This is a genomic window from Aeromonas sp. 160P (assembly GCF_055193095.1).
This window is the reverse complement of record NZ_JBUXKV010000001.1, coordinates 3,829,262-3,886,932: the sequence shown is the minus strand read 5'-3', so window position 1 is coordinate 3,886,932 and position 57,671 is coordinate 3,829,262. Positions and strand designations below refer to the sequence as shown.

The following is a 57,671-nucleotide window of genomic DNA, read 5'->3' as shown; positions in this document are numbered from 1 at the left end:
CATTGCTAACGGTAAGATATCTTATTGGTTCGCTGGGGGTTGAGAGGTATGGGGTTTATGCCCTAATTACCGGTGTGATAATTATATTGACCTTTTTAAATTCGGCTATGACGGTGTCCACTCAGAGGTATTTGTCATTCTATCAGGGGACTGGTAATAAAGAACAGTTGGGGGTTGTTTTTAAAACAAGCTGCATTCTGCATTTGATTGTAGGGACGCTTCTTGCGGTGATATTGCTGTTGCTGATGAACACAATATTAGAAGATTTTATAAATATAGATAATGCACTCGTTGATGAGACTCGTTATCTATATTTAGGTGTGGTTGCATCAATAATAGTTTCTATAATAACTGTTCCATTGAATGCCTTAGTTATTTCTCGTGAGAATTTCAGAGTAGATGCACTAATATTAATATTTAAATCGCTAATGATGTTATTAACATCATTATATATGAATGCTATTGGTGAACATGCTCGATTAGCATTTTTAGGAATTGCAATTGCAGCTATAAGTACCCTCACTTTTCTTGCTTATTTTTTGTACTGCAAGGTTTATTATATTGAATGTACTTTTAAAACACCACTTGTAAGAGGTGTTTTTATTGAGATGTCAGTTTTTGCTTTATGGAGCTTATATTCAAATATTTGCTATGTCCTAAACACACAAGGTATTAATGTAATAATTAATAAGTTTTTCGATGCCAAAATGAATGCGGCGTATGGGATTGCATTTCAAATTAATGGTCAAGTTAAGAACTTATCCCAAACATTGTTATCAGCGATGAACCCACAAATTATGAAAAGTGAGGGGAAGGATAATAGAGATAGAACCGTCAATGTATCTATAGCGGCCAGTAAAGTGGGTTTTTTTTTGGTTGCATTGATAACAACGCCACTGTTATATATATTACCTGATGTTATAGAATTGTGGTTAGGTGTCATACCTGATTATGTTGTTATGTTTTCTTTTTTTTTCTTGTTCTCAAATCTAGTCAATCAACTTACAGTTGGGGTTACTCCTGCTATTCAGGCAATAGGTAACATTAAAAAATTTCAATTATGGATTGGTTCAACTGCGTTATTGGTTTTACCAATTTCATATTTAATGCTTTATTTTAACGCTCCAATATATTATGTAATGTGTTTGTTGTTGTTGATTGAATTTGTAACTGGTTATTTAAAGGTTTACATATTTAGTGAGTTTTTTGACATAGGTATTAAATGGTATTTAAATAAAGTAATCTTACAAATGGCGCTTCCATTTATCATAACTAATGCTGTTGCTTTAATTTTTTCTTCATATGTGGTTTTTTATGGCAGCGAGCTGTTGATTGCAGTAATAAGCGTGATGCTGTATTTATCTTTTTCTTATATATATAGTCTCGAAATGAATGAAAAAATTGTATTAAATAAAATCATGCGTAATTTAATAATGAAATTCAAAGGTTAGTAGTGAGAATTAATATGGCAAAATTAGTATCAGTTATAGTTCCTATGTATAACGTAGAGAAGTATATAGAGAGTTGTGTTAACTCGATAATCAATCAGACATATCAAAACTTAGAAGTTTTACTTATTGATGATGGTTCCCCTGATGGCTCTGGTTGTATAGCAGATAGACTATCTTGTGTAGATCATAGAATTAAAGTAATACATACAGAGAATAAAGGCGTAAGTCAGGCGCGAAATTTAGGTATTAGTACATCTTCTGGTGATTATTTGGTTTTTGTTGATGGTGATGATTGTCTAGAGCCGGACTTTGTTGAATACATGATGGGGTTGGCCATGCAAAGTGGAGCTGAGTTTGTAATGTCAAAGAATTGCAACTTGTTCCCTGGTTACATTAATAATAATGTTAAGCTTGACTCAGTTGAATACTGGTCACCAGCCAAAGCATCAGCAGAATTACTTTATCCTGGGAAAATTGAAATTGGTTGTTGGAATAAGCTTTTTTCAAGAGAGTTTATTGAAAAAAACAAAATTATATTTCCAAATAAATACTATATGGGGGAGGGGCTTCATTTTATCGTAAGTGCTGCACAAAAAGCACGATTTGTATGTGTTGGAGAACGGTCTGTTTATAATTATAGGAAGGATAACCAACAAAGTGCCACTACAGTTGTAAATATTCCAAAATATATAAATGCATTGGCTGCTATTGATGATATAAGTAACGGGATTATCTTAAAGTCTGACATTCTTGATCTGGCTGTTATGTATCATAAGTATATGACGATGTATATTGCGCTTCATACAATATACATTACCGATAATGCTGATGATTATAGTGATGAGGTGGAATGTTATAAAAGATACTTGAGAAAGTATCTATATGAATTCTTGAACGGTGAGTTTGCGACATCTGTGAAAATGAAAGCAGTTATGTTTGCTGTAAATCCTAAATTAGCTTGCGAGACATTAAAAACAGTCAAAGCTATTATTCGATAAAATTGGTACGAAATTTTATCATGTGTTTGATTATGCATCACGCTATGCAAGTGAGTTTGTCTAGAGGTGTGTTCATATGTATTCACCTGATTGTTATCCATAAGCAGGGAGTGGTCATACGGCTTCAAATCGTATACCCAAATGGTACCCCAGCGCGTTATCTGTGTAGTCACCGTATGATCACCAACGAGAAAAGCTCGTTGCAAACTCAGCTCTGCTAGAGCTTGCCAAAGAGCTCAATAACGTCAGAAAGTTTGCGAGCTCATCACCTACCGCCGTCAGCAGTTCTACGAAATTCGCCGGAATTACTAGGTCGATAGTGCTGAGGGCTTGCTCTACAAATTGCACAATTGTTAAGGGGGCTAATCCCAACCGAATGCCCCCAACCCTAGATTGAGCAGGCCATCCTCGAAACCTACCCATGGCCAGTGCGCGGGCGCAGGAACTCGCTTTGTAGGGTATCAACGTCAGAGCTGCGGAGTGCGTGGCGTGTACAACGTCACGACCTGCTCTTCAAACACGACCGCTTGCTGCGCCTCGAGAAAACCCACCAGGAACAGGTCATTGAGCTCAAAGACGAGCAAATTCGCCAGTTAGAGGACTTTAGTCCCGAGTGCCGCGAACGCCATTGAGATTCACTAGGCTGTCGACACCTTCTTCGTTGGTGTGTTCAAGGGAGTCGGCAAGGTGTATTTGCAAACCGTGCTTGACTGTTACAGTCTCCACGCCTAGAGACTGCTCTACACCAGCAAGCTGCCGGTGATCTCACTCCAACGAAACAGTGCTGCCATTTTTCGAAGCCCATTAGGCGCTGGTCTATCATGCTGCCGTACAACGGGCGCGAGTTCTGTGGGCGGCTGACAACCAAGGTGCGTGGGCCACAGAGCTGCGGCTTGATCGAGTGACTATAAGCCCCCTGGTTGATGAACACTGCCGTGTCAAGGGGTGGATAACCTGGTATGAGCCTGTAGAGCAGATGTAGACAGATCTGGAAAGCTACCTGTAACACGACAATAACCAGCGGCCACATCAGGGCTGGATAATAGAGGGGCAGACCCCCTACAACATGTTCAAGACGGGTCTGAAATTGATAACGAAGGAAGTGCGTATAAAGTAGCGTAAACAAGACCCCGGTTTGAGGCCGGTGTCAGGTGATAACTAGGTCTGTACATAGCATTGTTGACTTCATGTTGATGAGAATTTAACTCCTAGAAATATCACTTAGTGAATCACTTTTGTTTTTGATGAAAAGATAAATATCATGAGATTTTATATGCGTGAAATAAGTCTGGCTATATTGTTTTGTTTTCTTTCGTTAATGAGTTCAGGCCTATACATGTTAGGCATGGCTATTGTGTGGTTAATATTCTGTCTGCTCATTAATTACAATAAGATTGGTAATATTCGATTGTTAAACGGAGATTACTGGCTTGTGTTTATATTTGTATTTTATTGTATCTTTTCGATTGCTGTAAATAAATATAACTCAAGCGTAAATATGTATATTGTTGCTCTTCTCTATATGTTTTTCTCCTATTTTTCTGTTTCACTATTACTTAGTTATAATATTTGTTTAGGTGTAAAGATCTTCAGGTTTTTAATCGTAATCTTATGTTGTTCTTTATTGGTCCAAATAATGGTTTATTGGGTGGGAGGATATTATGTTGACTTTAATAGCCTATTTTCATTTGGTTATTCAGAATCTAGATATCTAAGTAAAACGCTTCAAGAGTTTGAAATCATTCGACCTACTTCATTTTTTACTGAGCCATCCAATGCTAGCGCTGTCATATCAATAGTAACATTTTGCTACTTAATACTTTTGAAAAAAGTTGATGGTTATGTATTCCTAGGGTTCATATCATCTATGATGACTTTGTCGACAGCGGGGATTCTAATTTGCTCAATATCAATATCTGTTATCTTTATATTTAATAGATCAGGCATTAAAAATATACTATTGAAGTATGGTTTAATTCCTGTCATTAGTTTTACGTTAATAGCATTATTTTTAATGTTTAGCTATGAGCGTCTAAATAATGTATCAGAATATGATATGCTTGCGACGAGAAGCGTTTTAGTTGATATGGTCTTAAATCAAGATTCATTGTTTCACATTTTTGGTAATGGGATTAATGTGATATCCACGCCAGTATATAACAAAGGGTATTATATATATGATTACACAATTCGAGATAGTGGTTTCCTTCTTAACTTATACTACTCATTTGGCATTTTTGGCACGATAGCATTTGTCGTTTGGTCGAGAATTAAACTGAAAGATAATATGCATTTTATATTATTTTTTATTATTTTGAATGGAAAGTTTGACTATCTACAGCCTGTTTTTTGGATGCTTATATTTATAGTGTCGATGATTCCAAGAAATAGAAATGCTGTATTGGGGAATGAGGGGGGGTAGTAAATTTTTAACCGACTTGTCGTAAACTCTAATCAATTATTGATATGTGTGGTGCGAGGTGTAAATGCTGGCGGGAAGAATGTTTGACATTGGTTTAAAAAATACGTTAAAGAGGTTGGAGTTTGATAAGAGTGTCGGTTCGATACAAGATGATATATATAAAAAAAGAGCCAGTTCACCCACATTGTCTGCAGTCTTCAGAGTAAAAAATGCAGAAACATACTTAGAGGTATCTATAAGCTCGCTAGCTCTTATTTGTAGAGAAATCATTATTGTTGATAATAATTCATCTGATGCGACTCTTGAAATTGCTTACAGATTGAAAGATCAACTATCTCATCTGTGTATAATTAAAATCTATTGTTATAATCATAAGCTGGCTATTGCTGGAGAGAGTTATTCTCGCAATCTAACAAAGGAGAACTCATTAGCAGCATATTATAACTTTGCTTTCTCAAAAGCCACTTCTGATTACGTCATGAAAGCAGATGCTCATTTGTTGTATACTCCATCAGCGCTTATTAAAATTCAAAATCTAATGAGAAAAAATAAGAGGGTAATAATATTTAGAGGCGTTGAAGTATATGGAATGAAGTTATCCTTTGAAAGATATGTTTTTAAAAATGATGGTTCATTTAATTTTGTTGATGGCGAATATTACGAAGAATTGAAGTTTGATTATAAGCTTTCTAAGCTTGAACAATATCGTTCTACAATATTTACACCATGCTTTATTCATTTTAAGAGAATTCGTTATATAAATATGATAGGGCAAGAAAATTTAGTTGAAAAGTTATATAGATAACTTTGGCATGTAGATTGTTTATTTTGGAGAGTGCGTAAGTGATTAATGTTGTTGTGTTTAATTGGAATTATTCTGATTTTTTGACAAAACTACTGACAAAGATGGAGCCAATTTATAATGACGCATACTTCAGGATACTGATTTGCGATGATGGTTCCACAGATGATAGCCTTAAGATCATACATGAATATGTTTCCAAGGGGATTAATAACATTGTTGTTTTTGAAAGGAGTGAGCTTAACTACGGAAGAAAAATGCCATACATGGGGCAAATTGAAAGTTTAGGGAAAGTCATGGCAAGTGATTATTTTTCATCATCAGACTATTATTGGCTTATGGATGCAGATGATTACTTCGACTTCTCAATCATAAGCGCTGAATTCAAACGAAAAATCGAGTCATCTGTAGTAAACTTTACTCAAGTGAAAAATGTTTCTGAAAATGATATATATTATGAAAATATAAAAAGAAAAGTTTGCTTTAACAGTTCAATATTCCCCACGATATCTGTTACATCATCGATTATTGTTTCAGGATTTTTTTTAGAAAAATATAAGGCGTTCATCTTCAAAGAGGGCTTTGATGATGTATGGTTAGATTCTCGTATTAACATGCTTGCATGTTTACTAAACTCTGATGAAGTGGCATATATAGACGAGCACGTTTGCCGTTTAATCCATGGTGGGAATGACTCCATTAATATGCCAGTGTTACGGGCTCTAAAAAAACAGATCGTTGCTCACAATTATTATAAGTTTATCAATGGAAATAAATTTTTACGGCATCATAGGATGATAATTCTTTGGTGTGCTTCAAAGTTAATTCGCCCATTTAAACGTTAGCATTTTTAATTCGGTTTTATTTGATAGTAAAGTCATAATTCAGAGCGCTTATATACTGGGCGATATGTTATGACTATGATTTTATGAATGCGTGGTGTTTAATATAGGAAAGGCTTTTAGCCATGATTGAAACAGTATCAATTATTATGCCTGCTTACAATGCGGAAGCATTCATAGTATCCAGTATTAATTCTGTGTTAGCTCAGACTTATGAAGACTGGAAATTGTATGTTATTGATGATGCATCGATAGACAATACTGAAAGCTTGGTTTTATCTTTTAATGATCCAAGGATTTGTTATATTCGGCAAGTCAGTAACCAAGGAGTATCAATAGCGAGAAATGTTGGGATCTCTGCTGCTCAGGGACGTTATATTGCATTTCTCGATAGTGATGACCAATGGACTAAAAACAAACTAAAGAGCCAATTATTTATGTTGGAAAATGGCTATGACGTCGTCTGTAGCAACTATTCAACATTTAGTAATTCGATAGACTCCACGATATCCACAAGAACTTTCCCTAGTGAGTTTACTTATTCTGATATGCTAACCGGAAATAAAATTGGGAACCTTACTGGTGTGTACAATCAGGAACGTATAGGTAAGGTTTTTCAGCGTCAAGTTGGACATGAAGACTATATTATGTGGCTTGATGTGATGAGCCGCACATCGAAATGTTTCTGTGTGCAAGACAATTTGGCGTATTATAGAGTGTCAGAGAAATCACTCTCTGGAAACAAGTTTAAAGCCAGTTTGTGGCAATGGGATATATATAGAAAACATTTAGGTCTTGGTGTTTTTAAAAGTGCTTACTATTGGCATTGTTATGTATTGAATGCATTGGTGCGTTAGTTTTCTATAGCATGTGAGAATTTGGCGTTATTATTGCGGCTCAATTTGTCACAGTTATGTTTATAATTTGGCTGGTTGTCAATTTGGGCCTGAGTGATTAGAGTAATCCAATCATCAACGGTATAACTTGGTTGCATGATAATCATATTTTTATAGATGTTATCTTCCAGAGCCATGCTTACTTTTATTTGGTGATTTTTTATAAATTCCTCTCATATTTATCCGAAATTTCCGCTATCATACGGCGATTTTTCCGTTCAGTTCTTGATGGCAAGCTTAATAAGGTGTGGTAGTGAAAAGGATTCAGCTCATTCCTCTGTTGTCGGCCGTGGCCCTGCTCAGTGCGTGCACTGTGGTGCCCGGTACCAATCTTTCCACCAGTGGCAAAACCGAGGTGGCTACAGGTTCCGTTGATGTTGATCAGCTAGCAGATGTCTATCCGGTTACCCCTGCGTTGATCAGCCAGCTGCGCAAGGCGCCGGTGGTGGGTAAGGCCAACCCCGAGCTCAATAGCGAGATCAGCCGTTACGAGTACCGGATTGGTGTGGGCGACATCCTCAATGTCACCGTGTGGGATCACCCCGAGTTGACCATCCCGGCCGGTTCTTACCGCAGTGCCAGCGAAGCGGGCAACTGGGTCCACGCCGATGGCACCATCTTCTACCCCTATATCGGCAAGGTGGCCGTGGTGGGTAAAACTGTCGCACAGATCCGTACCGATATCGCCAAGCGCTTGGCCCAGTTTATCGAGAGCCCGCAGGTGGATGTGAGCATTGCAGCGTTCCGCTCCCAGAAGGTTTATATCTCCGGTGAGGTGACCAAGCCGGGCGCCCAGCCCATCACCAATGTGCCGATGACCCTGCTCGATGCCTTCAATCTGGCTGGCGGGCTGACCCCGACTGCGGATTGGCACCATGTGGTGTTGACCCGCCAGGGCAAGGAGTTCCCGCTCTCCATGCAGGACCTGCTGCAGTATGGGGATCTCTCTCACAATCAGCTGATGCGTGACGGCGACATGCTCTATGTGCCACGCAACGATGCCCAGAAAGTTTTTGTGATGGGTGAGGTCAACAAGGCATCGACCCTGACCATTGGTCGTGAGGGGATGAGCCTGACCGAAGCGCTGAGTAGTGCCGAGGGCCTTAACCAGAATGCCGCCAATGCGACCGGCATCTTCGTATTGCGCCCCGCCGCGAAAGCCCAAGAGAAAGCCGCCATTTATCAGCTCGACCTGAGTGATGCCACCGCGCTGGTGATGGGTACCGAGTTTGCGTTGCAACCTTACGACGTGGTCTATGTCACCACGGCGCCGGTGACGCGCTGGAATCGCGTGTTGAGTCAACTGGTGCCCTCCATCAACGGCTTTAACGAGCTGACCGAAGGCATGCTGCGGGTTCGCAACTGGTAAAACCGTGATGTTGCTTAACCTCTCCCGCTTGATTGACGTGTAGCCGCACTCCCTCAGGGAGATGGCATTGAGAGGGGGGCTGATGCCTCCCTTATCTCCGGTTGTTTGTTGCCTTGATGCGGTGACAAACGGGGAGGATAGGGCAGGGGCGATGCCCTCTACCCGTCTACCTATCGAGACGATGCACGTAGTGAGGAGCGGTGGCTGCAGATTTTATTTTTAAAGAGCGACAGCGATATGTTTGAAAAAATTCTTGTGGTGTGTGTGGGCAATATTTGCCGCTCCCCAACCGGTGAACGACTGCTTCGCGAGCGTTTGCCCGGCCGTCAGGTCAGTTCTGCCGGGGTCAGTGCCCTGGTTGACAAGCCGGCCGACAAGGTCGCGAGCGAGGTGGCACAGCAGCATGGTCTTTCCCTTGAGGGACACTCGGCGCGCCAACTGACCCGCGAGCTCTGTCAGGATGCCGATCTGATCCTGGTGATGGAGAAAGGGCATATCTCTGCCGTCACGGCCATTGACCCGGGGGCACGTGGCAAAACCATGCTGTTTGGCCACTGGCAGGGGGAGAGCGAAGTGCCTGATCCCTATCGTCTGAGCCGGGAAGCTTACGAACATGTTTACCAGCTGTTGGTGCGTAGCGCCGATGGGTGGACGAAAAAACTGTAACGACATCCGCAGCGTCTGGTGGTGTTTGGGTTGTATCTGACAATAAAAATGGACTGTGTTTAATGACGACTTCTTCTGTTTCGTCCCGGCAGAGCAGTGCCGCGGTGGAGAATGACGAGATCGATCTGGGGCGCCTGCTGGGCTACCTGATCGATGGCCGTTGGTGGATTGTGACGATCACCGCTCTGTTTATGGTACTTGGCGTTGCGTATGCCCTGTTGGCGACCCCGGTCTTCAAGGCAAACGCCTTGCTGCAGGTGGAGAAAAAAGCCAGTGGTGCTGCGCTGCTTGGGGATATGGCTGATGTATTGGGCGGTGAACAGCCTGATGCCGCTGCCGAGATTGAGCTGCTGACTTCTCGTATGGTGCTTGGCCGTACGGTACAAGAGCTTCATCTCGATACCGTAGTGACACCCAATTTCTTCCCGCTGGTTGGCCGTGGTCTGTCACGGCTGATGGGGCATCCCTATCCCAAGATGGCGGTAAGCCGTTTTGAGGTGGTGCCGGAATTGTTGGATGTACCGATGACATTGACCTTGGGTGAAGACAAACAGTTTACCCTCGAGGTTGAGGGGCGGTTGCTGGAAGGCCAGGTTGGCAAACTGCTTGAGAAAGATGATGTTACCCTGCTGTTGTCTGATGTATCGGCTGATGAGGGGCAGGTCTTCACGCTGGTCAAACAACCGGTACTGGATGTGATCGCTGAGTTGCAGCGTGACCTTCAGGTCAGTGAAAAGGGTAAAAATACCGGGATCATCTCGCTGGCGCTGGAAGGGGAAGACAAGAGCCGCATTCGTGCGGTGCTCGACAACATCAGCCAGAACTATCTGCAGCAGAATGTGGTGCGCAAGACTGAAGAGGCCCAGAAGAGCCTGGATTTCCTGCAAGTCCATTTGCCTCAAGTCAAAGACGAGCTGAATCGTTCTGAAGAGCTGTTGAATGTTTATCGTCAGCAGAATGAGTCGGTCGATCTGTCGCTGGAAGCCAAGGCGGCACTGGATACCATGGTGGGCCTCGAGAAGCAGCTCAATGAGTTGACCTTCCGGGAAGCTGAGTTGCAGCAACTCTATACCCGCCAACACCCCGCTTACATCGCCCTGATGGAAAAGCGCCAGACCTTGATGAATACCAAAAATGTGATCAACAAGTCGATCAAGCGTTTGCCAAAAACCCAGCAGGAGATCTTGCGTCTGACTCGTGATGTGCAGGTTGGTCAGCAGATCTTCATCCAGCTGCTCAACAAGCAGCAAGAGCTCAATATCATGAAGGCGGGTACCGTCGGCAATGTGCGGATCATCGATGATGCCGCCGTTGAAACCCGTGCCGTCAAGCCGAAGAAGCCGTTGATCGTGGTACTGGCGACACTGCTGGGTGGCATGCTGTCGGTGGGCTTGATCCTGGTGCGCGCGGCCTTCCACCGTGGTGTGGAAAGCCCGGAACAGTTGGAAGAGATGGGGCTTTCTGTCTATGCCACCATCCCCTATTCCGATGAGCAGGCCAAGATCGAGCAGCAGCAGAAGAAGAAGCAGCGGCAGGCAATGCCCCTCAACGAGGCGTTGCTGGCTGCGCGTAATCCGGCCGATCTGGCGATGGAGTCACTGCGTAGCCTGCGAACCAGTCTGCACTTCGCCATGATGGAAGCCAAAAACAACATAGTGATGATCTCCGGCCCGGGCCCGGGCCTTGGCAAAACGTTCGTGTCGACCAACTTTGCTGCCACTCTGGCACTGGGCGGCAAGAAGGTTCTGGTTATCGATGCCGACTTGCGCAAAGGCTATATGCAGAAGGTCATGGGGCAGGAGATGGGCGCCGGTCTGAGTTCTTATCTGGCTGGTCAGACCGAGTTGGCACACGTTGTGAGCCAGACCGGGTTTGACGGACTTGATTTTGTTTGCCGTGGCGCCGTGCCACCCAACCCTTCCGAGCTGTTGATGCATCCTCGTTTCAAAGCGCTGCTGGATTGGGCGAGCGAGCACTACGATTTTGTCATCGTTGACTCCCCTCCCATCCTGGCGGTCACCGATGCTGCCATCGTTGGCCAGCACGTGGGCGCATCCTTGCTGGTTGCCCGCTTCGCCAAGACTGCGGTCAAAGAGGTGGAGGTGGCCATTCGTCGCTTCGAGCAAAACGGGGTCGTCATCAAGGGGATCTTGCTCAACGCGGTCGAGAAGAAGGCGAGCAGTTATTACGGTAACTACGGATATTATCAATACAGTTATGGCAGCAAGGAAAAAGCCTGACATTCTGTTTTGATAACCGCATTGGGTGAATGCAGGGTGCGTCTTCATGGCGCACCTTTTTTATCACCACCATAAAATAGTTTTCGAATGCAACCTGTATTTCAGTGCAATAATAGCAACCCGATGGTATGCTATATTTGCAATTATCTATATTTACAATGAGTTACTTAACTTTTTGTGAAAATAGCAATGCGCTGGTAAAGGAGGATATGGTAATAGCATTGTTGTCATGCCATATTTTCTCTGAGCCACAAGTAGACAATAAACAAGGAAAGATGAAATGAAAAAAACCGCCCTGATTCTGGCTGCTGCCATGGCATTCTCTCATGGTGTGATGGCTGCTGAAGAAGCTGCTGCTACCGCATCCACCGGTTCTGCCGGGGCCGCAGGTGCTGGTGCTGCCAGTGCTGCTGCCATCGGGACTGGCACCATCGTTGCCGTTGGTGTGGGTGCTGCGGTTGTTGCTGGTTTTGCCATTGCAAATGCCAACTCCAACGATGATTCCGGCCGTGGTACCGGAACCACAACCAGTACTCGTTAATATGATATAGGGCTGCTTTGGCAGCCTTATTTTTTTATTTGTCACTGTGGCCACTCTATGTCTTTATCGCGCAATCTTGTTTTTCTTGGTTTGTTATCTCTCACTGGTTGTTCAAATACTGCTTCTGTGACGAGCGAAACTCTCAAATATGCCGTGTTAGGGGCTGATGATGTGACAGTCAGTGCCGAGCATGTCAATAAACTACCTTATGCAAGTGCTTATCTGAAAATCGGTGATAACCCGCGGATCTTCGTGGTATTGGCTTATGTCAATGGGGATGAACTCTCCTGGCTGACGGCTGATCGGGTCATGATTATTACCCGCCATGGCCGTGTCATCAAAACTGTCGGTATGGAAAATGACCTGGTCATTAGCGAGAGTGGTTCTGCAGATCCACTCTCGCGGGCTGCGGTCTCATCTGCCAACTGGAGTGCCCTGGCAGAGTGGGAACAGCGCTATCTCAGCGGCTACCGTCTTGAAGGGAAGATGGTTCGTGCCGGGCAGGATGAGCTGGATCTGGTAACGCGACGAGTTTCAGCTACGCGCTTTGAAGAGACTGTTTCAATGTTCCCGGGGGGGAAATCCTGGACCAACGTTTTCTGGCGAGATCCGGTTAGTGGACAGGTAGTGAAAACCCAGCAACATCTCGGCCTTGATCTGCCGGTCATTGAACTCACCATTTTGAAGCCATTCTCGTCATGAAAACACTGACCCTATCTCTTTTATTGCTTTCCGGTGCTTGCCTCGCTGATACCAGCGTCAGCATTTACTATCAGGGACGTCTTCAAGATCCCATCACCTTGAGTGAGGGGGCGCGCCTTGACGCCTTGCTGAGAAACAAGCTGCTGCCATCACCCATATATTGGCGCTCAGCCCAAATTACGACACCGACTCGTCAACATGAGTGTGAGCTCAAACAAGCGGCGGTGATCCGTGAGTTGGGACGCCTCGAGAGTGCATGGCGTAGCGAAGGCGAGGCTGAACTTGCCTCTTCTACGGCTCGTCTTGCGCGTCAACTTGAAGGCATGACTGTTACCGGCCGCTTGCCTGTGATGGTTGATCCTGACAACGCCCAGCGTTCCCAGCAGGAGAACCCACGCCTGGAAGGCAACTACCGACTATTTGTTGCTGCTCGTCAGTCTCAGGTTGCCATGTTCGGCTTGATGGAAGCGCTCCCCACCTTACCTCTGATTCCCGGCGCGGGTGTCGATGAGTATTGGAAGCGTGATGCGCTGCTGGAGGGGGCTGATTCGGCTCATCTTGTGTTGATCCAGCCAACCGGCGATATCGAGATGGTCCCCGTCGCCATCTGGAACAAGCTGCATCGTGAACCCATGGCGGGTGCTGCATTGCTGGTCGGGTTTGATCCTGATCTGTTGCCCTCTTCATTTTCCGGGCTGAATCAGCGGATCGCCGAGATAATTGCAAACAGGGTGCCTCATTAATGATTCCAAAACTTTCATATATTGCCCTGGCAGTCTCGACCGTTTGTGTTGCTGCACCCGGGGCGAATGATCCCTATGGCCCATCGCAAAGTGATTTTGGTGGCGCAGGTCTGCTGCAGATGCCCAGTGCCAGAATGGCCGCAGAAGGCGAGTTCAGTTTCAACTACATGGATAACGAAGAGTATCGGCGCTGGTCGATCTCCATGCAGCCATTTGACTGGTTTGAGGCCACGCTGCGTTATACCGATGTCAGAACTCGCATGTATAGCCCTTATGAGCAGTTCAGTGGGGATCAGACTTATAAAGATAAGTCGATGGATTTTAAATTCCGACTTTGGCAAGAGTCTGATTACTTACCACAAGTTTCATTAGGTTTCAGAGACTTGATGGGTACTGGTCTGTTCGATAGCGAATACATTGTTGCCAGCAAACGCTATGGCCCGTTTGATTTCACCCTGGGGATGGGCTGGGGGAACATGGCTGAGAGTGGCAATATCAAGAATCCCTTCTGTGAATACAAAGAGAGCTGGTGCCAGCGTAATGATGGATATGCTGGTAATGGCGGCAAATTTGAAGTCGATAGTCTATTCCACGGCCCCGCAGCCTTGTTTGGTGGCATTGAATATCAGACGCCATGGCGTCCTTTGCGTCTGAAACTGGAATATGACGGTAATGATTACAGCCGCGAATATGCGGCCCGTAACAGCAAAGGCGGGTATGGGGCCTTGCCGCATAGCTCACCTGTCAACATTGGTGCCGTGTATCGTATTTTCGATAATATGGATACACATCTCAGTTATCAGCGTGGCAATACCCTGATGTGGGGCATTACTATGCGCACCAACTTTAATGAGTTGCAGCAGGCCCATCTGGATGAGCCCCGGACCGAGTATCAACCGGAAAAGAATCCGGCCCAACTGAGTGAGGTCGATTGGGCTGCACTCAGTGAGCAGACGAAAAGCAATGCTGGATATCGTGATCTGGTCTGGTATGGCACGGAAGATCGTGTTTTTGTCAGCGGTGAGCAGCTGAAGTATCGTCAGCCAGATGAAGCCGAAGATCGAATGTCATTATTGGCAGCGAATGCGTTGCCAGCTTCCGTTCACTCTCTGCATATCGTTGAGCAGAAGAAAGGGCTCGATATCCGCGAGACAGTAGTGGACATGGACTCTGTTCGGTTGGCAAACAGTGACCTCCCATTGGGACAAGAGAGCACTTATAAGTCGGATGTCATCGCAGCCAATGCACCGTCGGCACCTGTGCGCCATGAAAGTCGCAGCTCGGCGCTGAGTTACAGCGTGGATCCGGTGTTGAACCAGTCTGTTGGGGGGCCGGAGTCTTTCTACATGTATCAGCTTGGTCTCAACTTCAATGGTGATTGGCGGGTGACCGAGAAGAACTGGCTGGGTGGCACGGTATTTGTGAACCTGGCCAATAACTACGACAAGTTCAATTACAAGAATCCACCGCTGGACGGGGATGCCCTGCCCAGGGTGAGAACCTGGATCCGGGAATATGTCAGTTCCTCTGATGTATTGCTTAACAACCTGCAAGCCACCCATCTCGAGCAGTTCTCGCCTGAGTGGTATGGTCAGGCTTATGCCGGCTATTTGGAGATGATGTACGCCGGTGGTGGTGCAGAACTGCTTTATCGTCCTTTTGGCCGTTCATGGGCGATTGGGGCTGATGTGAACTGGGTCAAGCAACGGGATTGGAACAATACCTTGCGGATGGCCGATTACGATGTGGCGACTGGCCATGTCACCGGTTATTGGCAACTGCCCTATGTCGATGATGTGACTGCCCAGCTGTCTATTGGTCGTTATCTGGCTGGGGATGTCGGGGCTACACTGGATCTTTCCAAACGATTCTCATCTGGCGTCGTGGCCGGGGTGTTTGCAACGCTTACCGATGTCTCTGCGGATGAGTATGGAGAGGGTAGTTTCACCAAAGGTATCTATGTGACTATTCCCTTCGACTTGATGTTGCTGCGCCCGACAACCAGCAAAGGCTCTATTGGCTGGATGCCATTGACCAGAGATGGGGGTCAGATGTTGGCCAGAAAATATAGTCTTTACAGTTTGAGTAGCAACGCATCCTTCCCTGACTAATTAATGCTATAGCTTGAGTAAAGCGCTCTGAATATGGTTGTATGAAACACCATTTTTTCAGAGCGCTTTTTTTATGCCTACATTTCCATCCACTGGGTCATCAGTGCCATCAGCCAATCGGGAAAAGCGTGTTTTTTCTCTCTTTTGGGGGATAAGCATACTTTGGCTGGGGCTTGGGATGCATTTTTTCATGCATAACCCGGGTGGGGCAGGTCTCTATCTTCCTTTCAACGCATGGGGGTGGATATTTGCTTCTTTGATGATCTGTCTGGGGTTGTGGCATATCACATCGAAAGGCGAATTGGTATCCAGCACACTCTTGCAAGTTTGGGGGGGCGCTATTGCATTGATGTTGCTACCCATGGCGTGGTCTGATGTCACCTTGCGTGATTACGCCCTTCCTCGCCTCGGTGGTCTTGTCGGCGGTGGGTTGTTCCTCTTCTCGTTGTATCAGTTCCGTCTTGCACAGAAGGCTCGTCAACAGCTGTTGACGCTTATGCTGGTCGCGGTAGCCATCGAAATGACTTTGGGCTTGGCGCAATATTACCTATTAACACCGGGCAATTGGCTTGGCTATGACACCAAAGCAAATCGTCCTTATGGCATTTTTCAGCAACCCAATGTCATGGCCAGTTTTATGGCAACCGGTTTGGCACTGGCTGCGTGGCTAAATACCCTCAATCAACATCGGTGGTTGAAAGTACTACAGGGTTACGTGATCGTTGGCTCTGTGGTGCTGCTGATTGTTCTTCAATCCAGAGTCGGACAACTGGGTGGAATATTGGTTTTGCTGATGATGCTTCCCTGGTTGCAGAGAAACCACGCTCTGAAGGTTACTCTCTCATGCACCTTATTGGGCGTATTGATCGGACTTGCATCTCTGTATGGTGTGGAAGGGGTCAAGCGGGGTCTTTCTGTTTATCAGTCGGGTGGATATCGTACGATTTATTGGTCGTATGCATGGCAGCTGCTGGCACAAAATCCTTTTACCGGATGGGGATATGGTTCTTTCGAATCAGTGTTCCTGCATAACTATATGGCAGACAAGTTGCTGAGTCCGGCAATGCCACAGATTGAGTACAACCTTGATCATCCTCACAATGAGCTGCTTTACTGGGCTGTTGAAGGCGGTATCTTGCCTGTCATTGGGCTCCTGATGATGGGCGCTGCTGTTATATGGCGTGTAACGGGTCAATCTTGGTCGCGTGGATTGGCCTTATTGGCATTGGTCGCACCGATTACACTTCATACCCTGGTCGAGTACCCCCTCTATCACTCCATTGCTCACTGGATATTTTTACTGATGTTGGTCTGGTATATCGATGAAACTTGTGGTGGATTCGCTACCAAAGGGATAGTCGTATACCGTTACCCCCATAAGTTGTTGTTGCGCTTTCTAGCCGTTTCGATCCCCTTGTTTATCGTGCCATTTATGTTGACTGCGCTTCATACTGCCTGGGTCGTCACCAAGTACGAACGAGGGGGGTATAAGGAGCCATCATTGTTGCTGGATATTATCAATCCAATGGCTTGGTTGACGCGGGTAGAGTTTGATGTAAACGCGGTGCGACTGATGGTGGGTTTACAGACTCAGAATAAGACCGAGCTGGGGGCTTATCTGGCATGGGGGCAAGATTTTGTACGCCATACGCCCAGAGCAAATATTTACGCGAACATGGTTGTTGCATTGGATGCGTTGGGGCGTCCTGACGATGCCCGTCATTTAAGAGCCGAAGCACTCCGTTGGTATCCAAAAGAACCATTGCTGATTGAGGTAACGTCTAAACCTGTGGTTAGCGGGGTGGATACTTTACCTACTGGAGCCGCCAACTAAGGCTTGGGAAAATGGGGTATGAGGCAATGATAGCGAGTTGTCTCTATCCCGTTATAGCGGTTGGAATGAGCCCTGTTGCGCATGAAAGAGGGACAACCTCCCTTTAATGGAGTACCTTTTATGTTTCTTGGTTTGATGTTAAACCATTGTTTTTAAGGTTTTTTATTGGCTTTTGGATTCTGGGGCCAGTGGATGAATATAGAGTATTCGCTTAAAGCGCTCATGACACGAGAAGGCATAGCTCTGTTTTTGATGTCGGTCATTGCTCAAGCATCGCTTGAAACATCAATAGTATTTTCGGAAAAATTTTTATAACAATTACTCTGAACCTCCAATTAATAGTTTCAGATGCGTATGTTAAGTCTGGCTGTGATATCAAAAAAGATGTCTTGGCGGAGTGCATTTAACGGATGAAGGAGTTAGCTTGCTGGCAAGTTTATTTTCATATGCTTTCAAAATTTGTTCAGATGGTAAAAATTGCATGTAGTTATGAATTGTCCATGCTATTCTGAAACAGTAATCCCTGTAACCGACTTTTTTGTGAGGAAATAATGAACGAGTTTCTGAAAGTTCTGCTGAACATCCGCAGTCTGCGCGCCGCTATTCGTGAGCTGCCGTTTGAGCAACTGCTGGAAGCTAAAGAGAAGTTTGACCTGGTTTATCAAGAGCGCGCTGCTTCTGTTGAACAGGACCGAGCTGAACAGGAAGAGCGTCAGCGCAAACTGAATGAATTCACCGAAATGCTGCAGCAGGCGGGTATTGATCCTCGCGAGCTGCTGGCTAGCGCTGCTGCCCCCGCTGCTTCTGCCGGTGCTGCCAAGAGCAAGCGTGCTCCGCGTCCGGCCAAATATCAGTATGAAGAAGACGGTCAAATGAAAACTTGGACCGGTCAAGGCCGTATGCCGAAAGCCATTGCTGCTCAAGTAGCGCTGGGTAAAGACCTGAACGATTTCCTGATCTAATTCGTCAGGTTTAGAAATCGAATAATGCCGCCCAAGGGCGGCATTATTTTTTGCCGTTTTGCTCGCGTTATCCAATCCCCTCTGCTGTTATCTACATCCTCGCTTGTATCCTTTTTGCTGTTGTTTAGCCTCACTGTTTCTTTACTCAATATCACTCACTGTTTGCGATTAATTCAGCCGTGCGGAGCACCAGCGCGATAACGCTATTTGTAAACGCAGTACAGATATGATCTCCGGATATGTTTCTCACGCTTCATGGGGCATCGCCCAGCAAGAGAAAGCCTGCTGCTGATGGAATATCCGGTAACCGTTATCTCTGCTGGGCGCTTTCTGCACAGAGGTAGCCGCAAGATATGGCTGGGATATTCAGGGCGGCCGATGCACGAAATTGGCTGCGCTGCCATTTCTGCCCCTTGATGATGGGCAATGGATATCAGCAGCAGTGTGGGAGAGGGAATTCTGTATGGTCTATGACGATGGAAGCCCCACTCTGCTGGCAGAGTGGGGCATTGCTGGGTGAGGAATAGTCGGGTGAAGCGTTATCGGGGTGTCACGTTATCGCTGCCACCCAGGGCGCGATAGATTTTGGCGGTGGTGCTGAGCTGCTCTTTTTGCTGGGCCAGCAGGCTCTGCTGGGCATCCCACCGCCGGTTCTGCTCATCAAGCCAGGCCTGCACGCCGGTTGCACCTGCCTGGAAGCGGGCCTTTGCCAGCCGCTCGGCTTCCTGGGCATAACTTAGCTGCTCTTTCAGATAATCGAGTCGCTGCTGGCCATAGTGGCGGGCGGCCAGATTGTCCTCCACTTCCACCAGTGCGGTGTAGAGCTGTTTGCGAAACTCGGTTTCGGCGATCTGGTAATCCAGCTCGGAACTTTCGATGGCGAGCTGGGTACGGTTGTATTCAAGGAAGGGGAGGGCAAGGCTGGCCCCCAGCGTGCCGACCGGATTTTGCAGCACCTGCGCCAGTCTATCGGATGCCGTGTTGGCGCTGCCGGTCAGGGTCAGGCTGGGGTAGAAGCTGGTGCGGATCTCGTCCCCTTTTGTCAGCGTTTTGCGCAGCCGCAACTCGGCCGCTTTCACGTCGGGGCGGCGGGCCAGCACATCGGCCGGGATACCCACGGCGAGTTCAGGAATGGTCTGGTTTGCAAGGTAAGCAGGTGCATACTCCAGCGACCCGCTGCTGCGGCCCAGCAGCAGACGCAGGGCATTGCGGGCCTGCTCCTGCTGCGCCTTGAGGGAGGCCAGATCGGCCTGTTTGCCTGCCAATTGCTGGCGTGCTTGCGCCAGATCGAGCCGGGTGATGGCGCCAGCCTGGTATTTGGTCTGGGTCAGCTGCTCGGTTCGCGCCAGGTTGGCCAGCTGTTGCTCGCCCAAGGTGATGGCGGAGCCGAGATAGCCGAGCTGCCAATACTGCTCCAGGGTATTGCCGATCAGCAGCAGTCGGGTACTGGCGAGATCCTGCTCGCTTGCCGCTGCCTCCCAGCTCGCCTGATCCCGCACCGAGGCGAGCTTGCCCCACAAATCCACTTCGTAACTGAGGTTCAGAGAGGGACCCAGGCTGTTGGTGCCTTTGCCGGTCTTCAGATCTTTGTTGCCACTGACGCCGATAGTGCCATTGACCGAAGGGGTGAGGTTGGTATCGGCCTGCTCGGCGCCCAGTCGGGCGCTTTTGAGCTTGAGGGCCGCCACACGCATGTCCGGGTTGGCGGCCAGTACCGCCTTGACCAGTTTGTCGAGCTGGGGATCATGAAATTCCCGCCACCAGGGGCCTGCCTGCGCAGCCAGTTGGGCGCCTTCTGTCTGTTGCCACGCAGGGGCGAGCGCCAGCTCGGGTCTTTGATAGGTGCTGTGCTGACTGCAGCCGCTGAGGGCCATGCAGAGAGCCAGCCAGGAGAGTTTGTGCATTGTTATTCCCTCGCCAGTGCGACAACAGGGTCGAGCCGCGCCGCATTGCGTGCCGGCAGGTAACCAAACAGGATCCCGATGAGTGACGAGCAGCCAAAGGCCATCAGGATGGAGAAGAGCGAGAACTGCATCTTGATGGAGTCCACCAGCAGTGAAAAGAGCGCGCCGATGCCTAGCGAGAGGCCGACGCCGAAGATCCCCCCCAGCAGGCTGACCATCACGGCTTCAATCAGGAATTGCTGCAGAATATCCGACTGGCGGGCGCCCACGGCCATGCGAATGCCGATCTCGCGGGTGCGCTCCACCACCGATACCAGCATGATGTTCATCACCCCCACACCGCCGACGATCAGCGAGATCACCGCGATGGCCGAGACCATCAGGGTCATGGTGGCGGTGGTTTTTTCCACCGATTTGATGATGCTGTCACTGCTGAAGGTGAAGAAATCCTTCACCCCGTGGCGCTTGGTGATCAGCTCGATCACCGCCTGCTCGGCCAGTGCCGGTTGTACCCCATCCTTGACCCGAATGGTGATCTGGCTGAAGTGGTGTTGCGAGATGAGGCGACTCATCACTGCGCTGTAGGGCAGCCAGATATTGACCGACTGGCTGCTGGGGCCAAAACCGGTCTCCTGCGAAACCACTCCGACAATACGCACCGGCAGGGTGCCGACCAGCACCACCTTGCCGACCGGATCATCCTTGCCAAGCAGGCTGGTGATGCTCTTCTTGTCCACCACGGCGACGGCGGCCCGCTGCTGGATATCTTGCCACTCCAGTAAGCGACCACTGACCAACGTCATCCCCTTCACCTTGAAATAGTCGTTGCCAACACCGCTTACGCTACCGCTGTTGGTCTTGTTGCGATAACGCAGCTGGCCGGAGCTGCCGATCTCGGGGCTGGCGCCCGCAAGATAGGGTTGCCCCAGCAGGGCATCGAGATCCCCCTTGTTGAGGGTCTGGATGCTGGCCATCTTCTCGTCACCCCACCCCTTGCCCGGGAAGATCTCGATGGTGTTGGTGCCCATCGCATTGATCTGGTCGATCACCTTGGCACGCGCCCCTTGACCAAGGGCGACCACGCTCACCACGGCGGCAATGCCGATGATGATGCCGAGCATGGTGAGGAAGGTACGCATCCGGTGGGCGAGCATGGCATGGATCGCCATGCGTCCCGCTTCCCGATAGCGATCCCAGTCGTGGCCCATGGCACCTTTATTGGGAGGGTCTTCAGCGGTGGGTGGGGGCAATGCGGCCGTTTGGCGCGGGCCGCTATCTTGCTCTACCCGACCATCCTTGAGGGTGATGATCCGGTCGGCATGGCTGGCCACATCCATATCGTGGGTGACCAGAATAATGGTGTGGCCCTGAGCGTGCAGCTCCTTGAGGATCGCCATCACCTCCTTGCCGCTCTGGCTATCCAGCGCGCCGGTCGGTTCATCGGCGAGGATCACCTCGCCGCCGTTGGCCAGCGCCCGGGCGATACTGACTCGCTGCTGCTGACCGCCGGAGAGCTGGCCCGGGGTATGGTGGCTGCGATCGGCCAGTCCCAGTCTGTCCAGCAGCTGGCGTGCGCGCGCCTGGCGATCCGGGCGGCTGGTGCCGGCATAGACGGCGGGGATCTCCACGTTGGCGGCGGCATCGAGATGGGGCAGCAGGTGGTAGCGCTGAAAGATAAAGCCGAAGTGATGGCAGCGCAGCCGGGCCAGCGCCAACGCATCCATGGTGGCGGTGTCTTGACCGCGAAACAGATACTGGCCGCTGCTCGGGCTATCCAGACAACCCAGCAGGTTCATCAGAGTGGATTTACCAGAGCCGGACGCGCCGACAATGGCGATCATCTCTCCTGCCGCGATAGTGAGGTCGAGAGGGTGGAGCACGGTGACCTCGCTGTCGCCGCTCTGATAGCGTCGCTCGACCCCTTTCAGCTGGATCAACGGCAGCTGGTTCAGGGGCTCACTCATAGCATCACCGCCATCTCATCATTGGCGGCGGGGGCGCCGTGATTGAGCTGCACCTCCTCCTTCTCGGTTAGCCCGCTCACGACTTCGATCCGGATTTCATCTTTCATGCCGGTCTTGATATGGCGGGTTTCGGTCGTTTCATCTTCCTTGATCAGGGTGACTTCATACTCGTTGTCGGCCAGCTGCTTGCCGAGGGCGGTTTGCGGCACAGTGAGTACCTGCTTGCGCTCGCCGAGCACTATGGTCACCTGGGTGGTCATCGCCACCCGCAGGGTATGGCCGGGATTGGGCACATCGAACAGGGCGTAGTAGTAGACGGCCGCATTGTTGGTGGTGGTGCCGGTAGCGGCCTGATCGTTGATGTTGGTAGGTGCTAACTCCACGGCGCGAAGTGTGCCCTGATAGCGGGTATCCGGATCGCCAATCAGGGTGAAGTAGACCGGCATACCGGCTTTGACCTTGGTGACATCGGCTTCGGAGATCTGCGCCTTGACCGTCATGGTCTCGAGGTTGGCCAGCTTGAGCACGGTCGGCACCGTCTGGCTGGCAGCCAGGGTCTGGCCCTGACGGGTCACAATGCTGATGACGGTGCCATCCATCGGCGCCAGGATCTTGGTGTAGCCCAGCTCGGTCTTGGCCCGATCAACCTTGATCAGGGCGTTGTCGATATTGGCCTGACTGTTTTGCAGTTCGGCGCGGGTGACCGCCAGCAGTGCCTCGGCACTCTCAAGATCGGCCCGGGAGCTCGCCTCCTGCTTGAACATCTGCTGCTGGCGTCGCCAGGCGAGCTCGTTTTGTTTCAGTTGCGCCTGCTTGATCTTGAGCTGGGCGCGGTTGCTGGCAAGCTCTGCTTCGGCCGTCTTGAGGTTGTTCTGGGCAATCAGGGGATCGATCTCGGCCAGCAGGTCTCCCTGTTTGACCTGATCACCGGCCTCAACCGCCAGTTTGGTAACCTGACCGGAGACCTGGGCCCCCACATCCACCTGCTCAATAGCCTGCAGCACGCCACTGGCCAGCACGGTCTGGGCAATATCCTCGCGGGTCACCTGAGCGGTCAGCATCGCCTTGGGTGGTTGACTGGGCCAGAGCAGCCAGCCGAGGAGCACCACGGCGATCAGAATGGTGATGGCCAGGGTTCTCTGCTTGGGGGTTATGTTCATCGATCACCTGAATGGAAACGGAAAAGGGTTGTGCGCGGCGATTATCCTGCAGCAAAGCCCTGATAAATAACAGTCGCAAATATGTAAGCAAAGTTATGGGGTTAACTGTCAATAAGCCGTGAAAGGAATACGCGAGAGGCAGGAGGAATGAGCGAGATGGTCAGCAAGACGGGGCGGGGAGTGCAGCTGGCGGTGGCGATGAAAAAAGCCCTGCGCAGAGGCAGGGCTTTAGAATGGGTTATGGGGCGAGCCATGTGTTGCTCGCGCAGATCAGGCCTTGGCCAGCAGATCCATCACCCAGGGCAGACCCTGTTTCTTGCGGCTGACAAAGCCCGGGTGGTAGCTGGACTCTGCCGGTACTTTCGGGTGCGCGGTAAAGTAGATGCGGCTGGCGGCAGCCGTCAGGTCAGTCACCATCAGTACGAAGAAGTCGAGTCCTTCGCTTGCCACACGCTGGACCATCTCCTGCTGCAGGGCCGGCAGTTGCTCGGCCAGTTGCTGCTCGCTGCCCACTTCGATCTGGCTCATGATGAAGTTGTAACCTTCCGCCTGAAACGCTTTCTCATCCTGCTGCAGCAGTTGAGCCGGGGTCAGGCCGCTCAGGTCGGTTTTTGCCATCAGCAGCTGTTGGCCTAACTCGGCCAGTGATACCTCGGCCAGCGGCGCCAGACGCTCACAGGCGATCTTGTCCTGTTCGGTGGTGGTGGGCGAGGTGAGACAGAGGGTGTCGCTCATGATGGCACCCAGCATCAGGCGAGCCTGGCTGCGGGTCACGGTACCTTGCTGGCTCAGCAGGTCGAAGGCGATGGTGCAGGTGCAGCCGACGGCACGGATCCAGGCATCCAGCGGAGACTGGGTGACCAGGGTGCCGAGACGGTGGTGATCCACCAGACCCAGTACATTGGCTTGTGCCAGTGTGGCGGGGCCCTGTTCCAGATCACTGAAATCCACCAGCCAGACATCTTCACCGGTCAGATCTTTGGTCAGCAACTCGGGTTCGCTGACGCCCGCCTGCTCCAGAATAAAACGGGTTTCGGTGCGCAGGTCACCCAGACGCCATGGGGTGGCCTGACGGCCCTGGCCATTGAGCCAGTCGGTGATAACCAGCGCACTGCAGATACTGTCGCTATCAGGATTCTTGTGACCAAAAACGTGGATCATAGACAAAGCCTCACAATTGGATACCCATAAAGGGGGGCAACACTATGCGAAATCCACTGCATGAAGGCAACCGGATCCGCGCCCATGTTGCTGCCAGCTTCGCCTAACTCGCCATTTTATTGATCTGGGTCGGTAATCCTGACGCGTCTGCGGTTCTCACAATTGGCTATTGGCTATTGGCTATTGGCTATTGGCTATTGGCTATTGGCTATTGGCTATTGGCTATTGGCTATTGGCTATTGCTGGCTGCGAGGGCAATGGCGCTCGCCTGTGCCAGCGCAGTCAGCATGTTTGGTCAGCCCCATCAGTCGTCATTGCTGCAAATCGGCTCTATTGCCTGATTCAGCGACGTAGCAGCTCGCGGGCATTGGCCAGTGTGTTGTCGGTGATCTGGTCGCCGCCGAGCAAGCGTGCCAGCTCATTGAGACGGGCACTCTCATCAAGAGCGCTCATCTGGGTTTCGGTGGTTTTGCCATCGGTATGCTTGCTCACCACCATATGCTGGTGGCCGTTGCCTGCCACCTGAGGCAAGTGAGTGACCACCATCACCTGAGTTGACTCCCCGAGCTGGCGCAGCAGGCGACCTACCACGGCGGCAGTCGGGCCGCTGATCCCCACATCTACCTCATCGAAAATCAGGGTGGGGGTGGAGATCTTGCGGGCGCTGATCACCACGATGGCGAGGCTGATACGCGACAGTTCACCCCCTGAGGCCACCTTGCCAAGCGGCTGAATGGGTTGGCCCGGGTTGGTGGTAACCATAAATTCCACCCGATCGATACCCAGTGGTGACAGGCTGCTCTGGGCATCGGGGCGCACCTCGATAGCAAAGCGGCCATCGGGCATTGCCAACTCGTGCATGCTGCTGGTCACCTTGGCGCCCAGCTCCTGGGCGTAACGCTGACGGCTCTGACTCAGGGCTTCGGCAGCCTGGACAAAAGCCTGACGGGCCTCGGCCAGCTCATCTTCCATCCCCTCTAACCGCTCCTCGTCGGAGTTGAGGCGGGCGAGATCGGAGGCCAGCTCCTGATGATGCTGGGCCAGATCTGCCGGTTTGACATGGTGCTTGCGGGCCAGATTGATCGCCTTGGAGAGGCGCGCTTCCAGCTCGTTGAAACGTTCGGGATCCAGCTCCAGCTGATCGAGGTAGCTGCGCAGCTCGCTGTGGCTCTCCTGTACCCCGATCAGGGCTTCGTTCAGCATCTCCAGTACCGGCGTGAGGCGGCTGTCCATGGCGACCAGTCCTTCGGCTCTGTCTACTGCCACTTGCAGCAGACCGGCGATGGTGGTCTCTTCATTGTCATAGAGCAGATCGAGGCAACTGCCGCACTCTTGCATCAGATCTGTGCCGTTAGCGAGACGCTGGTGCTCCTCTTCTATCTGCTCGAACTCCCCCGGCTGCAGGGCGAATTCGTCCAGCTCCTGCACCTGATATTCGATGAGCTGGCGGCGGGCTTCCCGCTGTTGCTGCTCGGCCTTGAGCCGGTTCAGCTCGTTTTGCAACTGGCGCCACAGTTGATAATGCTGGCGCACTTCATTGAGCAGTAGATGGTGACCGGCATAACCGTCGAGCAGGGCGAGCTGGTAATCAGGCTTGAGCAGCATCTGATGAGCGTGCTGGCCATGGACGTTGACCAGTTGTTGGCCCAGATGCTTGAGCTGGGTGAGGGGGACGGGGACGCCGTTGATGTAGCTGCGCGAGCGCCCTTCGGCGGAGATGACTCGCCGCACGATACACTCACCTTCGTTTTCCAGCTCGTTGGTGGCCAGCCAGGCGCGGGCGGCCGGGTTGTTGTCGAGCAGGAAGCGGGCGCTGACCTCGCTTTTGTCGCTATCGGGTCGCACCATGCCCGCTTCGGCTCGTTCCCCGAGACAGAGACCGAGGGCGTCGATGGCGATGGATTTACCGGCGCCGGTCTCACCGGTGATGCAGGTCATCCCCGGTTGCAGATCGAGTTCGAGAAACTTGACGATGGCGAAGTTGTTGACGGTCAGCTGGGTCAGCATGGTCTCATCCTGTATAGGTCAACTTTACTGTGTATGCATACAGTATATACTGGTCTTATATACAGTAAAGAGGGATAGCCGCCATTTTTAACGATAACGGGCCACCAGAGTGGTGACCCGCACGGGATAGTGAGGAGAGATTAGAGAAGCAGAGACGCGGGGGTCAGTGGAAGGCCGACATCAGATCCGGATGGGCGGCAATCACCTCATCCAACGCCTGTTCCAGCCGACTGCCGCTGGTGATGAGCGGGTTGAGCACCAGGGCGCGCCAGGCGGTATGGCGGTTACCGGTAATGGCGGCCTCGATGGTGAGCTGCTCGAACTCCTTCATCAACTGCAGCAGCCGCAGGGTGTCTTGCGGGAAGGGGGCTACGTTGAGCGGGAGCGGACCCGACTTGGTGATGAGGGCGCTGACCTCCACGGCGCACTCGTCCGGCAGACCGTTGATGGCGCCGTTGTTGCGGGTGTTGACGTGCATGATGATGCGCTTGTCGTTGTGGATGGCGCTCATTAGCTCGCATGCCGCTTCCGAATAGTACTGGCCGCCGCGTCCTTCCAGCGCCTTCGGTTTCTCGGCGAGATCCGGGTTGCGATAGAGATCGAACAGCTGCTGTTCGATGGCCTTGACCACTTCGCCCCGGGTTCCTTCGCCACTGGCCTCACCGAGCTCCTGCTTGAGGATATCGTCGCTCATGTAGTAGTAGCGCAGATAAGCACAGGGGATCATGCCCAGATTGGCCAGCAGATCCTTGGGCCAGGCAAAGGGGGGAATATTGCGCGGTACCAGCGGATCGGGCCCTTGCGCGAGCAGGGCGATCACCTCGCCGAGTTTATCCTTGCCCTGATGCTGGATCTGGCGCACGAAGATAAAGTGGTTGAGTCCCGCCACCTGCATGATGAACTCCTGCTCATCGCGGCTCTCCAGCAGGGTAGCGACCCCTTTTTGCATGATCACCGGTACGTTGCACAACCCCACCGCCTTGATCTTGCTGTGGCGCAACACGGCTTCGGTCACCATGCCCGACGGATTGGTGAAGTTGAGCAGCCAGGCATCGGGGCAGAGGCGTTCCATGTCGGCGGCGATCTGCAGGGCGATAGGGATGGTCCGGCAAGCGTTGGCAAAGCCGCCCAGTCCGTTGGTCTCTTGACCGATCAGGCCATATTTCAGCGAGATCCGCTCATCGCTGATGCGGGCCTCCAGGCAACCGGCGCGGAACTGGGAGCAGACGTAGTCGGCGCCGCGCAGTGCCTCTTCCCGTTCCAGCCGGGTTTCAACCTGTACCGCCAGCCCGGCTTTGGCCAGCATGCGGCGGGTGAGAGCGGCGATGATCTCCATCTTCTCGCGGCCATCGTCGATGTCGACCAGCCAGAGCTCGCGCAGTGGCAACTCGTGCTGACGCTGGATCAGCCCCTCAATGAGCTCCGGTGTGTAGCTGGAGCCTGCGCCGATGACCACAATCTTGAGTCCGTTTTTCATTGTCCACCTCATGAACAGGGATAGGGTTTGATCCTATTAAAGGGGGGCTGTGGCGGGCAGACAAACGAAAAAAGGGGCGGTATGGATTAGCCTGTTTAATGCATGAGGGGAAATGGCATACTGATAACCCGCATCGCAACGCGCGTCATAACGAGGTTATCCATGCTGGTACAACAGAATACCCTGGCCCTGCTGCACACCTTCGAGAGTACGGCCCGTCACCTGAGCTTCACCCGCGCTGCCGAGGAGATGAACCTCACTCAGGGGGCCATCAGCCACCGCATTCGTCATTTGGAAGGGTTGTTGGGTTTTCGCCTGTTTATTCGCCTGACCCGCAAGCTGGCGTTGACGGAGGAGGGGATGCGACTGCTGGCAACCCTCAGCCACTCTCTGCGCCAAATCAACGAGGAGATTGAAGATATCCGGGCCCAAGATCTGCGCGGTACGCTTCATGTGGGGGTTGCACCGACGCTGGGGCTCAACTGGCTGATGCCAAGGTTACCCCGCTTCCAGCAGCGCTGGCCCGGGCTGAACGTGATGATGCGGGTACGGGCGGGGGCGGTGGATTTCAACGAGGAGCGGGTGGATCTGGCGATCTATTACGGCGCGACTCGCTGCAGTGATCTGCACCGTGAGCTGTTGATGGAGGAGCGTCTGCTGCCGGTCTGCGCCCCCGCCTATGCCGAGCGGCTGGGGTTGCTGGCGGATCCGGCCCGGCTGGCGGAGGCCTGTTTTATTCATGCCTCGGAATCGACCGATGTACAGCAGATCTTCTCTGAGTGGCGCCTTTGGTGTGATGGCGCGGGCATGACATTGCCTTATGAACAGCGTCACTACGGCTTCAATCACTATCAGATGGCCCTGCAAGCGGCGCAAGGTGGCATGGGGGTTGCGATGGGGCGGGAGGTACTGGTGCGCAGCTTGCTGGAGCAAGGGGTGTTGGTGGCGGTAGGTGGCCCGGCGGTGGCAGCCGGGCGAAATTACGAGTTGATCTCGCCGCGGGAGAACCGCGAGCGGCCACGTTTTCGCGCCTTTAGCGACTGGCTGCGCAGCGAGGTGGCGCTCAGCCAGCCTAGCAGTGATCCTGCCCTTTAAAACAGCTTGCTGCCCCAGCCGAGCTTGTTGCGCAGCACGTGGAAGTAGCTGTAGTCGAGCGGATGCACCAGATGAAGCTGGTGGTGGCTCTTCTTGATCAGGATCTCGTCCCCCGGGTGGACCGCCAGGGTCACCTGACCGTCACAGCTCACCTGCATGGCGTCGTCCTGATTGTCTGGCGAGACCAGCAGCCGCACTTCGCTGTCGGCATCGAGTACGATGGGGCGGCTGCTCAGGGTGTGCGGGAACATCGGCACCAGGGTGATGGCGTTGAGCTTGGGGGTGAGGATGGGGCCGCCCGCCGACAGCGAGTAAGCGGTGGAGCCGGTGGGGGTGGCCACTATGATGCCGTCCGAGCGCTGGCTATACATAAAGCTGCCATCGATATAGACCTCGAACTCGATCATGTGGGCGATCTTGCCCGGGTGCAGTACCGCCTCGTTGACCGCCAGATTGCTCGACTTGCGCTCGCCGTGGCGATAGACCGAGGCTTCCAGCAGGAAGCGATGTTCGCTCTTGTAGTGGCCGGAGAGCACTTGTTCCAGCGGCAGCAGATAATCCTGCGGCGAGAGGTCGGTCAGAAAGCCGAGATTGCCCCGGTTGACCCCGATCACCGCCACATCGAAGCGCGACAGCACCCGCGCCGCCCCCAGCATGTTGCCGTCGCCGCCGACCACGATGGCGAGATCGGCCTGCTGGCCCAGCTGCACCAGATCCATCACGTTTTCATCGAGGATGCTCAGGGTCTGGGCGACCCGGCTCTCGACCAGTACCCGAAAGCCGCGAGTGGTCAGGTATTGATGCAGGCCGGTCAGCGTCTGGTTGGCCCCTTCATGATGGGGTTTGCCAATCAGGGCGATGGTTTTGAACGGAGAATCCATAGTCTGTCAGGTCTGGGATGGGTATTGCGGGCCAGTATACAGTGCTTTGCCGCGCTTGTGGCGCTCCGGATAGTGCTGTACCTCTGCCGCCAGCTGGCGAAAGAGTGGCCAGTGACACCGGCAAATAGCCGCTTGCAGCGGTTCAGAAGCCCTGATTGGCCTTTTACCCCTTGAAAGCCGGGGCTGCATCCCCATAATAGCGGCAATGATTGAAGTAACCCTGAATTGGAGATGTCATGAACCACGAAGAGCAAAAGGTTGAAGCGATGGAGCAAGTGGAAGTCCAACCAGTCGAGCCGACCGATGTAGACAGTGAAGTGACAGCCGAACAGGCCCGCATTGCTGAACTCGAAGCGCAACTGGAAGCTGCCCAACAGTCTTCTCTCGAGGAGCGGGAGCGTGCCATTCGCGCCGTCGCCGAGATGGAAAACCATCGTCGCCGTGCTGCACAGGACGTGGAGAAGGCCCATAAGTTCGCGCTGGAGAAGTTCGCAGGCGAGCTGCTGCCGGTGCTGGACAACCTGGAGCGTGCCATCGAACTGGCCGACAAAGAGAATGAAGCCCTCAAGCCGATGATCGAAGGTGTCGAACTGACCCTGAAATCCATGCAGAGCGGTGTGGCCAAGTTCGGTCTGGTGGCACTGGACCCCACCAATCAGCCGTTTGACCCCAATGCCCATCAGGCGATGAGCATGATCCCGAGTGCCGATGTGGCACCCAATACCGTCATCGCCGTGATGCAAAAAGGCTATGAGCTGAACGGTCGGGTGATCCGTCCTGCCATGGTGATGATCGCCAAAGCGATCGACTGATTGGTTGTGGGTACCCAAGCCCGCCCCGTGGCGGGCTTTTTGTTTATCTGTGCTGCATCCCGTCATCTTGTCCGGCTTTACGGTTAAAAACCGTCGCTCAATCATGATAAAGGGTGTGGTTTTTTAGGGTTAGGGCTTGAAGCTGCGGCTGGCGACCCCATATAGGAAGCAAGGCGCGGCGGCACCAGAAAATTTGATGCCGGGAGCTTGAAAGCCAGATTGGCTGCCCCCACCTAGCCGTTAACGCATTAAGGCGAGTTCCTCGCCAGTTTATTCAAAGTTTTTGGAGATTCGTCAAATGGGTAAAATCATCGGTATTGACCTGGGTACTACCAACTCCTGCGTCGCTATTCTGGATGGCGACACTGCTCGCGTGATCGAGAACGCAGAAGGCGATCGTACTACTCCGTCCATCATTGCCTATGCCGATGATGGCGAGATCCTGGTTGGTCAACCGGCCAAGCGTCAGGCCATCACTAATCCGAAGAACACCCTGTTCGCTATCAAGCGTCTGATCGGTCGTCGTTTTGAAGATGAAGAAGTACAGCGTGACCTGAAAATCATGCCGTATGCCATCGCCAAAGCTGACAACGGCGATGCCTGGGTTGAAGTGAAGGGCAAGAAAATGGCACCGCCGCAGATCTCTGCCGAAGTGCTGAAGAAGATGAAGAAGACCGCTGAAGATTATCTGGGTGAGCCGGTCACTGAAGCCGTTATCACTGTGCCAGCTTACTTCAACGATGCCCAGCGTCAGGCTACCAAGGATGCCGGTCGCATCGCGGGTCTGGATGTAAAACGCATCATCAACGAGCCGACTGCCGCAGCATTTGCCTACGGCGTGAACAAGGTCAAGGGCGAGCGCAAGGTTGCCGTATATGACCTGGGCGGCGGTACTTTCGATATCTCCATCATCGAGATCGATGAAGTGGAAGGCGAGACCACCTTCGAAGTACTGGCGACCAACGGTAACACCCACCTGGGTGGTGAAGACTTCGACAACCGCGTCATCAACTACCTGGTTGACGAGTTCAAGCGTGAGCAGGGCATCGACCTGCGCAACGATCAACTGGCCCTGCAGCGTCTGAAAGACTCCGCAGAAAAAGCCAAGATTGAGCTCTCCTCTGCCCAGCAGACTGATGTCAACCTGCCGTACATCACCGCTGATGCCACCGGTCCCAAGCACATGAACATCAAGGTGACCCGCGCCAAGCTGGAATCCCTGGTAGAAGACATGGTGAAAGACTCTCTGGAGCCAGTGCGCATGGCGCTGAAAGACTCCGGTCTGGCGATTGGTGAGATCGACGACATCATCCTGGTAGGCGGTCAGACCCGTATGCCAATGGTGCAGAAGACCGTATCTGAATTCTTTGGTAAAGAGCCGCGTAAAGACGTTAACCCGGACGAAGCCGTGGCCATGGGTGCTGCCATCCAGGGTGCGGTACTGTCTGGTGAGAAGACCGACGTACTGCTGCTGGACGTTACTCCGCTCTCCCTGGGTATCGAAACCATGGGTAGCGTGATGACTGCGCTGATCGAGAAGAACACCACCATCCCGACCAAAAAATCCCAGGTGTTCTCCACTGCTGAAGACAACCAGTCTGCCGTGACCATTCACGTGCTGCAGGGTGAGCGCAAGCGTGCCAGCGACAACAAGTCACTGGGCCAGTTCAATCTGGAAGGTATCCGTCCGGCACAGCGCGGCCTGCCGCAAATCGAAGTGACCTTCGACATCGATGCCAACGGTATCCTGCACGTCTCTGCCAAAGACAAAGAGACCAACAAAGAGCAGAAGATCACCATCCAGGCCTCTTCCGGTCTGTCTGACGAAGAGATCGAGCGCATGGTTCGCGAAGCCGAAGCCAACGCGGCCGAGGACAAGAAGTTCGAAGAGCTGGTGCAGACTCGCAACCAGGCTGATGGTCTGGTCCACTCCGTACGCAAGCAGATCACCGAAGCCGGTGAAGCCCTGCCTGCTGACGACAAGAGCAAGATCGAAGCCGCGGTGAGCGAGCTGGAAGCCACCCTCAAGGGTGACGACAAGGCTGCCATCGAAGCCAAACAGCAGGCACTGCTGGAAGCGTCCCAGAAGCTGATGGAGATTGCTCAACAGCAAGCTCAGGCTCAACAAGGCGCCGCCGGTGCTGATGCCGGTCAGTCCTCCTCTTCTTCCAAGGCTAACGACGACGTGGTCGACGCCGAGTTCGAAGAAGTGAAAGACGACAAGAAGTAAGCCCTACCCAGATGGGGGAAGTTCGCTTCACCCATCGGCTTAGTCAATGAATTCACGGGCGTTGGGTAACCAACGCCCGTCTGCGTAACTGCTACGAAGCAACAGGATGAGTATGTCGAAGCGCGATTTCTACGAAGTGCTGGGTGTGGCAAAAGATGCCGACGAGCGCGAGATCAAGAAGGCGTACAAACGTCTGGCCATGAAGTATCACCCGGATCGCAATCAGGGTGATGCGGCATCTGAAGAGAAGTTCAAAGAGGTCAAGGAAGCTTACGAGGTCCTGACCGATGGCAACCTGCGTGCCCGTTACGATCAGTATGGTCATGCCGGTGTCGATCCGAGCCAGGGTGGCGGTGGCCACGGTGGTTTTGGTGGCGGCGCTGATTTTGGTGATGCGTTCAGCGATATTTTTGGCGATATCTTTGGTGGTGGCCAACGTGGCGGCGGCCGTCGTGGCCCGGCCCGTGGCTCCGATCTGCGTTACACCATGGAGCTGACCCTCGAAGAGGCGGTGCGCGGGGTCTCCAAGGAGATCAAGGTGCCGACCCTGGTTCACTGTGAAGTCTGTAACGGCTCCGGTGCCCACACCGGTAGCAGTGCCCAGACTTGCCCGACCTGCCACGGCGCCGGTCAGGTGCAGATGCGTCAGGGCTTCTTCGCGGTGCAGCAGGCCTGCCCCCACTGTCACGGTCGCGGCAAGATCATCAAGGATCCGTGCCGCAAGTGCCACGGCGAAGGTCGCTACCAGAAGACCAAGACCCTGTCGGTGAAAATTCCGGCGGGCGTCGACACCGGCGATCGTATCCGTCTCTCCGGCGAAGGGGAAGCAGGCGAAGCGGGCGCAGGGGCTGGGGATCTGTACGTACAGGTGCACGTCAAAGAGCACGAGATCTTCGTGCGTGACGGCAACAACCTCTACTGCGAAGTGCCCATCAGCTTCACCGCAGCAGCCCTCGGTGGCGAGATCGAAGTGCCGACCCTGGATGGTCGCGTCAAGCTCAAGGTGACCCCTGAGACCCAGACCGGCAAGATGTTCCGCATGCGCGGCAAGGGCGTTAAATCTGTGCGCTCTGGCCAGGTTGGCGATCTGATGTGCAAGGTGGTCATTGAGACCCCGGTCAAGCTCAACGAATCCCAAAAAGAGCTGCTGCGTCAGCTGGACGAGTCGTTCAGTGGTGCCGCTGCCAAGACTCACAAGCCGAAATCAGAAGGTTTCTTCGAAGGGGTGAAACGCTTCTTCGACGATCTGACCCGCTGATTTCAGCCACCCGAATAAACAGAGCCGGCCCTGCGCCGGCTCTTTTTTTGCCCGTCATTTAGCCAGGATCCGCCCTATTGAGTGGATCCTGATGAGGGATCCTCCTCACAACTCCCACCAATACCTGCTGTACAAATGTTATCCCGCTCACACTGTTGCTGAAACGGTTTAGTTGTCATATTGAGTTAGCTAAAGCGGTTTAGCTATGCTCAGATTGTCGATAACAACAGCGCCCGTTCGGGCACAGATGACAGGTGAGGAAGATGATGATGTTCAAGAGCAAGTTGGCGCTGGCGGTAGCGCTGGGATTGGGGATGAGCAGCCCGCTGTGGGCGGCGCAGGCGAGTGTCGGAGGGGAGAGTGTCGAAGAGGAGCGTGTCGAAGCCAGACTGGCTGCGCTGGAGGTGCGGGTGCAGGCGGCAGAGAGCCGTGCCAGTGAGGCCGAGGTGAAGGCGAGCGCGGCCAGCGAGCAGGCGCAGGTGGCCGACAACCGCAGCCAGCAGGTGGATGAGAAGACCGCAGGTGCCCAGGGCTTCGAGTTTCACGGCTACGCCCGCTCGGGCCTGCTGGTCAACGGCAATGGCAACGGTGGGCGCGGCGGCCCCTACATCACGCCAGCCGGTTCGGTGGGCGGGGCCGTCGGTCGCCTTGGCAACGAGGATGACACCTACATGGAGGCCAACCTGCTGAAAACCCAGACCTTCGAGGATGGCAGCTGGGCCCGCTACAAGCTGATGCTGGCAGACGGGGTGGAGACCAGCAACGATTGGACCGCCAGCGATTCGAGCCTCAACACTCGTCAGGTGTTTGCCGAGATCGGCAATCTGGCGAGCTTCGACGGCCCCTTCAAGAATGCAGTGCTGTGGGCGGGCAAGCGCTTTGACCGCGACAACTTCGATATCCACTGGATCGACTCCGACGTGGTGTTCCTGGCTGGTACCGGCGGCGGCGTCTACGACGTGCAGCTGGCCGACAGCTGGAAGGCCAACTTCTCCCTCTACGGTCGCGATTACGGCGACATCAGCGCCAGCGGTCTCTCCGATATCGAGAGCTACATCCTCACCATGAACAATCGAGTCGGCAACTGGCAGTGGATGGTGAACGGTCTCTCGGCCAAGGACAATGACGCCCGCATCAATGACAAGGGGTCGGGCAGCGAGGCGGCGGACAAGGGGGCACACACCCTGCTGGCCTACCACGGCGAGAGCTTCTTTGGCATCAACCCCGGTTTTGCCAAGGCGGCGGTGCTGTACGGTCATGGGCTGGGGGCCGAGGTCAAGGGACTGGGCTCTGACAGCGAGCTGCTGCCGGATGCCGATGCGGTGCGGGTCGCCGTGTTTGGCGCCACCGATCTCAACTCGCGCTGGCGTTTTGCCCCGGCCCTGCTGGCCGAGCAGAGTCAGGATCGCAACGTGAAAGGGGATGAGTACCGCTGGCTCACCTTCAATACCCGGGTGGCGCAGGTGCTGAGTCAGAATGTCGAGCTGGTCTACGAGGCAGCCTGGCAGTACATGGATCTCGATCCCAAGGGTTACAAGGGGCGGCAGGCGGTGAACGGCAACTTCACCAAGCTCACCTTCGCCCCTACCTTCAAGGCGCAGACTGTCGGTTTCTTCGAGCGGCCCGAGCTGCGGGTGTTCGCCAGCTGGATGGACTGGTCATCGGAGCTCGACAACTACGCCAGCGACGATGCCATGGGCCAGAGCAACTTCACCGCCGGTGGCGAGTGGAACTTTGGCGTGCAGATGGAAACCTGGTTCTAGTTCGTTATCCCGATCACAAAAATGGCAGCCGGTGCCGAGATCTGTTGGTTGGCTAAAACGGTTTAGCTGATAATGCCAGCCAACAGAACAGAGTCCGGGTTTGACCGGGGATCCGATGCAGCAGTGGAGTAGCAAGGTGACGAATCGTGTGTGGGTAATGGGGGATGCGGTGGTGGATCTGATCCCGGAAGGGGCGTTGCACTACCTCAAGTGTCCGGGTGGCGCACCCGCCAATGTGGCGGTTGGTGTGGCACGGCTTGGCGGCGATGCGGCCTTTATCGGCCGGGTCGGTGCCGATCCGTTTGGCCGCTTTATGGCCGACACCCTGCGCGGGGAGGGGGTGGATATCGCCGCGCTGCGGCTCGATCCTGACCATCGCACCAGCACAGTGCTGGTGGCACTTGATGACGAGGGGGAGCGCAGCTTCACCTTCATGGTGCGCCCCAGTGCCGACCAGTTCCTCACCCCCGATGAGTTGCCCCGCTTCGATGCCGGTCAGTGGCTGCTCACCTGCTCCATTGCGCTCGCCAACGAGCCAGTGCGCACCAGCTGCCTGCAGGCCATGGCGGCCATCAAGGCGGCAGGCGGGCGAGTCTGCTTCGACCCCAACCTGCGCCCCGAGGTGTGGGGCAACTCCGCCGAGATGCTGCCGCTGGTGCGCAAAGCCATCGCGCAGGCGGACGTGGTCAAGCTCTCCATCGAGGAGTTGCAGTTGTTGAGCGGCGAGGATGAGCTGGTCGCAGGGCTCGCGACTCTCTCTGGCCCGGCGCTGGTGCTGGTGACCCGGGGGGCGGCCGGTGTGGTGGCCCGTTTGGGTGGCGAGCTGCTGGAGTGGGTGGGGCAGAAAGTGACGCCAATCGACACCACGGGGGCGGGGGATGCCTTCGTCGCCGGTCTGCTGGCTGCGCTGGCAGGTCGCTCGTCGCTGCCGACTCTGGCCGAGCTGCCCGCCATCCTGGCGCAGGCTCACGGCTGCGGGGCGCTTGCCACCACCGCCAAGGGGGCGATGACGGCGCTGCCGACCCGCTCCGAACTGGATGAATTTTTGCGATCAGGCACAAGCGGTTGTTGAGCTGCGGCTAGAAGCCCGGCTCGACAGCCCCTACTCTCATGTGACAAGGGCCCGCCAGCGTGGCGGGTCATAAGAGGAAGAATATGAATATCAGTGCGATAGCCAAGGATCTGGTGCCCCTGCTCGGGGGCAAGGAGAACATCGTCAGCGCTGCCCACTGCGCCACCCGGCTGCGGCTGGTGCTGGCCGATGACAGCAAGGTGAACAAGGCCGCCATCGACAAGCTGGAGGGGGTCAAGGGGTGCTTTAGCAACGCGGGTCAAATTCAGGTGATCTTCGGCACCGGTTTGGTCAACAAGGTCTATGCGGAGTTCGTGGCGCTGACCGGCACCGGCATGGCCAGCAAGGCGGAGCTGACCAACATGGCGACGGCCAAGCTCAATGTCGCCCAGCGGCTGGCACGGACGCTCTCCAACATCTTCGTGCCGATCATTCCGGCCATCGTGGCCTCGGGCCTGTTGATGGGGCTGCTCGGCATGGTGCGCACCTACGGCTGGGTCAATGCCGACAGCGCCCTGTTTGTGATGCTCGACATGTTCAGCTCGGCGGCCTTTATCATCCTGCCCATTCTGATCGGTTTTACGGCGGCGCGGGAGTTTGGTGGCAACCCGTACCTCGGGGCGACCCTTGGCGGTATTCTCACCCACCCGGCGCTGACCAACGCCTGGGGCGTGGCCGGTGGCTTCAAGACCATGGATTTCTTCGGACTGGATGTGGCGATGATCGGCTATCAGGGCACCGTCTTCCCGGTGCTGCTGGCGGTCTGGTTCATGTCCCATCTGGAGAAACAGCTGCGCAAGCGTATTCCGGATGCGCTGGATCTGATCCTCACGCCGTTCCTGACCGTCATCATCACCGGCTTCGTGGCGCTGCTCTTTATCGGCCCGGCGGGTCGGGTGCTGGGGGATGGCATCTCGTTTGGTCTGAGCGCCCTCTATGAGCAGGCGGGCTGGCTGGCGGGGCTGGTGTTTGGCGGCACCTATTCGCTGATCGTCATCACCGGCATCCATCACAGCTTTCACGCCATTGAGGCGGGGCTGCTGGCCAATCCGCAAATTGGCGTCAACTTCCTGCTGCCCATCTGGGCCATGGCCAACGTGGCGCAGGGAGGAGCTTGCCTCGCGGTCTACTTCAAGACCCGCGACGTGAAGATCAAAGCCATTACCGTGCCGGCGGCCATGTCCTGCCTGCTGGGCATCACGGAAGCGGCGATCTTCGGGGTCAACCTGCGCTACATCAAGCCCTTCCTCGCCGGTCTGTTTGGCGGGGCCTGCGGCGGTGCCTACGTGGTGGCGGCCAAAGTGGGGATGACGGCGGTGGGGCTGACCGGTATTCCCGGCATGGCTATCGTCCAGCCCATGAGCCTCATTCACTACATCATCGGGCTGGTGATCGCCTTTGGCACTGCCTTCGCCGCCTCCTTCCTGCTCAAGTACAAGGTGGAGTGATGAAGGAACGCGATCTTCTCAACCAGATTGTCCGGTCGTTGCTGGCCGGACAGCTCAAGGCGGCGGCCGATCCCCATCGGCCCCGCTGGCATCTGGCAGCCCCGGTGGGGCTGCTTAACGATCCCAACGGCTTTATCGAGCACGACGGGCGCTACCACCTCTTTTACCAGTGGAATCCGCTGGGCTGCGAGCATCGCAACAAGGGATGGGGGCACGTCACCTCGACCGATCTGTTGCGCTGGCAGCACGAGCCGGTGGCGCTGTTGCCCACCGAAACCTATGAGAGTCACGGCTGCTATTCGGGCTCGGCGGTGAGTGACGAGCAGGGGCGTTTGACCCTCATCTACACCGGCAATGTCAAATACCCGGATGGCAGTCGTACCGCCTATCAGTGTCTGGCCCGCGCCGACGGTGAGGGCGGTTTTGCCAAGCTGGGGCCTGTGCTGGAGCTGCCAGAAGGCTACAGCGGCCATGTGCGCGACCCCAAGGTGTGGCACGACGGCCAGCAGTGGCTGATGGTGCTGGGAGCTCGCACTTTGGACGACAAGGGTGAGGTGCTGCTCTATCGTGGCGAGAGCCTGCAAAGCTGGCAGCGGGTGGGCTCCATCGCCGGTAGCGGGCGCGGGGGGCTGGGGGAGTTTGGCTATATGTGGGAGTGCCCGGATCTCTTCCCGTTAGGGGATCGCCATGTGCTGATCAGCTGCCCGCAGGGGATTGCCCCGGTGGGCGAGGATTATCGCAACCTCTACCAGTGCGGCTGGTTGGCGGGCAACTTCGACGGCGAGCGCTTCGATCATGGGGATTTCTACGAGCTTGACCGGGGCTTCGAGTTCTATGCGCCGCAAACCACCCGAGACAATCTGGGGCGCCGCCTCTTGTTTGGCTGGCTGGGGCTGCCGGAGGAGAACGAGATGAGCCAGCCCACCATCCCCTATGGCTGGATCCACCAGATGAGCTGCCCGCGGGAGCTGTTCTGGCAGGATGAGTGGCTCTGCCAGCGACCGGTGGCGGAGCTCGCGGCATTGAAGGGGGAGCAGACCTGCTTCGAGGGGACGCTTGGCGAGTTTCCGGGGCTGGCCATCGACTCGGCCTGGCTCGATCTGGATCTGTGCGGCGAGGGGAGCCTCTGGTTTGGCACCGTGGCCGAGCTGGTTTGGCTGCCGGGGCGTATCACCCTGCGGCGCCAGAACTGGCAGAGCGGAGCGTGGGAGACCCGCTGCAGCCCCTGGGCTGGCGGGCGGATCACCGTGCTGTGCGATCGCTCCAGTCTGGAGTGTTTCATCGATGAGGGTCGTCACAGCCTGTCTGCGCGCTACTTCCCCGGAGAAACGCCGCAACTTTCATCAGGTAACGGCGATGATGGCTGCAAAATTTGCCTCAATCACTGGCCGCTGTCGGCGTGCCTAGTACAATAGCCCGGTTCTAGTCAGCCGGGAGGCCAGGTGGAGAAGAAGAAACGGATCACGATTGCCCAGATCGCCGAACTGGCGGGGGTGTCCAAGGCGACCGCCAGTCTGGTGCTCAACGGGAAGAGTGCGGAGTACCGGATCGCCGACGATACCCGCAAGCGCATTCAGGCGGTGGCGGATGAGTGTCACTACCTGCCGAGCTTTCACGCCCGCTCCCTGCGCGAGACCCGCAGCTACACTTGGGGGCTGGTGATCCCCGATCTCACCAACTTCGGTTTCGCCCGCATCGCCCGCGCCCTCGAGGCCCACTGCCGGGAGGCGGGCATCCAGCTGCTGATCGCCTGCTCCGAGGATGATCCCGCTCTCGAGCAGCGGGTGGTGGACAATCTCATCAGCCGTCAGGTGGACGGGCTGATTGTCGCCTCCAGCGGCCACAGCGATGACATCTATGCCCGCATCCACGATCGTCTGCCGGTGGTGCAGCTCGACCGCCATATCGGCGAGTCGCGCCTGCCCATGGTGATCTCCGATGCCTGCAAGGCCACCGCCGAGCTGGTGCGGGACATGGCCAGCGAGTGCGGCGAGCAAATCTACTACTTCGGCGGCCTGCTGGATCTCTCCCCCAGCCGTCACCGGCTGGCAGGCTATGAGCTGGGGCTCCATCGCGCCGGTTTTGAAGCCGATGCAATCCGGGTGCGCCATCGCGATTATCAGCCGAGCTCCGGTTATCAGCTGATGGCCGAACTGGTGGCCGAGTTGGGGGCGCCCCCCAAGGGGCTCTTTACCGCCTCCTTTACCCTGCTGGAGGGGGTACTGCGCTACCTCAACGAGGCGGGGCTGATGGAGACAGGCATGCGCCTGTGTACCTTCGATGATCACGACCTGCTCGACTGCATTCCCATGCGCATCGACTCGGTGGCACAGGATTGTCCGGCGCTAGCCCGTGCCGCTTTCGAGCTGATGCAGCAACTGATTGCGGGTAATCCCCCGGCGCAGACCGCCCTGGTGATCAACTCCCGGGTGCGCTGGCGCAGTCGCCGCTAGTTACGCCGGTTCGCCCATCCCATGTGAGAAAGCCCCGCCATTACTGGCGGGGCTTTTTGCTGTTGGCGGATGGTGCCGTTCCTCTGACCGAGAGATCAATCGGTGGTACTGGTCCGCCAGAACACCTGCTTGATATGGGGATGTATGCCGAGTTTCACCATCAGGGCATCCAGCTCGTCGCCATCGATAGAGGTGGCGAGCAGCACCGCCGAGATCTCCAGATCCCCTTCGCCAAACGGCTCGATGTCGAGCTCACTCATGGGATAGTTGGCCTGCTCCAGCATCTCTTCCAGCCAGTGCAGCACCTCCTTTTGATGCTCGCGCTGGGTCAGCGCGGTCACCTTGTAGGTCACTTCGGTGTCGGTATTGTCTACCGGGCGACGATTGATCTGATTGACCAGCGGTCGCAGCAGGGTGTTGGCAGCGAGTACGAACAGGGCGCCGAGGATCGCCTCCATGGCCAGCCCGGCACCACAGGCGGCGCCGACCGCTGCCACGCCCCAAAGGGTGGCTGCGGTGTTGATGCCGCGGATATTGCCCGACTCGCGCATGATGACGCCGGCGCCGAGAAAGCCGATGCCGGAGACGATATAGGCCACCACATGGACCACGTTGTAGTTGCCGCCGTGCAGGTCATAGATGCGCTGGGCCAGACTGACGAACAGGGCGGCCCCCACGGCGACCAGCACGTTGGTGCGAAGGCCCGCGGTACGTTGGCGGTACTGGCGCTCCAGCCCGACCAGACTGCCGAGCACAAAGGCGAGCAACAGGCTGGCGAGGGTGTCGAGCAGGGAGATCATGTCAATTTGTTGCCACATCTTCATGGCGTACTCCTTCTGATGAGTGCTGGTTTGGCGCAATCCATGATGAAACGCTGGGTGGCGGATGGATCAGGGAATGATTGCGCGGATGGCCAGCAGAAAAACAACCCAGCGCGCCCGCCCTCTGGCACCTGGGGTGCGAGCCGAGTATAGGTGCGAACATAAGTGCAAACATAAGTGCAAACATAAGTGCGAGTATGAACGGCGGATCGGCTATCCGATCCGCCGCAGGGCAAGCTGTTGTTCACGACAAGGGGGCCAGTGTGGCTGGCCCCTTTCACTGTGGTTAATGCAGGTGCGCGCTCAGTTGAGTTCGGGATCGCAGTCGATGCGCGGGCGCAGTTGCCAGCGCACCGGATGTGCTACTCCGACCTGATGGATAAACTGCACCAGATAGCGGCGCTGGGGCGGGGTACACTGCAGGTTGAGCACCAGCTCTCGCCCGCCGCCGCGACCCGGCTTCATCGATTGCATCGGTTGCAGCCCAGCCGGTTGCAGGGTGTGGTTCACCATATCCAGCACCTGCTCCATATCGGCGCGATCCTCACAGCGGATCTGCAGCCGGTAGTGGTGCTGACGCGGTTTGCCGCCCAGCCAGCGTGGCAACATGCCACGGCCGAGCTTGCTCAGCAGGGGGTGAGCCCGGGTAGCAACAGAACCTGTTGCTACCGTGGGATCCGCAGCCGGTTTGATTGAGATAAAGCGCATAGTAGCCTCCTTGTGGGAAGCAGAAACTATGCAGGCATGGCGGCCATGGCTTGTGGCCAATGGTCACCAGACGTCAAGTGTAAAAAGAGAAGAGGGGAGTGGATTTCCGCTTCTCGCAGGGCTGCGAGCATGCGGCAGAGAAAGACCTGCGGCTAGCTCGCGACCTTGGTACCGGCTGACAGGGCCGGTCTACAACTGTCACTTGATGAGTTGCCCACTGATGGTCTCCGCTATTGATAAGAGGCTCGAATGATAGCCGAGGCGGCAGTCAGGGTAAACCCCGCGCCGCCCACAGCAACATCTTGAAACATAATCGAAAGCCCCGCTTTCCGTCCCGGGCTGCTCACCCCTGACCCGGTTATTTCAATCCCATCCGTTTGAGGATCATCGCTGCCGGGCAGAAACCGGTGAAGGCGCTCTGGATCAGGTTGACCCCGACAAAGGCGCTCAACCAGACAAAGCCCGGATGCACCCAGGTGGTAAGGATCAGCGAGAGCAGCAACATGCAACCCGCGACGATTCTGACTCCGTTATCTACAGTCATGGTCTTTCTCCCTATCTACTTTAGGTATTGCTAATTTAGTGTTGTTTTATACAATAGAACAAATATCAGCAATTGCTAATTTACTCTTATGAGCCAATTCGACCAGATGAACAGACATGCGACAGCCGCCGCCTCCCTGCTCAAGGCGTTGGCTCACCCCGAACGCCTGATGGTGCTCTGCCAGCTGGTGGAGGGGGAGAAGGGGGTCGGGGAGCTGCTAGCCCACAGCCTGCTGGGGCAGTCGGCCTTCTCCCAGCAACTGTCGGTATTGAAGCGCCATGGCCTGATCCGTTCGCGCAAGGTCTCCCAGCAGATCTACTACTCGCTGATGAGCGAGGCGGCTGCCGATGTGCTGGCGGCGCTGCAAACCCATTTTTGTCACTCAGAAAATAAGGAATCTTGATGATGGAAAGCCAATGGCTGCTCTCTTTGGGCGGCGGCATGCTGGCGGGGCTGTCGGCCCTGATCCTGATGTTGTTCAACGGCCGGGTCGCCGGGATCAGCGGCATTCTGGCCGGTGCGCTGCAACAGCGGGCGCGCTGGCAGGTGCTGTTTCTGCTGGGATTGGGCGCAGGCGCCTGGCTGGCGCTGACCCTAGGTTGGGCCACCATGCCCACATTCACCAGCCTGCCCGGGTGGCCGCTGGTGCTGCTGGCCGGTCTGCTGGTCGGCATCGGTACCCGCCTTGGCAATGGCTGCACCAGCGGCCACGGCATCTGTGGCATGGGGCGGCTCTCGCTGAGATCCATCGTCGCCACCCTGACCTTTATGGCGGCCGGTTTCATCACCGTCTTCGTTACTCATCATCTGTTGTAAGGGGCTGATCGCCATGAAGTTGCTGACAAGTTTGTTTGCGGGCCTGTTGTTCGGATTGGGGATGGCCATCTCCGGCATGGTGGATCCCGCCCGGGTCACCGGTTTTCTCGATCTGGCCGGGGCCTGGGATCCCAGCCTCGCCTTCGTGATGGGGGGCGCCCTGCTGGTCTTTATGCCCGGTTATTTTCTGCTGGTGAAACCCCGTCACCAGAGCTTGCTAGGGGAGCCCATCGTCGCCGTACCGGCACCCAGGCTGGATCGCCGCCTGATCGGCGGGGCCGCGCTGTTTGGCATCGGCTGGGGATTGGTGGGCATCTGCCCGGGGCCTGCTCTGAGTCTCATTTCCAGCGGACAGCCCATGATAATGTTGTTTATCGCGGCCATGGTGGCCGGGATCTTGCTGTTTGATAGGGGGCTGGCTAGGGTGCTGACCAAGGCACCAACTCGGGAAAAGGATCAGGTGCGCCAGTCTCATACCGCCTGATCCCGTGAAGTGACTGATGATGCCAGGGAAGGAGAGTAATGATGGAAAAGATCCGGTTGCTGGGGATCACCTTGCTGGTGATGACATCGCAGGCCATGACAGCCACCCGGGCCCTGGCCGCAGAAGGGGAGCCTATTGCCCCACTGACAGAGCCCCCGCTGACAGAGCCCTTGTTGACAGTGGCGCCACAGCCGGTGACCGACTGGCTGACGCTGGATGGCACCGTTACTGCCATCAATCAGGGGACGGTGGCGGCCCAGACCAGCGGCCGGGTCTCCCGCATGCTGGTGGATGTGAACGATCAGGTGCAGGCGGGGCAACCGCTGCTGGAGATCAGTGGCAAGGAGCAGTTTGCCGCCGTCACGGGTGCCGAGGCGCGACTGGCCCGGGCGCAGGCCCAGCAAGTGGAAGCCGAGCGCCAGCTCGCCCGTTTTCAGGCGCTGATCGCCAAGGGGGTGATCACCCGCGCCCAGCTCGATAATGCCCAGGCGACTGATCGCGCCGCCCGCGCCGAGGTCAATGCGGCCGATGCGGCCCTCACTCAGGCCCGCGAGGCTTACGGTTATACCCGCATTCTGGCTCCCTATGCCGGGGTAGTGACCAAGAGGCTGGTGGAGTTGGGGGAGACTGTCGCCCCCGGTACCCCGCTGCTCTCCGGCTTCTCTCTCGACACCTTGCGGGTGGAGCTTGAGTTGCCCCAATCCGCCCTGACGCTCGCTCGTGAGCCTGCGGATGTGCAGGTGCTGCTGCCGGATGGCAGGGCCGTTACCCCCGTCAAATTGACCCGCTTTAACTATGCCGACAGCCAGAGCCACGCCTTCAGGTTGCGCCTCGACTTGCCGCCGCAAACCGCCGGGGTATTGCCCGGCATGTGGCTCAAGGTGCAGCTCAAACAGGGTGAACGTCAGGTGCTGCAAGTGCCGGCTCGCGCCCTGCTGCGGCAAGGGGAGTTCAACGGCGTCTATCTGCAGCTGCCCGCTGGCTGGGCCCTGACGCCGGTACGGGTCGGCCATTGTGTCGAGGGACAGTGCGAGATCCTGGCCGGGCTGCAAGCCGGTGACAAGCTGGCCCCCGATGCCTGGGCGCAGCAGCAGGAGGTGGCCCATGAGTAGCGAGCTGAACGACAACAAGGAGAGGCTGGGGCCTGCCGGTCGGCTGGCTGCGCTGTTTCAGGGCTCGGCCATCACCCCGCTGCTGGCGCTGGTGGGGCTGTTGCTCGGCCTGTTTGCTGTGCTGGTGACCCCCAAGGAGGAGGAGCCGCAGATCGATGTCACCTTCGCCGATGTCTACATTCCCTTCCCGGGAGCCACCCCGGCAGAGGTGGAGTCTCTCGTCACTACTCCTGCCGAGCAGGTGGTCTCCCAGATAAAGGGGATCGATACCCTCTACTCCTTCTCCCAACCCGATGGCGCCCTGCTGGTGGTGGTGTTCAAGGTGGGGGTGAGCCGCGAGCAGGCCATCGTCGATCTCAACAACCAGCTCGACTCCAACCGCGACTGGTTGCCACAGGGGATCGGGGTCGGTCAGCCGCTGGTAAAGCCTAGGGGGATCGATGATGTCCCCATCGTCAGTCTCACCTTATGGAGCAAAGAGTGGGGCAAAGAGGGGAGCAAGCAACTGGGCGCTCCCGAACTGACCCGGGTCGCCCATGAGCTGGAGACCGAACTCAAGCGCATTCCCGGTACCCGCGATATTTACACGCTGGGCAGCCAGAGTGCCGTGTTGCGGGTGATACCGGATCCGGCGGCCCTTAGCGCCCACGGCATCAGCTGGGGCGATCTGAGCCAGCGACTTGCCGCCGCCAATCAGGTAGGAACGACACAGGCCATCGAGCAAGACAACAGTGAGATCAAGGTACAGGTGGGGCAGTTCCTGCAAAGTGAGCAGGAGGCTAGAGAACTGGTGGTGGGGCTGCACGACGGCAAGCCGGTCTATCTGGGGGAGGTGGCCAGGGTCTCTCTGGGTCAGGAGGTCCCGACCAAACGCAGCTGGATGGGGATAGGGCAGGCTAGTTATCCAGCGGTGACGCTGGCTATCGGCAAGCAGCCGGGCCAGAACGCGGTCGATGTGGCAAAGCGGGTGGAAGCGCGGGTCGAGAGCCTCAAGAATCGACTCATCCCTGCCGGGGTCGAGGTGACGGTGACCCGTGACTACGGCGTCACCGCCGAGACCAAATCCAACACCCTCATTGGCAAGCTGATTTTTGCCACCACGGCGGTGGTGCTGCTGGTACTGGTGAGCATGGGCTGGCGCGAGGCGCTGGTGGTGGGGGTGGCCATCGTCATCACCCTGGCGCTGACCCTGTTTGCCAGCTGGGCATGGGGTTTTACCCTCAACCGGGTGTCGCTGTTTGCGTTGATCTTCTCCATAGGCATTCTGGTGGATGACGCCATCGTGGTGGTGGAGAACATTCATCGCCATCGTGGCCTGGGCAGGGGGTCGCTCAAGGATCTGATTCCGGGGGCGGTGGACGAAGTGGGGGGGCCGACCATACTGGCGACCCTGACCGTGATCGCGGCTCTGCTGCCGATGGCCTTTGTCAGCGGCCTGATGGGCCCCTACATGAGCCCTATCCCCATCAATGCCAGCATGGGGATGCTCATCTCCCTGCTAGTGGCTTTTGTCTTCTCCCCCTGGCTGGCGAGCCATTTGCTCAAGGACGAGGTGCACGGTGCCCACGGCGAGGCCAAGGCTGGTCTCTTTCACCGGCTGATGACCCCTTTCCTGATCGGTGACGGCGCCAAGAGGGCCAGACGCAAACTCTGGCTGGTGGTATTGCTGCTGGTCGGGGCGGCCGCCGCCATGCCGTTGGTGCAGTGGGTGGTGCTCAAGATGCTCCCCTTTGACAACAAATCGGAATTTCAGCTGGTGCTCGATATGCCGGAGGGGGCGACCTTGGAGCAGACCGAGCGCACCCTGTTGGCGGTCGGGCGGGAGCTTGCCAAGGTGCCCGAGGTGAAGGATTACCAGATCTACGCCGGTACCGCCGCCCCCATCAATTTCAACGGCCTGGTGCGCCACTACTTTATCCGCAGCGGTGCCAACGTGGGGGATATTCAGGTCAATCTGGTGGACAAGCATGAACGGGATCGCAGCAGTCACCAGATTGCCCAGTCGGTACGGGCCCCGCTGCAGGTCATCGCCAGTGCGGCAGGGGGCAACCTGAAAGTCGTTGAGGTGCCGCCCGGCCCGCCGGTCTGGTCACCCATAGTCGCGGAAGTGTATGGCCCGACGCCTGCTGCCCGTGAAGCGGCGGCGCGCGCCGTACAGGCCCGCTTTGTGGCCACCGCGGATCTGGTGGACGTGGATATCTATCTGACCGACCCGCAGCCCAAGTGGCGGCTGGTGGTGGATCGCAGCAAGGCGGCCCTGCTCGGGGTCGATCTTGGAGATCTGGTTGCGACCCTCAACGGCGGCGTGGGCTATCAGGATGCCAGTTGGCTGCAGGGGCACGGCGCCAAGTATCCGGTGCCGATCCGCATCGAACTGGCTCCCGGTGACAAGCGGGATCTGGCGGGCGTACTTGCCCTCAAGGTGCGCAGCCAGAGCGGCCAGCTGGTGCGGGTCTCCGAGCTGGTGAGTCGCCGTGATGAGGTGGCCCCCAGCTATATCATGCACAAGAACATGCAGCCTATGGTGATGGTGGTTGCCGACATGGGCGGCCATACCGACAGCCCGCTCTACGGCATGTTTGCCGCCGGTGCCGATATCGACCTGCCCCAATATTACGTGCAGCAGCCCGACAAGCTGGGGGAGGTGGCGCTGTTGTGGGACGGTGAGTGGAAGATTACCTACGAGACCTTCCGCGACATGGGCATCGCCTACGGGGTGGGGATGATCCTCATCTACCTGCTGGTGGTGGCCCAGTTCCGCTCCTATCTGGTGCCGCTGATCATCATGGCCCCCATTCCGCTCACCCTCATCGGGGTGATGCCGGGCCACGCGCTGCTGGGGGCCCAGTTTACGGCGACCTCGATGATCGGGATGATCGCCCTGGCCGGGATAATCGTACGCAACAGCATCCTGCTGGTGGACTTTATCGAGCAGCAGCGCAGCGCCGGAGTGGCGTTCGAGCAGGCAGTGATCGAAGCGGCGCAGGTGCGGGCCAAACCCATCATGCTGACGGCGCTGGCGGCGATGATCGGAGCTCTGTTTATCCTCGATGATCCCATCTTCAACGGACTGGCCATCAGCCTGATTTTCGGGATCCTGGTCTCCACACTGCTCACTCTGGTAGTGATACCCTTGCTCTACTATGCCCTGCTCTCCCGACGCTCATGACGGGAGTCACTAGCGAAAGGATGCGCGATGAAGAGAGGTTGGTTGTGGTGGGGAAGTGGCGCCGTGGTAGCGGTGGCTGCTGTGGCATGGTGGTGGCGACCGCAGGCGACGCCGATCAGGCTGGTTGAGGTCGGGCGGGGGGATGTGCTGGTCACAGTGGTCAACACCCGGGCTGGCACCATCAAGTCCTGTCAGCGGGCCGGGCTCAGTCTGCCCGGTGGCGGCGTGGTGGCGCAGATCGCCGTCAAGGCCGGGGAGCGGGTAGCGAAGGGAGAGCTGCTGCTGACCCTCTGGAGTGACGACATCCGCGCCGATCTCGACCGTGCCCGTGCCCAGCAGGCTCTCGGCAAGACCCAGCGCGAGGAGCGTTGCAGCGAGGCGGCCTACTACGAGCGGGAGGCCAATCGGCTGGCCACCTTGCTGGCCAAAAACCTCACCTCCCGCACCCTCGCCGAGCAGGCCCAGAATCTGGCCGATACCCGCCGCTATATCTGCCGCGCATCCCGTCAGCAGGAGCGGGTCGACGAGGCGCAGGTCGCTCAGGTGGAAGCCCGCTTGAGTGAGCGCCGCTTGCAGGCGCCGTTTGCCGGTGTGGTGGCGGAGGTCAACAGCAAGCTGGGCGAATACATGACCCCTTCACCGCCCGGAGTGGCCATGCCCCCGGTTATCGATCTCATCGACGATCGCTGCCTCTATGTCTCAGCCCCCATCGATGAGGTGGATGCCGCTCGCCTCAAGGTGGGTCAGTCTGCCCGGGTACTGCTCGACGCCATGCCCGGGCGCGATTTTGCCGCCACCGTGACCCGCATCGCCCCCTATGTGAAGGAGTTGGAGAAGCAGGCTCGCACCGTGGAGGTGGAGGCATCGCTCACGGCCCTGCCCACTGACGTGCCCACTGACGTGCCCCTGCTTATCGGCTACAGCGCCGATCTTGAGGTCGAGGTGACCCGCGCCACCGATGTGCTGCGGGTGGCGGCCAGCAGCCGGGCTGACGATGGCAGCGTGCTGCGGCTGGAAGGGGATAAGCTGGTGCGGGTCATGCCCCGCTGGGGCGTGGAGAACTGGAACTGGATTGAGGTGGCCGAGGGGCTCGCCGCTGGTGAGCAGCTGGCGGCCCAGCCCGGTCAGGTTGTCGGGGAGGGCCCCTTCAGCGCCGCCACGGAGCAGCCGGATGAGTGATCTCATTCGCCTGGATACCGTCAGCCGTCGTTTCACTCTGGGGGGGAGCGAAGTGGCTGCCCTCGAGCGAATTTCCCTGCGGGTTGCTGAAGGGGAGTATCTGGCGGTGATGGGCCCCTCGGGCTCCGGCAAATCGACCCTGCTCAATGTGCTGGGGCTGCTGGATCGGCCCGACGAGGGGCGCTACTGGCTGGGGGGCGAGGACACCGCCACCCTGTCAGAACCGGCGTTGGCCCAGCTGCGCGGCCATCGCATCGGTTTCGTGTTCCAGTCGTTTCACCTCATCTCCCGCCTCACCGCCCGTGAAAACGTCGAGCTGCCGCTGATGCTGTGCGGGATCGCTCCCGCCGAGCGTCATCGCCGCAGCCAGCAGTTGCTGGGGGAGCTGGGGCTGGAGAACCGGGCTGGGCACCGCCCTGCCGAGCTCTCCGGCGGTCAGCGTCAGCGGGTGGCCATCGCCCGGGCCATGGCGATGGCACCGCGGCTGATCCTGGCCGACGAGCCCACCGGCAATCTTGACTCCCGCTCCGGCGAGGAGGTGATTACCCTGCTTGAGGGGCTCAACCGGGAGCAGGGGATCACGCTGGTGGTGGTGACTCACGATCCGCGCCTCGGTGAACGGGCGAGCAGGCGGATCCTGATGAATGATGGCCGCATCAGCACCGATAGCATTGATAGCACTCATAGTGGTGGGGGCTGAATGCGGCGGCCCGATGTTATCCGCTTTGCCGCCGTGGCCCTGCTGCGCCAGCGCTCGCGGGCGCTGGTCTTGATCCTGGCGGTGAGTCTGAGCGTCACCTCGGTGCTGCTGCTTACCGCGCTGGGGGAGGGGGCAAGACGCTATGTGGCCGACCAGTTCAGCTCCCTTGGCAAGGATCTGCTGGTGATGTTTCCGGGGCGCAAGGAGACCACCGGCGGGCTGCCGCCGGTCACCGGCAACAGCCTGCGGCAGATCACCCTCGATGACATGCACTATCTTGGCCAGCATCAGCCCAAGGTGCGGTTGGTGCCGCTGGTGATGGGCTTTGCCGAGGCCAAGCAGGGGGCGCGGCTGCGCCAGACCATGCTGCTTGGCAGCAGCAACGGATTGCGCGATACCCACGGGTTGGAGTTGTTGTCTGGCCGCTGGCTGCCAGGGGATGCCGCAGAGGATCGACCGGTCGTCCTGCTGGGGGCCGTGGTGGCCCGGGAGCTGTTCGGTCAGGCCGATCCGGTCGGCCAGTGGCTGCGTTTTGACAATCGCCGCTTTCGGGTGGTAGGGGTCTTCACCAGCCAGAGCAGCAATCTGGGGATGGATATGGCCGAAGCGGCGCTGATCCCGGTTGGCAGCGCCATGCGGCTGTTCAATACCGAGGGGCTGTTTCGCCTGCTGATCCAGCCGTTGGCGGGGCAGGCGGTGTCTCCGCTGGTCAAGCGGCTGGAGCTGCTGATGCAGGCGCGCCACGGGGTGCTCGATGTCACCGTGGTGCGCCGTGACGCCATGCTGGCCACCTTCTCTACCATTCTCTCGACCCTTACGCTGGCGGTCGCCGGTATAGGCGCCATCAGCCTGCTGGTCTCCGGCATCATGATGATGAATCTGGCGCTGATCAGCACCCGCCAGCGCACCGGCGAGATCGGCCTGCTCAAGGCGCTGGGGGCCGACAGCCGCCAGATCCGCCAGCTGTTTTTATGGGAAGCGCTGCTGCTGAGCGGCAGTGGCGCGCTGTTTGGCACGGCTTTGGGCTATGCCCTGGTGGCCCTTGCCGCGCTGATCTGGCCCAGTTTTCCGGTGGCGGTCCCTTTGCTCGCGACCCTCTGCACCATACCGGCGGCCCTGCTGACCGGGCTGTTCTTTAGCTGGCTGCCCGCCTCCCGGGCGGCACGGCAAGATCCGGTCAGTAGCCTGCGCAGCGGGCAGTGGAGCGGTGGCTGATGCGCCTCGCTGATCTGCTGTTCTGGTTGTGGCGTGCCTTGCTGGCAGGGCGCAGTCGCAGCCTGCTGTCGGCGCTGGGTATTGCCATCGGGATCGCCTCGGTGACCCTGCTCACCGGTATTGGCGAGGGGCTCAGGCTCTATCTGCTCGACAGCTTCTCCCAATTCGGCACCCGCTTGATCGCCGTCACCCCGGGCAAAACCGAAACCGCTGGCGGCCCGCCCGGTATCCTCTCCAGCAGCCGTCCCCTGCTGCTGGAGGATGCTGATGCCCTCGCCAGATTGCCGGGGATCGAGGCAGCGCTCCCTGTGGTGCAGGGGCAGGGGGAGGTGCGCAGCCGCGGACTGACCCGCAGCACCGCCATTCTGGGCACCGGCTCGGCGGCGCTCTCTGGCTGGCGACTCACCTTGGTGCAGGGGCGTTTTCTGCCTGCGGACGACAGTGCCATGCCCCGCGCCTATGCGGTGCTGGGTTCCAAGGTGGCGGCGGAGCTGTTTCCCGGCGGCGATGGGCCGGGGAGTCTGCTGCGGGCCGGTGATCGCCGTTTTCGGGTGGCCGGGGTGCTGGCCCCCAAAGGGCAATTTCTCGGCTTTGATCTGGACGACATGATCTATCTGCCCGCCGCCCACGCTCAGGCGCTGTTCAACAAGGAGGGGCTGCAGGAGATCGACGTTATCTACCGCGCCGGGCAGACGGAGGCCGACATCTCGGCTCAGATCCGGCGGGTGTTGATCGCTCGCCACGGCGCCGAGGATTTCACCCTCACCTCCCAGCAGGACATGCTGACCAGCCTCGACAAGATCCTCTCCATCATCAAGCTGGCTGTTGGCGGGCTCGGCATTATCTCGCTGCTGATCGGGGCGGTCGGTATCTTCAGTATCATGAGCATCGCCCAGCAGGAGCGGATCCCCGAAGTCGGCTTATTGATGGCACTGGGTTGCCCGCGGCGGCGCATTCTGCTGCTGTTTATGCTCGAAGCCGTGGTGCTGGCGCTGCTGGGCGGGGCCATGGGACTGGCCCTGCTCGGGGGGCTCAAGCTGCTGCTCGCCCTGCTGGCGGCTGGCTTGCCGCTCACCCTCCATCCTCTCTATTTGCTGCTGGCGCTCGGTTGCAGCGCCCTGGTCGGTCTGCTGGCCGGGGTCGCCCCTGCATTGCGGGCAGTGCGTCTCGACCCCGTGGTTGCCCTGCGGGGGGATTAGGCAATCCCGCTCTGAGGCTGTTGTCAAAGCACGCGGTAACAAGCGAGTCAGGTGGCAAGGTGGTAATATCCCCTCGCTACTGACTCGATATAAGGTTCCCCGATGACTACGCTACGTCTGCTTGTCTCCGACTCTCACGATCCCCTGTTCAATCTGGCCGTTGAGGAGTGCATCTTCCGCCAGATGGACCCCAGCCAGCGGGTGCTGTTCCTCTGGCGCAACGCCAATACCGTGGTGATCGGCCGGGCCCAGAACCCGTGGAAGGAGTGCAATACCCGCCGGATGGAGGAGGATGGGGTGACCCTGGCGCGCCGCAGCAGTGGCGGCGGTGCCGTGTTCCACGACCTTGGCAACAGTTGCTTTACCTTTATGGCGGGCAAGCCGGAGTATGACAAGAGCATCTCCACCGCCATCGTGCTGGACGGGCTCAAGCGCTTGGGGATTGAGGCCTTTGCCTCCGGTCGCAACGATCTGCTGGTGGCCACCCCGCAGGGGGATCGCAAGGTATCGGGCTCGGCCTATCGGGAGACCCTGGATCGCGGTTTTCACCACGGCACCCTGCTGCTGGACGCCGATCTCGGCCGTCTGGCCAACTACCTCAACCCCGACCCCAAGAAGCTGGCGGCCAAGGGGATCACCTCGGTGCGCAGCCGGGTGGCCAATCTGTGCGAACTGCTGCCGGGGATCGACCATCAACAGGTGAGCGAGGCACTTGCCGAGGCATTTTTCCACCACTATGGCGCGCAGGTTGCCCCCGAGCACATATCCCCCGAGCAGATGCCCGATCTGCCGGGCTTTGCCGAGACCTTCGCCCGCCAGCGCAGCTGGGAGTGGAACTACGGTCATGCTCCGGCTTTCAGCCATCTGCTGGAGGAGCGGTTCAGCTGGGGCGGGGTGGAGCTGCATTTTGATGTGGAGAAAGGGGCCATCACCCGGGCGCAGCTGTTCAGCGATACCCTGGAGCCGGCCCCGTTTGATCTGTTGGCGGCCGAGCTTATGGGTTGTGGCTATCAGCCGGAGGCGGTCGCCGCGCGCCTGCAGCCCTGGCTGGCGGCCTTCCCGCAGCAGCAGAGCGAGCTGGCGGAGTTTGCCCAGTGGCTGTTGGCCTCCCTGCGTTGAGGGTGGCGCTGTGCTGATGGCGGTCTGGTAGTAAGGACTCTGTCAGCCTGGCTGCGAGCAAGATCACGAAATATAAAGAGGTGCCTAAAAGGCGCCTTTTTGCTAGCCCTTGTCATGGCTGATACATGACTAAAAGTAGGGGAGGCCATTAGATATTGTCGCTGTCGGCCCCTCTGGCACAGGGGTATAACGGCCGCACATTTGCTGTATTAATGGTATAAAAATGAGTGACTTAGTTTATCTTCAAGACGAAAGCGTCAATGCCGTCCACCCCGATTTCTCCGCCCGTTTCGCCACAGTCAAAGCCAACTTTTTCTCGCGTAATCCCGATCTCTGGCCCGTTTTTCGCGAACCCGGATTTGCCACCCTCAATGAATTTCGGGCCCGTAGTCTGGCCCCGGATGCCCGCCTGAACGCCTGGCCAGATGGCCGCGCCCGCCTTGCCGATCTCTGCGAGACCATGCCGGTGCCCGCCACCATGCGCACTCCGGGCGAGCCGATGGCTGAACTGCTGTTTGCCGGCGCGCTGTCGAAGGATTGGGAGAACCCCTCCAGCGTCGAGAACGTCATCACCATGTCGGCCGATCCCGCCATCTACGGCGCCCAGCTGGGCATTCTGGCCAACCCCAATCTGGTCTACTCCGAATATGCCGGGGTGGCCGAGGAGCTGGAGAAGAAAGTAGTGCGCCAGATTGCGCTGCTGGCGGGTTATGACCCCGAGCGTGCCACCGGCATCTTCACCCAGGGGGGGACTTTTTGTAACCTCTATGGCTACCTGCTCGGCATTCGCAAAAGCCTGCCGGAGGCCAAGCACAAGGGGCTCGGCCACTATCAGGATTACCGCATTATCAACTCCCAGGGCGGTCACTACTCCAACATCACCAACCTCTCCCTGCTCGGAGTCGATATCGAGAACAAGACCATCCGCATTCAGGTCGGCGAGAACAACGACATAGATCTCGACCACCTTGAGCGCACCCTGACCGCCTGCTTTGCCCTGAAACATGTGGTGCCCACCATCATGCTCACCATGGGCACCACCGACACCTTCGGGGTGGATCAGGTCAAGCCGGTGTTCGAGCTGCGCAATCGCCTCTGCGAGCAGTTCGAGGTGGCGGTCAAGCCCCATATCCACGTCGATGCCGCCATCGGCTGGTCGATGATATTCTTCCTCGATTACGACTTTGTCGCCAACCCGCTCGCCATCAACAGCGCGACTTTGGCGGGCATCGAGCGCAACGTGGCGCGCTTTGCCGAGCTCAAATATGCCGACTCGTTCACCGTCGACTTCCAGAAGTGGGGCTATGTGCCCTACACCTCCAGTCTGGTGATGATCAAGGAGCAGAACGATCTCAAGGCGATGGAGAATGACCCGGAGAACTTCTCCTACTTCGAGCGGGACATTCAGGGCCAGACCCACCTGCAATCCACCATCGAGTGCTCTCGCGGTGCGAGCGGCTTGTTCGGTGCCTATGCCGCGCTCAACTACATGGGGGTCGAGGGGTATCGCACCGTGCTGGCCCACTGCCTGCAAAATGCCAACTACTTCCGCTTCCGGTTAAGCCAGCTCGGCAATGTCAAGCTGGTTGCGCAGGAGAATCAGGGGCCGAGCGTCGGCTTCAAGATCTACAACCCCGAGTGGGTGAGCGATCCGGAGGCCGAGTTCGCCTTCGAGCTGGCCCGCTCCAGCGATCCCGCCTACAAGGCTCGCTTGCAGCGCAACACCGACTACCACCGCAGCCAGTTCAAGGGGCGCGGCAAGGTGGGGCTCTATACCAACTGGGTGGAGGCGGTGGCCCACTCCGACTACGACGCCCGCGGCAAATACGCCTACATCGCTGGCGAAAAAGCGGTCTTTATGAACCCCGCCTGCACCCGCGAGCAGATCGACGCCTTTATCGACCATATTCGCGGTTGATGCCGCTCGCCCTGACTGCCGAGCTCGGTCAATAGTGGCCAGTGGTGGTTAGGGGGTGTCTGGCCAACAAGATAAACAAAGGGCAAGCCGGTTGGCTTGCCCTGCTGTTTTTACGGCTGTGGTGCTGACGGTGCGAAAGCGGTGGGGAGGGCGGGGTTCAGAGGGCCAGCAGTTGCTCGTTCTCGACAATCTCGCACCCAGCGGGCAGTTTCGAGAGGGCGATCATGGCGCGGGCCACCTGCTGGGCCTCAATGGCGCGCCAGCGGGCGAGCTTGCCCACCAGTAGCGGCCGAAACAGCGGGTAGATGGTCTGAAAGATCTGCTCAGAGAGGCGCGGTGGCTGGCGATCCCCCAGCAGCATGGCTGGCCGCACGATGGCGAGCCGCGGCCAGGATTGGGCCAGCAGGGCCTGCTCCATCTCCCCTTTGGTACGCGGATAGAGGGCCGGAGAGCTTGCTTTGGCCCCCATGCTCGAGACCACGATCAGCCGCTGACAACCGTGGCGACGGGCCAGTTCGGCAAAGGCGAGCACATAGTCGAGATCGACTCGGCGAAATGCCTCGGCAGAGCCTGCCTCCTTGCGGGTGGTGCCGAGCGCGCAGAAGGCGATATCCACCGGACGGGAGAGGGTGACGCTGACCAGATCATCAAAATTGACCGGCAGCCAATGGTGCGCCTCCTTGCCCGGCTTGCGACAGAGCAGGGTCAGTTCATGTTCGGCAGGCAGTTGTTGCACCAGCTCACGACCAATAAGGCCGCTGGCGCCAGCAATCAGGATCCGGCTCATGGTTTTCTCCCTGTTTCATTCGATGGTGTTGATGCCATGGTGGCTGCTCATCAGCATCAGTCAATTTGCGGGCCGCTGCAATGGGGGGAGATGACACAGCATCGTCTGACAAGATAACGGGCAGGATACATAGCGCAGGGGCTGGATAAAACAAAACCGGCGCTAGGCCGGTTTTGCGGGATATCAGAGCGGGGTATTGAAGGCCGCTGGCAGCGGGAAGTCACCCGTCACCGTGGTGAGCCGCTCATTGGCAAAGGTGACGGTGAGCTCTTTACGCTCCTTGTCGCCGTGGCCCGGCTGGAATTCATAGAGGTAGTACCAGCTGTTGGGGTCAAAGCCGTCGCGCAGCATGGGGCTGCCCAGCACATAGCTGACCTGCTCGCGGGTCATCCCCTGGCGCAGTTTGTCGACCTGTTTTTGTTCCACATAGTTGCCCTGAGGAATATCAATGCGATAGACCAGGCTGCAACCGGAGAGGGTGAGGGCGGTCAAAGCCGCGGCAATCAGGTGTTTCATCCGCATATCGAGTTCAGATCATCCATACAGTCTTTTTGGCTCGGCAAATCATACCGACTCCCTCCACGGAAGTAAAAAGCCATTGATCCATCAGCCAATAAAAAGGCTATGTCCCAATTA

General features: G+C 56.4%; 48 protein-coding genes and 1 pseudogene (2 of these 49 running past the window's edge). 36 read left to right on the top strand and 13 right to left on the bottom strand.

All coding sequences use genetic code 11. The features are described 5' to 3' along the window. The 16 genes and pseudogenes from ACY8FN_RS18010 to ACY8FN_RS17935 form a co-directional block, all read left to right on the top strand. Window positions 1-1,451: the 3' portion of a lipopolysaccharide biosynthesis protein gene (locus ACY8FN_RS18010; protein ID WP_463100793.1), read on the top strand. Its footprint begins 85 nt before the window's first position; 1,451 of the gene's 1,536 nt are visible here — the last part of the coding sequence; the start codon falls outside the window, past its left edge; the stop codon is at window positions 1,449-1,451. A 14-nt stretch (window positions 1,452-1,465) separates the two neighbouring features. After that, complete coding sequence (locus ACY8FN_RS18005) at window positions 1,466-2,449, top strand: glycosyltransferase family 2 protein (protein WP_463100792.1); 984 nt, start codon at window positions 1,466-1,468, stop codon at window positions 2,447-2,449. 214 nt (window positions 2,450-2,663) lie between these two features. After that, window positions 2,664-3,566, top strand: a pseudogene (locus ACY8FN_RS18000) (transposase family protein). Between the two features lie 531 nt (window positions 3,567-4,097). Next, window positions 4,098-4,871, top strand: a complete 774-nt coding sequence (locus ACY8FN_RS17995; RefSeq protein WP_146181127.1) for a hypothetical protein — start codon at window positions 4,098-4,100, stop codon at window positions 4,869-4,871. 79 nt (window positions 4,872-4,950) lie between these two features. Beyond that, a complete protein-coding gene (locus ACY8FN_RS17990) occupies window positions 4,951-5,676 on the top strand; it encodes a glycosyltransferase family 2 protein (RefSeq protein ID WP_201951851.1) in 726 nt (241 codons plus the stop codon). A gap of 38 nt (window positions 5,677-5,714) precedes the next feature. Continuing rightward, window positions 5,715-6,518, top strand: a complete 804-nt coding sequence (locus ACY8FN_RS17985; protein ID WP_463100791.1) for a hypothetical protein — start codon at window positions 5,715-5,717, stop codon at window positions 6,516-6,518. Window positions 6,519-6,640: 122 nt separating this feature from the next. Continuing rightward, window positions 6,641-7,372 carry a glycosyltransferase family 2 protein gene (locus ACY8FN_RS17980; protein ID WP_201951848.1) on the top strand — a complete coding sequence of 244 codons (732 nt, stop codon included), beginning with the start codon at window positions 6,641-6,643 and terminating at the stop codon, window positions 7,370-7,372. 292 nt (window positions 7,373-7,664) lie between these two features. Then, window positions 7,665-8,780: a polysaccharide export protein gene (locus tag ACY8FN_RS17975; RefSeq protein WP_275116278.1), complete on the top strand. Its 1,116-nt coding sequence runs from the start codon at window positions 7,665-7,667 to the stop codon at window positions 8,778-8,780. A gap of 237 nt (window positions 8,781-9,017) precedes the next feature. After that, on the top strand, window positions 9,018-9,446 hold the full coding sequence (locus tag ACY8FN_RS17970; protein ID WP_463100790.1) for an arsenate reductase/protein-tyrosine-phosphatase family protein: 429 nt from the start codon (window positions 9,018-9,020) through the stop codon (window positions 9,444-9,446). 62 nt (window positions 9,447-9,508) lie between these two features. Continuing rightward, window positions 9,509-11,686: a polysaccharide biosynthesis tyrosine autokinase gene (locus ACY8FN_RS17965; RefSeq protein ID WP_463100789.1), complete on the top strand. Its 2,178-nt coding sequence runs from the start codon at window positions 9,509-9,511 to the stop codon at window positions 11,684-11,686. Between the two features lie 280 nt (window positions 11,687-11,966). Next, complete coding sequence (locus tag ACY8FN_RS17960) at window positions 11,967-12,227, top strand: hypothetical protein (RefSeq protein WP_463100788.1); 261 nt, start codon at window positions 11,967-11,969, stop codon at window positions 12,225-12,227. 57 nt (window positions 12,228-12,284) lie between these two features. Further along, entirely contained in the window at window positions 12,285-12,929 is a 645-nt protein-coding gene (locus ACY8FN_RS17955; protein WP_463100787.1) for a YjbF family lipoprotein, read from the top strand. Continuing rightward, on the top strand, window positions 12,926-13,672 hold the full coding sequence (locus ACY8FN_RS17950; RefSeq protein WP_463100786.1) for a capsule biosynthesis GfcC D2 domain-containing protein: 747 nt from the start codon (window positions 12,926-12,928) through the stop codon (window positions 13,670-13,672). The genes ACY8FN_RS17955 and ACY8FN_RS17950 overlap by 4 nt, the downstream gene beginning before the upstream one ends. Next, window positions 13,672-15,783 (top strand): YjbH domain-containing protein, encoded by a 2,112-nt coding sequence (locus ACY8FN_RS17945; RefSeq protein ID WP_463100785.1) that lies wholly within the window; start codon window positions 13,672-13,674, stop codon window positions 15,781-15,783. The genes ACY8FN_RS17950 and ACY8FN_RS17945 overlap by 1 nt, the downstream gene beginning before the upstream one ends. Before the next feature lie 178 nt (window positions 15,784-15,961). After that, window positions 15,962-17,617 carry a PglL family O-oligosaccharyltransferase gene (locus ACY8FN_RS17940; protein WP_463100784.1) on the top strand — a complete coding sequence of 552 codons (1,656 nt, stop codon included), beginning with the start codon at window positions 15,962-15,964 and terminating at the stop codon, window positions 17,615-17,617. Between the two features lie 551 nt (window positions 17,618-18,168). Then, a complete protein-coding gene (locus ACY8FN_RS17935; RefSeq protein ID WP_042018649.1) occupies window positions 18,169-18,579 on the top strand; it encodes an H-NS family histone-like protein in 411 nt (136 codons plus the stop codon). Window positions 18,580-19,118: 539 nt separating this feature from the next. Here ACY8FN_RS17935 and ACY8FN_RS17930 read toward each other — a convergent pair. The 6 genes from ACY8FN_RS17930 to ACY8FN_RS17905 all read right to left on the bottom strand — a co-directional run bounded on the left by ACY8FN_RS17930 (window position 19,119) and on the right by ACY8FN_RS17905 (window position 28,252). Then, window positions 19,119-20,483, bottom strand: coding sequence for an efflux transporter outer membrane subunit (locus ACY8FN_RS17930; RefSeq protein ID WP_463100783.1), 1,365 nt, complete (start codon window positions 20,481-20,483; stop codon window positions 19,119-19,121). Between the two features lie 2 nt (window positions 20,484-20,485). Then, the gene (locus ACY8FN_RS17925) at window positions 20,486-22,447 is read right to left on the bottom strand and encodes a MacB family efflux pump subunit (RefSeq protein ID WP_463100782.1); all 1,962 of its coding nucleotides are present in this window, start codon (window positions 22,445-22,447) and stop codon (window positions 20,486-20,488) included. Beyond that, window positions 22,444-23,607 carry a macrolide transporter subunit MacA gene (gene macA / locus ACY8FN_RS17920; protein WP_463100781.1) on the bottom strand — a complete coding sequence of 388 codons (1,164 nt, stop codon included), beginning with the start codon at window positions 23,605-23,607 and terminating at the stop codon, window positions 22,444-22,446. The genes ACY8FN_RS17925 and macA overlap by 4 nt, the downstream gene beginning before the upstream one ends. A 270-nt stretch (window positions 23,608-23,877) precedes the next feature. Continuing rightward, window positions 23,878-24,768, bottom strand: a complete 891-nt coding sequence (locus tag ACY8FN_RS17915; RefSeq protein WP_463100780.1) for a manganese-dependent inorganic pyrophosphatase — start codon at window positions 24,766-24,768, stop codon at window positions 23,878-23,880. A 342-nt stretch (window positions 24,769-25,110) separates the two neighbouring features. Continuing rightward, window positions 25,111-26,775 carry a DNA repair protein RecN gene (gene recN / locus ACY8FN_RS17910; RefSeq protein WP_463100779.1) on the bottom strand — a complete coding sequence of 555 codons (1,665 nt, stop codon included), beginning with the start codon at window positions 26,773-26,775 and terminating at the stop codon, window positions 25,111-25,113. 163 nt (window positions 26,776-26,938) lie between these two features. Beyond that, window positions 26,939-28,252: a 6-phospho-beta-glucosidase gene (locus ACY8FN_RS17905; RefSeq protein WP_463100778.1), complete on the bottom strand. Its 1,314-nt coding sequence runs from the start codon at window positions 28,250-28,252 to the stop codon at window positions 26,939-26,941. 162 nt (window positions 28,253-28,414) lie between these two features. Here ACY8FN_RS17905 and ACY8FN_RS17900 point away from each other — a divergent pair, with 162 nt between their 5' ends. Further along, complete coding sequence (locus ACY8FN_RS17900; protein WP_463100777.1) at window positions 28,415-29,347, top strand: LysR substrate-binding domain-containing protein; 933 nt, start codon at window positions 28,415-28,417, stop codon at window positions 29,345-29,347. Here ACY8FN_RS17900 and nadK read toward each other — a convergent pair. Further along, window positions 29,344-30,228 carry an NAD(+) kinase gene (gene nadK, locus ACY8FN_RS17895; protein ID WP_101315468.1) on the bottom strand — a complete coding sequence of 295 codons (885 nt, stop codon included), beginning with the start codon at window positions 30,226-30,228 and terminating at the stop codon, window positions 29,344-29,346. The two genes, ACY8FN_RS17900 and nadK, sit on opposite strands and share 4 nt — an antisense overlap. 236 nt (window positions 30,229-30,464) lie before the next feature. On the opposite strand from nadK, the gene grpE reads away from it, so the two are divergent. The 8 genes from grpE (at window position 30,465) to ACY8FN_RS17855 (ending at window position 41,264) form a co-directional block, all read left to right on the top strand. Beyond that, window positions 30,465-31,040, top strand: coding sequence for a nucleotide exchange factor GrpE (grpE, locus tag ACY8FN_RS17890; protein WP_463100776.1), 576 nt, complete (start codon window positions 30,465-30,467; stop codon window positions 31,038-31,040). Window positions 31,041-31,338: 298 nt separating this feature from the next. Next, window positions 31,339-33,270 carry a molecular chaperone DnaK gene (gene dnaK, locus ACY8FN_RS17885; RefSeq protein ID WP_042018660.1) on the top strand — a complete coding sequence of 644 codons (1,932 nt, stop codon included), beginning with the start codon at window positions 31,339-31,341 and terminating at the stop codon, window positions 33,268-33,270. Between the two features lie 112 nt (window positions 33,271-33,382). Then, window positions 33,383-34,528 carry a molecular chaperone DnaJ gene (dnaJ, locus tag ACY8FN_RS17880; RefSeq protein WP_042018662.1) on the top strand — a complete coding sequence of 382 codons (1,146 nt, stop codon included), beginning with the start codon at window positions 33,383-33,385 and terminating at the stop codon, window positions 34,526-34,528. Window positions 34,529-34,791: 263 nt separating this feature from the next. Further along, window positions 34,792-36,291 carry a carbohydrate porin gene (locus ACY8FN_RS17875; protein WP_463100775.1) on the top strand — a complete coding sequence of 500 codons (1,500 nt, stop codon included), beginning with the start codon at window positions 34,792-34,794 and terminating at the stop codon, window positions 36,289-36,291. Window positions 36,292-36,406: 115 nt separating this feature from the next. Then, window positions 36,407-37,363, top strand: coding sequence for an aminoimidazole riboside kinase (locus ACY8FN_RS17870; RefSeq protein WP_463100774.1), 957 nt, complete (start codon window positions 36,407-36,409; stop codon window positions 37,361-37,363). Window positions 37,364-37,446: 83 nt separating this feature from the next. Continuing rightward, on the top strand, window positions 37,447-38,811 hold the full coding sequence (locus ACY8FN_RS17865; protein WP_463100773.1) for a sucrose-specific PTS transporter subunit IIBC: 1,365 nt from the start codon (window positions 37,447-37,449) through the stop codon (window positions 38,809-38,811). Then, window positions 38,811-40,226, top strand: coding sequence for a glycoside hydrolase family 32 protein (locus tag ACY8FN_RS17860; protein WP_463100772.1), 1,416 nt, complete (start codon window positions 38,811-38,813; stop codon window positions 40,224-40,226). Before ACY8FN_RS17865 ends, ACY8FN_RS17860 begins: the two co-directional genes overlap by 1 nt. A 27-nt stretch (window positions 40,227-40,253) precedes the next feature. After that, entirely contained in the window at window positions 40,254-41,264 is a 1,011-nt protein-coding gene (locus ACY8FN_RS17855; RefSeq protein ID WP_463100771.1) for a substrate-binding domain-containing protein, read from the top strand. Between the two features lie 95 nt (window positions 41,265-41,359). On the opposite strand, the gene ACY8FN_RS17850 is transcribed toward ACY8FN_RS17855, so the two are convergent. The 3 genes from ACY8FN_RS17850 to ACY8FN_RS17840 all read right to left on the bottom strand — a co-directional run bounded on the left by ACY8FN_RS17850 (window position 41,360) and on the right by ACY8FN_RS17840 (window position 43,337). Continuing rightward, on the bottom strand, window positions 41,360-42,088 hold the full coding sequence (locus tag ACY8FN_RS17850) for an MgtC/SapB family protein (protein WP_101315464.1): 729 nt from the start codon (window positions 42,086-42,088) through the stop codon (window positions 41,360-41,362). A 300-nt stretch (window positions 42,089-42,388) separates the two neighbouring features. Then, window positions 42,389-42,793, bottom strand: a complete 405-nt coding sequence (locus ACY8FN_RS17845; RefSeq protein ID WP_463100770.1) for a hypothetical protein — start codon at window positions 42,791-42,793, stop codon at window positions 42,389-42,391. Window positions 42,794-43,151: 358 nt separating this feature from the next. After that, on the bottom strand, window positions 43,152-43,337 hold the full coding sequence (locus ACY8FN_RS17840; RefSeq protein WP_033136592.1) for a YgaP family membrane protein: 186 nt from the start codon (window positions 43,335-43,337) through the stop codon (window positions 43,152-43,154). Between the two features lie 88 nt (window positions 43,338-43,425). Between ACY8FN_RS17840 and ACY8FN_RS17835 the strand changes: the two genes are divergently transcribed. The 11 genes from ACY8FN_RS17835 to ACY8FN_RS17785 all read left to right on the top strand — a co-directional run bounded on the left by ACY8FN_RS17835 (window position 43,426) and on the right by ACY8FN_RS17785 (window position 56,248). Next, the gene (locus tag ACY8FN_RS17835; protein WP_463100769.1) at window positions 43,426-43,740 is read left to right on the top strand and encodes an ArsR/SmtB family transcription factor; all 315 of its coding nucleotides are present in this window, start codon (window positions 43,426-43,428) and stop codon (window positions 43,738-43,740) included. Continuing rightward, window positions 43,740-44,153: a YeeE/YedE family protein gene (locus ACY8FN_RS17830; protein ID WP_463100768.1), complete on the top strand. Its 414-nt coding sequence runs from the start codon at window positions 43,740-43,742 to the stop codon at window positions 44,151-44,153. Before ACY8FN_RS17835 ends, ACY8FN_RS17830 begins: the two co-directional genes overlap by 1 nt. A gap of 13 nt (window positions 44,154-44,166) precedes the next feature. Next, complete coding sequence (locus tag ACY8FN_RS17825; RefSeq protein WP_463100767.1) at window positions 44,167-44,637, top strand: DUF6691 family protein; 471 nt, start codon at window positions 44,167-44,169, stop codon at window positions 44,635-44,637. Window positions 44,638-44,678: 41 nt separating this feature from the next. Then, on the top strand, window positions 44,679-45,749 hold the full coding sequence (locus ACY8FN_RS17820; protein ID WP_463101200.1) for an efflux RND transporter periplasmic adaptor subunit: 1,071 nt from the start codon (window positions 44,679-44,681) through the stop codon (window positions 45,747-45,749). Beyond that, window positions 45,742-48,918 carry an efflux RND transporter permease subunit gene (locus ACY8FN_RS17815; protein ID WP_463100766.1) on the top strand — a complete coding sequence of 1,059 codons (3,177 nt, stop codon included), beginning with the start codon at window positions 45,742-45,744 and terminating at the stop codon, window positions 48,916-48,918. Before ACY8FN_RS17820 ends, ACY8FN_RS17815 begins: the two co-directional genes overlap by 8 nt. Before the next feature lie 27 nt (window positions 48,919-48,945). Further along, window positions 48,946-50,097: an efflux RND transporter periplasmic adaptor subunit gene (locus ACY8FN_RS17810; RefSeq protein WP_463100765.1), complete on the top strand. Its 1,152-nt coding sequence runs from the start codon at window positions 48,946-48,948 to the stop codon at window positions 50,095-50,097. Then, window positions 50,090-50,797, top strand: coding sequence for an ABC transporter ATP-binding protein (locus ACY8FN_RS17805; protein WP_463100764.1), 708 nt, complete (start codon window positions 50,090-50,092; stop codon window positions 50,795-50,797). Before ACY8FN_RS17810 ends, ACY8FN_RS17805 begins: the two co-directional genes overlap by 8 nt. Further along, complete coding sequence (locus ACY8FN_RS17800) at window positions 50,798-52,012, top strand: ABC transporter permease (RefSeq protein WP_463100763.1); 1,215 nt, start codon at window positions 50,798-50,800, stop codon at window positions 52,010-52,012. Next, entirely contained in the window at window positions 52,012-53,211 is a 1,200-nt protein-coding gene (locus ACY8FN_RS17795; protein ID WP_463100762.1) for an ABC transporter permease, read from the top strand. The genes ACY8FN_RS17800 and ACY8FN_RS17795 overlap by 1 nt, the downstream gene beginning before the upstream one ends. Window positions 53,212-53,313: 102 nt before the next feature. Next, a complete protein-coding gene (locus tag ACY8FN_RS17790; protein WP_463100761.1) occupies window positions 53,314-54,330 on the top strand; it encodes a lipoate--protein ligase A in 1,017 nt (338 codons plus the stop codon). A 223-nt stretch (window positions 54,331-54,553) separates the two neighbouring features. After that, window positions 54,554-56,248 carry a pyridoxal phosphate-dependent decarboxylase family protein gene (locus tag ACY8FN_RS17785; protein ID WP_463100760.1) on the top strand — a complete coding sequence of 565 codons (1,695 nt, stop codon included), beginning with the start codon at window positions 54,554-54,556 and terminating at the stop codon, window positions 56,246-56,248. 157 nt (window positions 56,249-56,405) lie between these two features. On the opposite strand, the gene ACY8FN_RS17780 is transcribed toward ACY8FN_RS17785, so the two are convergent. The 3 genes from ACY8FN_RS17780 to ACY8FN_RS17770 all read right to left on the bottom strand — a co-directional run. Next, on the bottom strand, window positions 56,406-57,035 hold the full coding sequence (locus tag ACY8FN_RS17780; protein ID WP_463100759.1) for an NAD(P)H-binding protein: 630 nt from the start codon (window positions 57,033-57,035) through the stop codon (window positions 56,406-56,408). Window positions 57,036-57,218: 183 nt separating this feature from the next. Beyond that, window positions 57,219-57,557: an outer membrane protein assembly factor BamE gene (gene bamE / locus ACY8FN_RS17775; protein WP_042018688.1), complete on the bottom strand. Its 339-nt coding sequence runs from the start codon at window positions 57,555-57,557 to the stop codon at window positions 57,219-57,221. A 100-nt stretch (window positions 57,558-57,657) separates the two neighbouring features. After that, window positions 57,658-57,671, bottom strand: partial view of an IS1595 family transposase gene (locus tag ACY8FN_RS17770; protein WP_463100758.1) — the 3' end only. It continues 949 nt past the right edge of the window; the window shows 14 of its 963 coding nt (coding positions 950-963); its start codon lies beyond the right edge, outside the window; its stop codon occupies window positions 57,658-57,660.

Excerpts from the sequence above, each read along its gene's own strand:
- macA (WP_463100781.1), bottom strand. The coding sequence starts at position 23,607 with ATGAACATAACCCCCAAGCAGAGAACCCTGGCCATCACCATTCTGATC.
- ACY8FN_RS17835 (WP_463100769.1), top strand. The coding sequence starts at position 43,426 with ATGAGCCAATTCGACCAGATGAACAGACATGCGACAGCCGCCGCCTCC.
- ACY8FN_RS17830 (WP_463100768.1), top strand. The coding sequence starts at position 43,740 with ATGATGGAAAGCCAATGGCTGCTCTCTTTGGGCGGCGGCATGCTGGCG.
- ACY8FN_RS17955 (WP_463100787.1), top strand. The coding sequence starts at position 12,285 with ATGTCTTTATCGCGCAATCTTGTTTTTCTTGGTTTGTTATCTCTCACT.
- dnaK (WP_042018660.1), top strand. The coding sequence starts at position 31,339 with ATGGGTAAAATCATCGGTATTGACCTGGGTACTACCAACTCCTGCGTC.
- ACY8FN_RS17970 (WP_463100790.1), top strand. The coding sequence starts at position 9,018 with ATGTTTGAAAAAATTCTTGTGGTGTGTGTGGGCAATATTTGCCGCTCC.
- ACY8FN_RS17825 (WP_463100767.1), top strand. The coding sequence starts at position 44,167 with ATGAAGTTGCTGACAAGTTTGTTTGCGGGCCTGTTGTTCGGATTGGGG.
- ACY8FN_RS17850 (WP_101315464.1), bottom strand. The coding sequence starts at position 42,088 with ATGAAGATGTGGCAACAAATTGACATGATCTCCCTGCTCGACACCCTC.
- ACY8FN_RS17860 (WP_463100772.1), top strand. The coding sequence starts at position 38,811 with ATGAAGGAACGCGATCTTCTCAACCAGATTGTCCGGTCGTTGCTGGCC.
- ACY8FN_RS17795 (WP_463100762.1), top strand. The coding sequence starts at position 52,012 with ATGCGCCTCGCTGATCTGCTGTTCTGGTTGTGGCGTGCCTTGCTGGCA.
- ACY8FN_RS17935 (WP_042018649.1), top strand. The coding sequence starts at position 18,169 with ATGAACGAGTTTCTGAAAGTTCTGCTGAACATCCGCAGTCTGCGCGCC.
- ACY8FN_RS17950 (WP_463100786.1), top strand. The coding sequence starts at position 12,926 with ATGAAAACACTGACCCTATCTCTTTTATTGCTTTCCGGTGCTTGCCTC.
- ACY8FN_RS17940 (WP_463100784.1), top strand. The coding sequence starts at position 15,962 with ATGCATTTTTTCATGCATAACCCGGGTGGGGCAGGTCTCTATCTTCCT.
- ACY8FN_RS17815 (WP_463100766.1), top strand. The coding sequence starts at position 45,742 with ATGAGTAGCGAGCTGAACGACAACAAGGAGAGGCTGGGGCCTGCCGGT.
- ACY8FN_RS17960 (WP_463100788.1), top strand. The coding sequence starts at position 11,967 with ATGAAAAAAACCGCCCTGATTCTGGCTGCTGCCATGGCATTCTCTCAT.
- recN (WP_463100779.1), bottom strand. The coding sequence starts at position 26,775 with ATGCTGACCCAGCTGACCGTCAACAACTTCGCCATCGTCAAGTTTCTC.
- bamE (WP_042018688.1), bottom strand. The coding sequence starts at position 57,557 with ATGCGGATGAAACACCTGATTGCCGCGGCTTTGACCGCCCTCACCCTC.
- ACY8FN_RS17915 (WP_463100780.1), bottom strand. The coding sequence starts at position 24,768 with ATGATCCACGTTTTTGGTCACAAGAATCCTGATAGCGACAGTATCTGC.
- ACY8FN_RS17805 (WP_463100764.1), top strand. The coding sequence starts at position 50,090 with ATGAGTGATCTCATTCGCCTGGATACCGTCAGCCGTCGTTTCACTCTG.
- ACY8FN_RS17875 (WP_463100775.1), top strand. The coding sequence starts at position 34,792 with ATGATGATGTTCAAGAGCAAGTTGGCGCTGGCGGTAGCGCTGGGATTG.
- ACY8FN_RS17865 (WP_463100773.1), top strand. The coding sequence starts at position 37,447 with ATGAATATCAGTGCGATAGCCAAGGATCTGGTGCCCCTGCTCGGGGGC.
- ACY8FN_RS17840 (WP_033136592.1), bottom strand. The coding sequence starts at position 43,337 with ATGACTGTAGATAACGGAGTCAGAATCGTCGCGGGTTGCATGTTGCTG.
- dnaJ (WP_042018662.1), top strand. The coding sequence starts at position 33,383 with ATGTCGAAGCGCGATTTCTACGAAGTGCTGGGTGTGGCAAAAGATGCC.
- ACY8FN_RS17925 (WP_463100782.1), bottom strand. The coding sequence starts at position 22,447 with ATGAGTGAGCCCCTGAACCAGCTGCCGTTGATCCAGCTGAAAGGGGTC.
- ACY8FN_RS17990 (WP_201951851.1), top strand. The coding sequence starts at position 4,951 with ATGTTTGACATTGGTTTAAAAAATACGTTAAAGAGGTTGGAGTTTGAT.
- ACY8FN_RS17780 (WP_463100759.1), bottom strand. The coding sequence starts at position 57,035 with ATGAGCCGGATCCTGATTGCTGGCGCCAGCGGCCTTATTGGTCGTGAG.
- grpE (WP_463100776.1), top strand. The coding sequence starts at position 30,465 with ATGAACCACGAAGAGCAAAAGGTTGAAGCGATGGAGCAAGTGGAAGTC.
- ACY8FN_RS17845 (WP_463100770.1), bottom strand. The coding sequence starts at position 42,793 with ATGCGCTTTATCTCAATCAAACCGGCTGCGGATCCCACGGTAGCAACA.
- ACY8FN_RS17905 (WP_463100778.1), bottom strand. The coding sequence starts at position 28,252 with ATGAAAAACGGACTCAAGATTGTGGTCATCGGCGCAGGCTCCAGCTAC.
- ACY8FN_RS17965 (WP_463100789.1), top strand. The coding sequence starts at position 9,509 with ATGACGACTTCTTCTGTTTCGTCCCGGCAGAGCAGTGCCGCGGTGGAG.
- ACY8FN_RS17810 (WP_463100765.1), top strand. The coding sequence starts at position 48,946 with ATGAAGAGAGGTTGGTTGTGGTGGGGAAGTGGCGCCGTGGTAGCGGTG.
- ACY8FN_RS17820 (WP_463101200.1), top strand. The coding sequence starts at position 44,679 with ATGGAAAAGATCCGGTTGCTGGGGATCACCTTGCTGGTGATGACATCG.
- ACY8FN_RS18005 (WP_463100792.1), top strand. The coding sequence starts at position 1,466 with ATGGCAAAATTAGTATCAGTTATAGTTCCTATGTATAACGTAGAGAAG.
- ACY8FN_RS17790 (WP_463100761.1), top strand. The coding sequence starts at position 53,314 with ATGACTACGCTACGTCTGCTTGTCTCCGACTCTCACGATCCCCTGTTC.
- ACY8FN_RS17785 (WP_463100760.1), top strand. The coding sequence starts at position 54,554 with ATGAGTGACTTAGTTTATCTTCAAGACGAAAGCGTCAATGCCGTCCAC.
- ACY8FN_RS17980 (WP_201951848.1), top strand. The coding sequence starts at position 6,641 with ATGATTGAAACAGTATCAATTATTATGCCTGCTTACAATGCGGAAGCA.
- ACY8FN_RS17930 (WP_463100783.1), bottom strand. The coding sequence starts at position 20,483 with ATGCACAAACTCTCCTGGCTGGCTCTCTGCATGGCCCTCAGCGGCTGC.
- nadK (WP_101315468.1), bottom strand. The coding sequence starts at position 30,228 with ATGGATTCTCCGTTCAAAACCATCGCCCTGATTGGCAAACCCCATCAT.
- ACY8FN_RS17870 (WP_463100774.1), top strand. The coding sequence starts at position 36,407 with ATGCAGCAGTGGAGTAGCAAGGTGACGAATCGTGTGTGGGTAATGGGG.
- ACY8FN_RS17800 (WP_463100763.1), top strand. The coding sequence starts at position 50,798 with ATGCGGCGGCCCGATGTTATCCGCTTTGCCGCCGTGGCCCTGCTGCGC.
- ACY8FN_RS17945 (WP_463100785.1), top strand. The coding sequence starts at position 13,672 with ATGATTCCAAAACTTTCATATATTGCCCTGGCAGTCTCGACCGTTTGT.
- ACY8FN_RS17900 (WP_463100777.1), top strand. The coding sequence starts at position 28,415 with ATGCTGGTACAACAGAATACCCTGGCCCTGCTGCACACCTTCGAGAGT.